This window comes from Paenibacillus sp. G34 (assembly GCF_056856875.1).
This window is the reverse complement of the sequence record NZ_CM166469.1, coordinates 1,095,758-1,153,428: the sequence shown is the minus strand read 5'-3', so window position 1 is coordinate 1,153,428 and position 57,671 is coordinate 1,095,758. Positions and strand designations below refer to the sequence as shown.

Here is a 57,671-nt window from a genome sequence, read left to right as displayed (position 1 = left end):
CCCAAGCAGAGGGATCAATCCATGATAATTAATCTCCACCCCCGCCGGAATCCCCGCTGTCTGATCCGTGATGATGACCACTCCCGCTATAGCTATCCGTATCGACCGAAGTGTGACCGCTGCTTCCACCCGAATCAGGAAATATGGTGGCGAAGACATAATTGGTGCGATCAAAAGGAAACTCTGCCGCAAACATCGGCCTGAATATGCCTCGCAGATGCAAAGCTAGCACCAATAGAGGTGTATGTTTTAATGTTGTTGATCCAGGTACACTGTTATCTGATGCAGGTTCACGATCCGCAAGGCGTCTGAGCTCTGGATCATGGTGTTGCTGTAACACAGACCAATCTGTTTTGCGTGCACATCGTGATCCAATGCCTAGCACCAGAGCGGTCTGAATGATCTGTTCCAACACTTCTGGCGACTCACTCAAGCGCTCGACTGGAATGCCTTTTCTGTATCGTTTACGCCAGTGACGCACAGAGGCCTCCCAATCTCTCGCAGACGGAGCAACTACTCTAGCAGGTAAGAACAGACGAACCAAAATGGACAGAACAATCATACTGTATAACCATGATGTAAACGCTGAATTGCCGTCGATCGCCAAGGTGAGGCTGATTATTAATCCTACGCAAGCCGCTTGATAGAGCAAACGCACATGAATTTTCCGAATAACCAAGGCCCAGATCACCACTTTAACTGCAAGACCTATAACACCTGGCACAGACACACGCTCTACAAAGCATACGATACTTGTCAGAAGCAGCAGCATAGGAAACATGACATAGACAAGCAATCGCAAAAGCATCGGCGTTCGAATCAACTGTCCCCAGTCTCTTGTCTCTACGACTTGTTCCTTCCACGTTTGAACGCCTTCGCTGAGCGCCTTTTCTTTAAGCTGGTAGTACTTCATGGCTTCTCTCCGCTTAGTTTCCCCTTCGCTTGGTCCAGCCAAAGCATCGAGCCTCAGCCGTTGTTTACCGAAACCATAAGTAGAGAACAACCATTGCAGCAGCCCCTCTTCATCCGGCAAAGCGTTAGCAACCGAGGAATCCACACTGTATTCCAGTGTTGTTTTGGATCTAAGTTGAGGATTGCTTTCCCCCGGATCATTCCGATATCGCCCTTTGGTTTTCACAATTCGCATCGACAATATGCCTTTACGAGTTAACTGGAACATGGTCGCCTGCGTGTCCTTCAACTTCAGCCTGCCCTTGCTCCGCAAATAGGCGAGAAACAATAGATCTGCTTGCTCCACCTCTTCGTCTGTGAACGGCCCCTTGCTCATGCGAGCCTTCACCCAGAGCAGCAACTGAACGATAACGATGCCCAGAAGCACCCACATGATCCCTTCCATAAGCTGCTTTAACCATGCCTCCTGCAAGATCGGGGCCAGCTGTCTCTGGACAAGAACCGAATGATAGAACTGAGATGAAGCTTGCCCGTCTGTTAGTACATATCTCATGTGATGACCCCTTTCATAGGAAAAAATAAAACTTCGATAATCTACCCTACTCTATATAAACCTGTTCATATCCCAAAAGAATCCCGCCAGAGCACCCTTTTTTCATCGCTGCGCCTTTCAGTGCTCATCCTTAAACATTCATCATTCATGCTTCATGTTTCATGTTTCATGTTTCATCATTCTTCTCTTCCTTCTCCATGCTAGGAAGGTAGAAATTATTTTGCTTCTCACAATCGGTAAGAACGTACACTGATTCTCCTCGCTCCATTTTGGTCAGTTCCAATCCCTTGCACGTATTCGTCATGACCTCTTCTCTGGAGCCATACTTATCTCTTGTGGCATCATAGGTGGATTGAAACAGCGTACCGTCATAGATAAGCTCATGGATGATGGGATCGCCTTCAATCGTATACATGGTGACCCGGACCTGATCCGGTTGATTCTTTTTCACATTTTGCATAAAAGATTCCCACTTATCTCGGTTCCGCATCTCTCCGTGCAGGAAGACAACATCTCCACTTTCTTCTGCTTGCTCCGCCTTATGCGGCTCAACTATGGCAGGAAAAAAGGTCCTTTCCTCTACTAGATCAACAGTCTGTTGTGGATCGGTAGAATTACAGCCTGTTGCGAGTACAGCTGCTAAACATAACATAAGTAAGTATTTCCCCATGGTAATCACCTCATATGTACAACGTGACCAGGACTGGATTAGTTACATTTTTCAGAAGACTTATGGAAGGTATTCCTCCTTCGGATCTCTTTTTCCAGCTCATCTATGCACAAAAAATCCCCCTCAAATCAACGGCTGTCTAGAACGACATCCGCGATTTGAAGAGGATTATACCTCTGCTCATCCTGTATTACTCTTGGTACGAGTACATCAACACGTCACTTCTCAAACCGGAACCAGCCAAAATCAAACTGACTACCGGGCAGAAAAATAAAAGTTACCTTTTGCTCGCCGTATACCGGCTCCAATTCAAATGTTCGTTCCTCGTACCCTTCAGACTGGGTGAACTCCACTAATTGGTTACTTTGTCCGTCCGCACCCGAAAAGCGAATATGAATCGTGTTTTTATCTATTGCTGAAGCGCCATAGATCACTAGTTTGGATGCACCATCACTCGTGAAGTCCATCTGCTCAAACTCCAGTGAAACGTTATTCCCAATGCCTTCCACGCGCCGATCTTGAACTGTGAACGTATCTCCGTACAGATGATCACAGGATGCTGCCGCATTCTGTTCAAAAGCCCTGCTTTGGCGCTCAAACGTGAAACCCTTAATATGAATCTTCTGTTTCAGCACAAAACAGATCGACGTAATTCCACTCAAGCGTTTGGATAAACGGTACGTCTCCTCCTGATATACATTCCATATCGATTCCTTGTCATATACAACATCGGCAACCATCACACTGCCCTCTTCATCCGGCATGCCTTCCCAGATCTGAATAAAGTACGTTTCACTCGACAGCGCAAAAATGGGAATGGTGATCGTATCCGAGCCATATGGGCCGAAGTCGATATTGCGGAAGCCCACATGAGTTTCGCTATCTCTGCTGGTAGCTACACCACGTTCATTACCGTTGCCCACATCACCTTTGGCATAGTCATACAGACCACCTGAGATAAATCCATACGGATCTTTGTAAGCTGTGCCCAAACCTTCTGCTTTGAACTCCAGTTGGGAGATGAGTTTGGTTTTGTCCGTACCATTCTTGCTGGTTGCACGCAGGCGGAAAGCGCCGTCGCCCATAGCTGATACTCTAACCACATGTGTTTTTCCGTCTACATTTATCCCCTGTGAACCTGGCACGTCACCCGTTCCAGAAGAGATTACTTCCACCTTGGCAATATTGGAGACGATGCCAGCATCATTAACGACAGACCATTGCAAATCCCGATATGAAGTATTCTCCGGATACTGTTTGGCTATAACGATCAGATCCGGGTTGGAGGGATTAAGCAGTTGTCCCGCTTCACTGATGATCTCAATTTTCCGCAAAGGAATCTCCTTAGCGTTGCCCGTCAGTACCGGAAGATCTTCATTTGTCATAAAGACAGGTTGATTTGGATTCGGGGCGTAAGCGGTATCAGTATGAATCTGCCCCCCTCGTTCTCTTTCTTTCCCTTTCCCATTCGCATCCATTGTTACGGACTCTCGCCCCTCATCCGCTACTGTAGATTCAAATGTCGCTGTCACTCCTTCTAACCACTCCGAAGACACCTCGATCTGGATCGTTCCTGCCTCATTCGTCGATCCAATAATCGCCATCAGCTTACCGCTGAACAACCTTCTACTTAGTCCTTTATACGGGTCATAATCTGTGCTGTCACCGTTATCCAGCCCAAGCAAGCGACCGGGTCCGGTCACCTTCACCTGCACACGGTTATTGGCATTGTGCACCGGATGACCTGCCTCATCTTCTACTGTAATTTCCACAAAAACAAGGTCTTTCCCGCCCGTCTGCAACTCCTGCCGATCCGCCTGGAGAAGAAGCTTCTTCGCATCGCTGAAAGAGCGCTGTACATCGGTAGCAATTACCGCACCATGCTCATCATAAGCAATGGCCTTCAGCTCACCCTCTTCAAATGGCACTTTCCACCAGCCGGACAACTGGGTTCCATGAGCATGGTCAATATCATACGTGCCGACTGTTTCGCCATTGAGCTGCAACTCAATTTTGGGCGCGTTGCTGCACACGCGAACATCAATGATCTGACCAGGGCTAAAATCCCAGTAAGGGAATATATGCACCATTGGACTTTTTTTATAATCCGTCCAAGCGGCTTGATAGATATAATAAGGATCTTTCGGGAACGTGGCTGTGTCCAGCTGTCCAAAATACGAATTCTTCGTATGATATGGCGTCGGTTCACCAATATAGTCAAATCCTGTCCAAAGGAATTGCCCCAAGGAATACGGATGATCTCGTTCAGCTATAATGCAATACTCCGGCGATTTTGCTCCCCAGCTAGTCGTACTGTTCCCAAGTGCTGAGCATTGCTCATCATCGTCATCCAGAACGGGCTGTTCATACGGAAAGTGATAGATGCCCCGGCTCTGCACAACCGAAGAGGTCTCGCTTCCATAGATGATCCAGTCCGGGTGTTCGGCATGATGCTGGTCATAATATTTTTCCGCGTAGTTGTATCCGGCCAGCTTCACGATATCTGCACATTTCTGAGCATTCTCCCAAGGCATGTAGTTCGAACCAATCGTCACACGTGCGTTTCCTTTCGGATCGAATTCCTGCACATACGCCATCAGCATACGTGTCACTTCCTGGCCGCGCTCATCCGCATGGGTATCATAGATTTCGTTCCCGATACTCCACATGATCAGACTAACGTGATTCCGATCCCGTCTCACCCAACTGCGTACATCTCTATACGACCACTCTGGGAAAAATCGTGCATAGTCATACGGCGTCTTCGCCCGTTCCCACATATCAAACGCTTCCGACACCACCAGCATGCCCATCTCATCGGCAAGTTCCATGAACTCTTTCGCCGGCATGTTATGCGCGGTTCGAATCGCGTTAACTCCCATCTTTTTCAGCAAAACAAACCTTCTTCTCAGCGCCGTCACGTTAAACGCAGATCCTAATGCACCGAGATCATGGTGTTCGCAGACACCGTTCATCTTCATTTTGACCCCGTTCAGATAAAAACCTTCGCTAGCATCCAGTCTGACCTGTTTGAACCCGATTCGCTGTTGAACAGACTCAATGACCTGCTCATGTTGATCATCCGAAATCAGGCGCAGCTCTGTTACGAGATCATATAAATGGGGTGTTTCCGGGCTCCAAAGATGAGGATGCAGAACGTTAAGCCGCTGGCTGTTTGAGTAACTATTTGCAGTTACTTTTGCGTGTGGATGTACGTGTGGATGTACATGTTTATGTGCAGTTAACTCCGGCAGCTCATCTGCATCTGTATCTGCATTGGCATTAGTACTTGTACTTGTACAAGTATCCGTGCCTGTATTGGTACTTAAATTGGTGCTTGTATTTATACCTGCATTGGTCTTGGTATTCAGGCTTGTATTATTCATATTTTGATAATCCATACCCATAGTGCCGTTCGCCACAATCTCCGCCTGAGAGGATGCAATGACCTCACCATTGTACAAAATCGTATGCACCAACTGTGTACGCTGATTCAGCTCCAGACACAGCTCCGTATCTACCTCAACTTGCCAACCATCCGGCTGTTGCTGCATCGAGACATAGATTCCATCGGTTTCGATGTGGTTGCGGCTCCTTGTTTTCAGCCACACATTCCGATAAATCCCCGCCCCAGAATACCATCTGCTGTTCGGACTCTGATGCACAACTTTGACCAAAATCTCATTGTCCCCATCCACCAGCGCATTTGTAATTTCGTGCTCAAAAGCAGAGTATCCATACTTCCACTCCCCAACGAAATGCCCATTCACATATACGGTCGAATCCATATACACTCCGTCAAAACACAAAAGCACCTGTTGCTCATCCCTTGTATATTCAAACGTCTTGCGATACCATCCAATACTGTTCTCATATAAATCCAATGTATTGTAGATCAGCCAATCATGAGGAAGCTCCACCGCCTCAAAGGAAAGCTCAGTAAAATCAATAAGTTCAGTAGCATTCGTAAGATCAGTAGTAGCGGTAAGGCCAGCAAAATTGGGTAGTTCGATAGGTTCGATAGGATTGGGCGTATCAGTAAAGTCAGTAGCACCACTAGTTTCAGTAAATTCGGTAGTGTCGGTAGTGTCGGTAGTGTCAGTAGCATCAGTAGCGTCTGTAGAATCAGCAGAACCAATAGAGCCAATAACATCAGTAGCATTAGGGTCAATACGACCCGTTCGCTCAGTAACATCCGCATTCTCAGTAAGTTCAGTACCTATATTAGGTTCCATCAGCTTTGTAACGCTTAAGTCACTTTTGGCAAATTGCCATCCATCATTAAAAAGTCTCTTCACATTCATGCCATTTCTCACTCTCTCCTATTTAAATAGTTATTACGTTTTAGTCAATTTCGTTCATCTTACGAAAACCTTTTCGTTACAATTTAGAAAGTATATCACATAATAGAATTATGCACTTATTATACTAATTCACTCGCATATTTCAACGTAAAATCCATTTAATCATTCAGACATTAAGTGAACGTTTTCATTAATGCAATAATTACTTTCCACATTAACCTACGGTCACTCCCATAACGAAACCAACATCAAAAAAGGCAACCCTTCAATCGGGTCACCTCTTACGAATACGCGTATAATACCAGTTGGCATGTTTTCTTTAGAGCAACATTCTTTCAAGCTTCCCCTACTCTAACTGCACTCTTTTCTAACGATCACCAGAGACGCTATTTAGGCAAAATCACACCGTTTTATTTTCTAACGATCACAGGGAAGCTTATTTTAATAGAACGAAGCGAAAACAAGTGATAACCCTCTGTTTTTGGCGAAATAAGGTTCCTGGTGATCGTTAGAATTTCAGAGAACCCCATTTCGCTCAAATAAGCTCATCTGAGATCGTTAGCGTGTTCAAGATATCGGAGGAACGCTTTACGCCCCACTTTTTCACCTAAATTCCAGTCTCTATTTTCAACCGACTTCCTAATCTCCAACCCTATTCAACGTTACACAAACTAAAAATCGACGTTTCGGTGCAATGAAGTAAATTGATACTGAGCTAGCTAGTGTCACATAAGGAGGCAGTTAAATCCAGTGAAGCTTTAATCTGCTCAATTCAATTTACAAAGGCCAATATATTTTCTTGAGTGGCATTAGAGACTGGGCTTCCGAATCAAATTTGTCATAATGCTGATTGATTAGCTCAACTAGCAAGTCCGCATCTACCAATGAAACTGGTATATTTGAACGTTCCGCTTCATATTTAGCCTCACGAGTAAAGCCGCCTATTGAGACATAAATTCCTTGATCACCAGGTCTCAGTCCTCCTATAAAGCTTCGAATTTCATTCGATCCCATTGCATTTTTACGATGTTTTACTTCAACCATGATTCTTGGCTGCTGTAGCCCCAGTCCATCCGGCGATGCGATGATATCCCGTCCACGGTCAGGCCCTTTTACCGATATTCGAGTTTTATATCCCATGCCCCTCAATACTCCCGCGACCAAACTTTGCATTTCCTCCCAATCCAAATGATTAAATTTATCTTTAATGAACTCATGTGCTCTCTCAATGACATCTGCCTTAATGGTATTCAACTCTGCCTGTTCTTCTTCAATCTCTTCTGGCAGCTGGTCAAGAGGCTCGTTATTTTTATGTTTTAAAAAATGTACAAGCTCCTTCACCGTTTCCGGTTGTAATGCAAATAATGTCATGATTGATCCTAAGGAGTTACGTGTATTCGCTGTCAGAACATCTCGACCAACCGAACCCGACCAGGTTACTTTTCTACAATGTGTCTTGTCTGAGATACGTCCTTCGTTATATTGATACTCTGAAATGATTTCACCAATTAAATACTCTCTCGTCTGCGGGTTATATGTAACAACTAAGTCTCCTACTTTCATTTCATGAGCAAATCGAAACAGTTGACCTGCTGTGATATTTACTTTACCGTCCTTATAATCGGGATACTCACTACGCAGCTTTCTTTTCACATCATCGATTTGTTTGACTTGTTCCAATGAACCTACTTCATTCCATCCAATCGCAATCGCTTGTTCCAATTTAAATTCATCAAAAAGATACGCATTCTCGCCTGCTCGAATAAACCAATTATTTTTGCTCATAGTTTCCCCCATCATTGTTTTCCATACTAGATTACAAATTTCGGCAAACGAATGCTGTTCCCCTGCTTCCTCATCTCAAAAAGCAACTCTATTATAAAATGTCCCTTTCACAGAGCACATCTTACATCTAGAGCTGCCTCTTAGTGGTTCCTTACTTCTATAGCACTCTTACTCCCCACCCCATCCTATGCCTTGTAAAAAGGGTTCCACCCTTGGCCTTTGCCCGATGGCATCGCGCCTGGCACACCGTCCGCCTCAAGTAGCGGACGCACAACTAACTTCACAGGCCACGCCTCGCTCTCGAAGATAACGCGCTCCAGCGTGGCCCGATCCGCCGGCGGAAGCTGCACTTGGTGCAGCGTTTCCCGCCAGGTCTGCTCCGTGATCTCCCAGAACTTCGTTTCCGGGATGGCGTACACTTCGCTCATCGCCTCCATGATCGCAGCCAGATTCACCTGCGTCCCAAGAGACTGCACATAAAATATCAACTTTTCGATCGTTTCATTGTACAAACTATTCGAATACCCAGGGCGAATATGATAACCCGGATCGGCAATTCCATGCTTGTCCAGATATGGCTGATGCAAACGCACAGAGTCATGATCCCGGAATAATAGTCCCTTCACCTGATTATGTTCTAATACCAGACAGCAGTTCTGACCATGGATCTCCGGTACAACCCCCACCTTGAACAGACGCATCACGACATCATAGAACGTAACTGCAATTCGATTATAGAACGCCAAAACATCTTCTGTACTTATATCCTTGCTCATTATTTCGCTCAACAAATGATGCCCGTCCAGATTTACGCCGAGTGCAGCCATCGGCACAATTTTGTAGGCATCATCCAGCAACTCGGCGGGATAGACACGAATCTGTGCTGCCAGATGCCGCGGGTGATCATCGAACAGTCCCATCGACTCCGGCATATATCCCCACCAGTTCTGCTCCTCACACATGTATACCTTGTCTTTCAATGTATGGTCACAAGACACCGCCTGCCTCAACATCTTCTCTCCCACGAGTCCATTGAGCAGCTTAACAACCGGAAGATAGCGAGCGGCACCGAGCGACAGCACACTAACAGGCAACTTGAGCATGAGTGCAGACTCAGCAGTTTGAGCCATCGACCGCAGGGATGACGTAGCGAATACATCTCCAATCTGCAGATCCAGCACCACAATGCTGCCTTCTACGATTTCTTTCGTAAACCGCGGCAAAATGATGTGCTCTAGCTGCCAAGGATGCACCGGCATAGGCAAAAATTGATCCATAGACAGGCCTCTGCGCTGGAACTCTGCCTGCACTTCCTCACGCTGTGCATCATATAACATATCGAGAATAGACAAGCCATTCTCACACCCCTGTTGCACTGCATCCCGCTTGATCGCCACCCAGCGCAACCGAATCGTTTTCCCGAACTCGGCTGCATATTCCGTGACATTTTCAGTACTGAATCCGATCTTTGCTTTGGAGGAAGGATGGAACGGACGATCCCGGAGTGCAGCAATGCGCTCACTTTTCACAAACCATTCATATGCAGACTTCGGCTCATAAGCAGACAACGTCTGAACCTGATTCCAGCCAAGTTCATACTGCTCTACAGCCAAGTCCAAACTTTCCAGAAAATCTGCTACACCCGGCTGCTTAATTTCATCTTCGGATAATGCCCGCTGTAATACCGCACGCCCCACGGCCGCCGGAGTATCCAGCATTGTCCAGCTCCCGTCCGAATGTTGCTGATAGATCGGTGATCCCTGAACCCACTGAATGCCTTGCCTTACCCCGTTTTCAACCAAACAAAGTATACCGTCGGTGTGCAACCCCAGCCTGAAAGGCAGCGCAACTGCGGACGTATCCCGAGCAGAGTAAACCTTACCAAAGTTGTTGTTATTGAAGTTGTTGTTATTGAAGTTGTTGTTATTGAAATTGTTGTTATTGAAATTATTGTTGCTGAAGTTATTGTTATTGTAATTATTGCCACTGACATTGCTCGAAATAAAGCTATTCTCACCGGAATGTTCATCAGTAGAGTTACTCTCACTGATATTATCCTGTGCAGAGTTATATACATTGGAATTATCCTTACTCTGGTTCCGACCATCGACAATATGACCGTGTATATGTTTCTTCGCACTCCCCTTTCCCCGCCCGGCCTCATACCCCTGATATAACTGTCGAAGCTGCGCAGGTGCAGTAGCAAAATCAACAAACGAATGACCTTGCAGTGGAAGTAACTGCTCAGCGAGCAGACTATTCATCAGATCGGACATCACCTGCTGTTCAGCAGTTTGCCGACTGGAACGTTGCATTAGCGTTGACATGTTCATCGCCCTCCGTCAAATAGTGGAATGCCGGGTGCGGATGCCCCAGGAAATCATGATGCGAGATCGTCCAGGCGTACGCCCCTGATTTTTCAAACACAATCAAATCGCCCACGCTTAACCGCGCAATCTCTGCACCGGAATGCATGCGATCCTTCGGCGTACATAATTCACCTACGATATGAACTCGTTCTTCTCGTACCTCTGGTCTTGCGAACCCTTGCTTCCAACGATCCGTATATACAATCTGAAAAGGATGATTATGCCCCCATGACGCAGGTAATCGATGATGATGTGTGCCTCCCCGCAAAATGGCAAACATTTCTCCGTGGGAACGTTTAATATCCGTTACCTCGGCTACATAATAACCGTGATCTGCCACTAACAAGCGGCCTGATTCAAAAAACAACGCTGCACCGCGCGAAGCAATACGCTTTCCGGCTTCACTTTGATGCAAAAGCGAAGTAAACAAAGACCAGTCAAAGCCCGGACTCCCGTCATACGTCACCCCAAAGCCACCGCCTGCATTGACTACGTCCACCTGCAAGTTATATTGCTGTTGCCAGCCCTCCACCTTTTGCAAATAAAGTTCGATCATCTCGGCATGCAGTCTCGCGTCCATATTGTTCGACAGAGAGTGGAAATGAAAACCGCATAACCGAACCGAATCCGCGCCTTCCACACGAATCAGCTCAATCGCTTCCTCCACCGTCTCCTCATCGATCCCAAACGGACTAGGGCCACCGCCCATCACAATTTTGGTTTGTGGCAAAGTGTTACTCCGCAAGTTGATACGGAGCAACACACGCACCTCAGAATTCTGTCGCTCTCTTGACTGCCCTTGCCCGTGCCCGGCTTGTATTTGTGCTAGTGCCTGTTCCTCTCGCTCATATCCTGTCTCTCGCCCTTGTCCTCTTACTATGTCTTGCTCTCTTCCTTGTCCTCGTTCTCTTCCTCGTACTCTTCCATCTTCACTTTCTTGCTCTCGCTCTTTGGCAATCGCAATGATACGGCGCAACTCCAGCAGACTCTCCACATGGATGTAACTCACGTTATGCTCTATTGCCAGCCTCAGCTCACTTTCCTTCTTGCCCGGTCCGCCGAACAGAATCGGAACTTCATGACTCACCGCACGCACTTTCATCAGCTCACCGATGGACGCCACCTCAAACCCCTTCACCAATGGAAGCAACGCTTCAATAATGCGAGGATCGGGGTTGGCTTTGATCGCATAAAACAACTGTGTATGTGCTGGCATCGTTTGCAGCATTGCCCGGACTTGCTCCTGAATGCCTGCGAGATCGTAGATGTATGCGCAGATCGGATCATGCGTGTCGCGTTGAATCCCTTCTAACATAAGCTGTACACTGGTTTTCACAATAATCCTCCTGCATTCCTGTAGTCATTCCGCTTTTGCGCGTAGGCTCGGAATGCCGTATTACGGTCATCTCCAAGCACATAGATGTGTACATTACGCTCACGCCAGACGGTCATGTCTTCAATTCCTCTTGTGACCGTCGCATAGGGTATGCCGGACTGCTGAGCGGTCGCATGCAATACGTTTAATGCCTCCCTCACATCCGGGTGATCCGTCTGCCAAGGCACACCCAGCGATTGCGATAAGTCCGCCGCACCTTCAAGTACAAAGCTCACCTGAGGATGAGATAAAATCTCTGGGCTTTGCCTTACCCCCTTCATGCTTTCGATCATCGGCACGATCATTACTTGTGCATTGGCTTCCGAGATGTATTCAGTCAGAGGGAATTTACCGAATACACCTGGTCGTCCGCTGTTCAAACTACGCATGCCTAACGGATGATAATATGCATGATGTGCGGCTTCCTTCACTTGCGAGAGCGTCTCCACATGGGGAATGACGATCCCCTGTGCTCCGCAGTCCAGCACCTTCAGAATCTCGGTTCGTTCGATCTTCGATATCCGTACGAGTGGTGTGAGGCCAGCCCCTTCGGCTGCTCGTATCAACTCTTCTACGGACCCCATTGATGTTGATGTATGCTCCAGATCAATGATGACAAAATCATAGTCTGCATGACCAATCATCTCGATGATGATCGGATGCGGAATGGAGACAAATAGGCCAAATACCTGCTGTTTGCGGGCAATTTTTTCCTTGAGTGTGTTCATCCTCATCGGTTTGCTGCCTTCTGTTCGACTTCATCTTTCTGCCCGTGTTCATCGCTCTGCTCAATTTCTTCCCGCTGCTCGTATTCAACCTTCTGTTCAAGTGCATCCTTCGCCAGCTTGAGCGGATTGCTTGCCTTGCGGAAATACAATTCCCCATCCCCATGCAGCCGCCGCTTCGTCATCTCTTCGATCAAAGCATCCTCTGCCAGTAGATCAAACATCTTAAACCGCTCTGCATACTCGGGATGTTGTCGTTGATAATCCAGAATTACACCAGCGCACAGCTGCCAGAAGGCTTCTTCGGACAGGCCTAACGGCTCCAGCGACAGCGCAATATCCGTCATGCAGATAAAAAAGAACGCATCATACGTATAGTCCCGCACCTCTGATACATCCCCGGCATAGATGAACGAATAACGATTGAATTTGCGATGAGTTTCCGGTTCAGGATGCAGCTTCGGTGCCCGTTCTGGGTGCAGTAGCTGGTCCGGCACGTAACGGACGCCATCATGCAAATCTTTGATGATAATGCGCTTGGGCAACTCATTTTCCAGCACCAAAATGATATTCTGGGCATGCGATTCAAGTGCGATTCCGTGCGCATACAAGAGATGAATAATGGGCAGCGTCAGTGTACGCACCAGCGCCTCTGCCCATGGCTGAACACCATGCCGCTCGGTGGACTTTTGTATAAAAGGAACCCCGTTCCGCTGCACTAACATGAGTGCGTTCAGCGGCCATGCCGTTTCACCAGCCTTCAGGTGAACGGATACATTTTCACGCCAGATTGCACCCAGGGTGCCGTAAGCGCGGCCGTACTGCGTAACAGGCAATTGTTCGTAACGGAACGATAGACCCATGATTTCTTTTAAAATGACAAACTGCTCCCGCTGCAACAGATTATCCTCCCGCACCAGTTGATCCAGCCAATCACTGATCAGAGGTGCATTTTGCGTCGTATGCTGGGCTAGAATGCGTGTGCTTGACGTGTTCGTTATGCTCAGAGCCAGCTTGATGTATGGAGCCACAGGATTATTTCGATTCGAGAGAGAACGAATGGACTGCTGCGCACGGTAGGCTGAGGACGAAGTACCCAAATAAATGATGTCTCTATCCATTAGTTGCTTGGCAAATACGGATTCCACCGCGTGCTCCCACTGCCATGGATGAATCGGGATCAATACATAGGAATCCATGTCCAATGAAACTGTTTTGTCCCTAATAACCTGTCGGAACTGCTGTAAATCTGCCACGGTCAGATGCTCTTCCAGCAATGCTGTGGAGTCATAACCATGGGATACAGCGGTTTGAGCCAGTTCTTTTCTCACCGCAACCCAGATAAGTGGAACGTCTGCATTAAACTCGGGTCCGAAGGCAAGATTATCTTGCAACGAGAACCCCAACCTGGACTTGTAACTCGGATGATAGAGATGACCGTCCGTCATGTGACTTTCCAGCGCATCGTAGTGCCGATCCTGAACCGGAATGCTTAGAGGCAGCATGGCCCGGCACTGACTGTCCTTTGCCATCGTTTCTTGCAGTTCCTGAACAAACGCCGTCCGTTTCGCTCCCTTCAGACGATTCATTACCATCTCCTCCAAAAACACATCCAGATCCGTGCAGACCATGCCTTCACGCTTGATCGACCCAACCTTTACCTTCACCCGGCCAAACGAAAACTTCTGCTCCGCTTCACACGTATACACCACCGGTTCACCTGATGCTGTAACGCCGCTGGTCGACCATTCACTCCCGCTCACCTGACGATCCAGTATGCCCTCAAACCACATCGCTTCCAGTGCCTGCCGTATGATCCGCTCCTGAACTTCCACGTATACAGGGGCCGCCCCGTCATTGGAGACTTTGCTGACTTTCCCCACTATGTTGAGGTCATTTTGGTCGTTTGGGTCATTTTGGTCGCTTGTGTTGTTAATCTTACGTGTTCCACTTAGTTCTCCTGTTCCTATGTCACTTACTTCTGTTATCACTGTTGCCGTCATGTCTGATGTTTGGGTTACCTTCTTCTCGTCTGCCTCAGTTCCGATTCCCTCGAATTTCACACGCTTCACTCCCTAAACGTTTCATGACGTTACCTACCGGCACATAAGCCGGGGTCTGACTAATGCCCGTGAGACAACTTAGCAGATTTTGTTTGGCTAGAAAGGCGTCTGCGTTCAGCAAATGTTCCACATAAGCGTTGCCTGTTCGAACCCATTCTTCTTCAAGCACCTCTCGCACCTGCGCCCAGAAGTACTCCTCCGGCACGTTCACATCCCGGGCCAGTACATGAATTAACGAACCCAGATGATTCACGATAAAATAATACGAGGTTCGCGCCCATGCCTTCTCACGCGGATAAAATAACAACCCGGACAGTCCATCGACCAGTTGCTCGTCTACACTGACCCCTTCCAGATCACGTACGATAAAAGCAACCGGCACGCCCTGCTCCATGGTCACCAGTGTGTTCTGCAGATGGGCTTCAAAATGAATGCCTTTTTCTCCCGCTGCTCGCACGAGCGGTAACAACGAACAGGTAAGATATCGTGACAGCCATTGCTTGACCTTGTCACGATCCACCATATTATTTTCGGCAATGGCAACAGGATGTGCTGCCTTCCACTGACCATTCGCTGCACCCTTGCTATGTTCATGATTAGCGTTTTCCAGTCCGCTAGGGGCATGTCGGGTAACCTTTGCTGGTTCCGGTTTTCTACTTACCGTATGCACAGTTTTCTCTGTTGCATCTTCGGCCCCATCATGTCTGCCACATAGCATTGTCACTAACCGGGACGGTGCCCCAGGCCATGGCGACTCGACCAGACTGGACAATACATATGTATTCGCAGGGTCGAATTCAATGGGCCGATAGGCGATCGTGAACAGGCTTGTCAACTCTTCGTCCTCAAACCTGCATGTCGCTACACCTGTCTCATATGCGATATGAGTCTGTTGCTCCGCATCAAAACATCTCTGCTGCCACACATACGTGGATGCATCCATTGTCCGCTTCATCTGCTCGCCACTGTTGGTACGAATCATGTTGGTAATCTGCATATTGAGCGACAGCTTGATATTGCAGTTCCAGGTTGGAACGTACACCGTGCGTACCGAAGAGGTCGGATAGGCAAGCGGCCCTGCGCTGCCCAGCAGCAACAGCTTCTCTTCACGGATATACGACTGCACCTCATCCAGACGGGAGATGTGCGCATACTGCCATGGATGAACGGGCAGGAGCCCATACATGCTGAACTTCTCTTTTGACACAGGCCAGTCCTGGCTTGCCAGAAGGTGATGCAGGTCGATTTTATCCGAGTGCGCTACCCACTCCTCCGCATATACATCTTGTCTTACGGCGATATAACAGAGCTGGAACGAGGTTCGAAGTTCTGGACTATATCGCTGCACATCCTGGGCAGTAAAACCTCTGGTATTTTTCGGAAAAGGGTGAAACGGATGACCATACAATAAGGACTGCTCGGAGGTGATATAGTCATGCACTCCTAGACCAGACGCTTGCTCCAAGTACAATGTGAGGTTAGCAACGCTGTTCTCCACCTTTTGAATAAAATCACGAACGCGTTCGCCTCCCCGATCTGGATCTCCGTCAATTTCAGACGAAATCCAGCGCACCAGATCACGGTAATGCACAGTTTGCCCATTACAATTCATACTGAGATATTCATGCTCACCCATAGCTGAGTAGTAAGACAGCAGCCCCATTACGCTTACACCGCTGGTTGGAAAAGTGATCGTATAGGTCAGCGTATCCGGGTTGAGCTGAATCTGTTCTGCTCTCTCCGGCCCAAGCTCACGGACATAACCGTTCAGCAGCAGCTTGCAGGAATGTTCATCGGCCTGTTGCTCCGCCTTGGACCGGAGTTTGTTTTCCATTTTGAACAATGAAGCCAACCTTCTTTCGAGTTATAAGTAAGACCAGAGGTAACGTCAGCAGAATAGCGCAGCCAAGACCTACGCAGATTTCTTTAATGGCTCCCCATTTTGCCAGTTCAACCGCGCTGCCATGCCCGGCCAGCCATTGCCAGCGCATATCGTAATACAGCGTCATGCCCATCACTGCAAATGATGAAGCCAGGCGTTCAATTGTTGTGGACAGTACCGATCCTTCATGCATGTCTTCATCAGGCAACGCCTGCAGACCTATGGCAGAAATACTCATGCCAGACAGGCCCACACCAACTCCCCGGCACGCCATCAGCACCCCGATGATCCATACAGACGCCCCCATAGGAAGAAATGCAAAGGACAGAATGGATACGGACACTAGCAGTGTGCCCCAAGCGATAAAATGAAGTGAGCGCCCCCGATCTAACAGGTTGCCTCCAATCCACATGAACAGACTCGTAGAGATCGAGAGCGGAATGAACAGGGCGCCGGAAAGTGCCGGAGACCATTGAAAGACTTCCTGGAATAGCAGTGGCAACGCAAAAATCACGCCAAACATCACACAATCCTGAATCGTGGAGATCAGAACGGTAAGGGGAAAAACACCTTTTCTCCGCAGTAACGAATAACGGATGAGCGGCTCATCACGTGCATTTTCAACCCGGATAAAACGAATAAGCAACACCACGCCAAGAGCAATCAGGGTCCAGGGTATCCATGGAGCCACTGTGGGACTGGCATACAACTGTACGCCCAGACTGAGTGCACCAATTGCACCAACAAGCCGTATTACACTGGATGGATGCCACGTTTTCCTGCGAGCCGGGATATAGGCTTGAATCACACGTCCACAACCTATTAGCGAAAAAAGAGCCAGCGGTACGTTCAGCCAGAACAGCATCTCCAGCCGTCCATACTGAATGATAAACCCGCCAAGGGTCGGCCCAGCCGCAGGAGCAAGCATTAGCAGCAAACCCCAGGCGCCCGTAATGCGTCCCCGAACCTCCGGACCGTAAACATCAAACAGCAACACAAGAGATAAAGGAATCATCAGGCCTGCGGCTACTCCATGCATGAACCTTACAAGCAGCAGCACTTCAATAAAAGAATGGAGCAAGGCACCGAGCACAGAAAATCCCCCGTAAATGCAGATGCCCAGCATGTACGTTCGCTTGCGTCCCAACCGGTCTACGATCAGGGAAGCCAGCGGCATCGTTAATGTCATGGCGAGCATGTACAGGGCAATGATCCAGCCGCCTGCTGTAGTGGAAATGTCATAATATTCGATGAAATACGGAAGCAGCAGGTTGAACGCACTGTTGGTAAGCACAAGGGTGAAGGCTCCCAGTAGAATAGCAAGTAAAACCGCATGCCGCCGAAGCAGCGATGCACTCAGCATACCGCTTCCGTTAATGCAATAGCTTCCGATACCGACTGCTCAAAAATCGCCAGTACCTCGCCCGCTTCCTTCTCCGTAATATTCAGTGGCGGCAGGAAACGCACAACCGCAGAGTGACGTCCACCGACTTCTACAATGAGCCCGTTACGGAAACATTGCTGCTGAATGACGGAAGCCAGTTCACCGTGCTGTAGATAATGTCCCAGACGATCTTTGCCGCCTTGCGGGTTAACCACTTCAACACCGATCATCAGTCCCCGGCCACGAACGTCACCGATTTCGGCAAAACGTTCTTTCATTGCATTGAGCCGTGCCATGAATTGTTCACTGCGCAGATGCACGTTATGCATCACATGATGCTCCTTGATATAACGGAGCGTGGCGAGACCCGCAGCCATCGCTAGCTGATTGCCACGAAATGTGCCTGTATGTGCACCCGGCTTCCACTGATCCAGCTCTTCCTTATAGATCACAACAGACATGGGAAGACTGCCGCCTACGGCTTTGGAGCAAATGATAACATCGGGCACAATACCTGCGTGTTCAAACGAAAACATACATCCCGTCCGGCCAATACCCGTCTGCACTTCATCAATAATGAGTGGAATGTTTCGCTCCGCTGTGATTCGGCGTAACTCCTTCAACCACTCCATATCCGCTGGAATCGCACCACCCTCGCCTTGTACCGTTTCCACAATCACACCGCATGGCGCAGCTATTCCGCTCTCACAATCATCCAGCAAGTTTTCAATGTACTGTGAACTTAAACGGGCAGTCATGCCTGCACCAACCCCAAATGGACAGCGGTATTCATACGGAAACGGCAGGAAATGCACATCCGGCAGCAGGCTTTGCAGCTGTTCCTTTTTACTTAGATTGCCGCTCATGGACATCGTCGCTTGGGTTGAACCGTGGTATCCACCTTGGAAAGCCAAAATGGATTTGCCGCCTGTTGCATGTTTTACCAGCTTGATCGCTGCTTCGACCGCATCGGCTCCGGTTGGGCCACAGAACTGAATTTTGGATCTATTCCGCATCTCTTCGGGCAGTAAGGTGAGTAACTCCTGCATAAACGAAAGCTTAAGCGGTGTAGCCAAATCCAGGGTATGTAACGGAATTTGCTGATCCAGCACCTCGCGAATGGCGCTAACGACCGTCTCATGGTTATGTCCAAGCGCAAGTGTTCCCGCACCTGCGAGACAATCGTAAAATTCACGGCCTTCCGTATCCGTAATCTTGATACCCTGAGCTTTGCTGATAACGAGCGGGAAATGCCTTGGGTATGATCGTGCGTTGGACTCCTTTTCGTTCTGTAGCTTCAGGTATTCCGTCTGTACCTCTACTGACATAACTCTCTAACGCCCCTTATCCTCGATTCAGGCCAATCAATGCCTGTGCATTCGTTATTAACTCTATTCCGTATCGAAACAAGTGCCTTATGACGCGCTTGTTGTTAATTCTGAAATAGATACTCCAGATATTGACGCACAACATCCTTTCTCGTCCCGCCATGCGGATATACGTGGTGAGTCAGATCCGGCAATGCGTTAACTTCCAGAATACCTCCCTGTGCAGTTGTAATAGGTACTCGAATGTCCTTACAACGGACATCTATACCTGCGACGTCAATCTGGAGCGATTGGGCTGCCTGTATCATCATGCGGGCATTCTCCGGGTGTATGTCATCCGTACAATCCCGGTAAAATTCACTAATCTTCCCGGCTGCCGAATTACGGAGGTCATACAGCTCAATCTCTTGACCCACAAGAGGTATGTCATTCCAACCAACACCTTGCTTACGCAATGTATCCAGCAAACGTGTGTTATCAACATTTTTGAGATCAATCGCAGGAAAAGATTCATACATACCGATCTCCGTGTCTTCCATTCGGCTCTCGTTCAGCCTCTCAATAAGTTCACATATAGACGAACTACCATCGCCAATCACATATACAGGACGGTATCGGTTAACCGCCGCTACCTGATCGTTGATAATCAGCACCCGGTAGTCGGTTCCAATGACATATTGCTGCAGCAGTATGCTACTTCCATATTGGGCTGCGAGGTCCATCGCTTTTCCCAATTCAGCAATGTTGCGTACATCCAGCGTAACCCCCTGACTGCTGCTGGAATCCAGCGGTTTAACTACGATGGAGCCATGCTGTTGTAGAAAAGTTTCTGCCTCTTCTCCCATGGCTGCCACAACGATATGCGACGGAACTGGCATCCCTTGCTCATGCAGGATCAGATTACACGCCTGTTTATTCTTGGCAAGTAGTCCAGCGATCAGCGGTAACCGATGGGTTCTCGTTTTGTTAATGATGATCTGCTTGTGCTCCATGGACAGTTTTAGAAAATCTTCACAACCCTCCACTAGCAACTCGCAACCGATGCCCATCTCTTTCGCTTTGTTTAGAATCAGCCGATTCTGTAAATTCTCAAAACCTTCTGGAAATACGGAACATTTGGAACGAAGTAAATTCATATCCGACCTTCCTATCGGTTGATTTTATTGATAATGATTATCAGTATCACACAAAATCTATTTTATGGTAATTGTTTGATTGTTGTCAATATAAAACTTTTAAGGGAAAAATAGTTTTATTTTCCGAAGCGCGTATTTTAGTTATCGACTTAGAGGTCACTAAAAGGCATAACAAATCGGGCAAGCTGTAGAATCTTTAAAATCTCCTTCCGCTTGCCTGTTTTGTTATCCCCATGAAGATGGACATGTAACTGGGGGGTGAATTAGAGGATTGATCACTGACTATCTTTGACGAACAGGAGTCTAAAGCTACCATTCATCAAGCATTAATTAAGCACTCATTAAGCTAGTTGTGTATAACGTTGCTGTTCTCCGTTCAGCTTCCTGCCTCTTCCGTGCGGAATACAAGTTGGCGTACCGAATAACGGATCTACAGCAATATCACACTCCATCTGAAAGACATTGCGTACGAGATCACGAGTAATGATATCCTCCGGTTTACCCTCTGCATAGATGGACTTGTTGTGCACTGCCACAATATGGTGTGCGTATCGACACGCCAGATTCAGGTCGTGAAGCACCATTACGATGGTACGCCCTTCTCGTTCGTTTAATTCAAACAACAGATCCAGAATATCAATCTGATGTGTCATATCCAGATACGTCGTAGGCTCGTCCAGCAGCAATGTCTCCGTACCTTGTGCCAAGGTCATGGCGATCCATGCGCGCTGACGCTGACCACCGGATAACGCATCAACAGGACGATCTGCAAGTTCTGTCAGATGTGTGGATGCAAGTGCCAGTTCGACCATACGCTCATCCTCACGTGACCACTGTTTAAGCCATGTCTGATGAGGATAACGCCCCTGACGAACCAGCTGATTTATGGTCAAACCCTCGGGTGCCGTTGGGCCTTGGGGCAAAATGGACATGCGTCTGGAGATTTCTTTAGTGGGCAACTTTGCAATCTCTTCCCCATCTAGTAATACGGTGCCTGAACTGGACTTCAGCAGTCTCGCCATCGTACGCAACAATGTCGATTTACCGCAGCCATTACTGCCGATCAAGACAGTAATCTCTCCTTTGGGAATCGTCAGGTTCAGGTTTTCAATGATCGGATCTGCTCCATAGGAGACGGTAAGCTGCTTGGCTTCCAGAATACTCACGGCGCTCTCCTCCTCAATAGTGGTTTCGATTCTTAAATAGTAGATACAAGAAGAACGGTGCACCAATGCCTGCGGTGAATACACCTGCCGGTACGTCCAGCGGCAGGAAAGCCGTTCGGGCAATGAGATCAGCCACACAGACCAGTAGCGCACCAACGAATCCGGATACCAGCAGCATGCTGCCGAACATTCGCCCTACCAGCTTTCGCGCAATATGGGGGGCGATGAGACCTACAAAGCCAATTGTGCCAGCTACAGAAACAGCAATCCCTGCAAGCAGCACACTGCATAAAAGCAGGGCAGATCGATGCCACTGCACTGTAACACCAAGCCCTGTGGCAAGATCATCTCCGAACTCCTGTGCATTTAGACTGCGGGCAAAACCCATGGCGAGGGGCACAACAATGACAATGACGGGGAGTATAGTTCGAATATCCGTCCATGTTGCCCCGTAGATGCTGCCTGTTAGCCAGATGTAGGCCTGACTCGCCGTATAGAAGGGGCTTAGAATCAACATAAAGGTGGTGCCAGCACCCGTTATAGCCGAGACGCCGATTCCAATCAGCACAAGCCGGATTGGACTGACTCCTTTTTTCCAAGCAAGAATATAAATGATGATTGCCGTTACCATCGCACCGATAACAGCAAAGAGTGGTAGCAGTTTGATGCTAACCGTTCCGCCCAACAACGTTACGAATCCTACAGCAGCTACCGCAGCACCACCCGTTATGCCGATGACATCGGGTGAAGCAAGTGGATTACGGATAATACCCTGTAACAGTGCACCCGACATCCCAAGTGCGGCTCCGACAAGCAGAGATAACAATACACGTGGAAGCCTAAGTGTCAGCACAACGAAATCATGCTCTCCTGCATTCAGTCCAAAGATCGTTCGAAGGACATCCAGTGGAGAAATAAAGTCACTGCCTAAACTTGTTCCGACTACCCCTGCTACCAGAAACAGAAGAACACATACGGCGATAATCATTATGGATTTACGCTCGACTTGCATGGAGACGGTGCCTTTTTTATTCCGATAGGTCAGCATCTTCTTCATAACTTCGTCACCCCCTTGCGGGCGATATAGATAAAGAATGGACCGCCGATCAGGGCCGTCATGACACCGAGCGGAAGTTCCTGCGGCATAATCACCAGCCTTGCTACGACATCGGCCGACACCAGCAGAATCGCCCCACCCACGTAGCAATATGGGATAAGCCAGCGATAGTCATTGCCCACTAAGGCGCGCATGATATGGGGTACAACGAGGCCAACCAAACCAATGGAACCAGCTACTGCGACGGAGCCACCCGCCAGTAGTACCGTAACGACTCCCATCATTCCTTTGACCAGGAGCACGTTCTGACCCATACCTTTAGCAATGTCATCCCCTGTTAATAACAAATTGATGGCTCTCCCCATGAATAGCGATACCAATGCAGCCGCTGCCATATAAGGTAGAACCGGATACAGCATCTCCAGCGTTCGTCCACTTACCGAACCGGCAAGCCAGAACAATACATCCTGCAGCCCTGTTCCATCCAAGACGAGAATCGCTTGGGTAAAGGAGGCAAACAAGGCCGAAATAGCGGTACCTGCTAGTATAATTTTGATCGGAGTCAGACCGTCACGCCCAAGCGAACCCAGACCATATACAATCGCTGCCGAGATCGCCGCCCCGGCAAATCCAAACCACATCATCGTGGTCAAGGAAGATACGGATAGTACCACAACAGCAATAACAATAAAGAAAATGGCACCCGCATTAATCCCGAACACACTCGGCGATGCCAGCGGATTACGTGTCAGTGCCTGCATCAGTCCACCTGCAACAGCCAGACTCGCACCTACAACTGCCGCAATAATCGTGCGTGGCAATCGTTCTGTCAGAAGCACCACGTGTCCTACCGACGTTTCATCATAGGAATGGTATGCATCCCACAACATATGGAACGTAATAGGTGTGCGTCCCAGAATCATGCTGGCGGTTGCAGCGATTACCATAAGAATGAACAAACCAACTAACCCGTATATTTTCGCACTTGCCTTGGTAAAAAGGGGAAACATACGCTCACTCTCTCATCTGTAAATTGAAATAGGATCTGCCTGCCCATATACTTCGCTCACGAAAGTTCTGGTACACGGCAGATCCTGCTCTTATTATTTAGTTAAGTTGAACTGCTTGTATAGATCGTCCAGCATCATGTTGGCTGAAGTATATCCGCCTGCCATGTTCCAGGCCACTTCATCTACCTGAACCAACTGGTTGTTTTTTACAGCGTCCAGGTTTTTCCAAAGTGGACTGCTTGTCCAATCTTTGTAGTTTTTCTCAATTGCAGCTGTATCCGTGCCCGAGTTAAAATTAAAGATCATGTCTGCATTCATATCTGGAATCGCTTCTTTGGATGTCAGTTCGACACCCCATTTATCCGCATCATGCCCTGCCGGTCTTGTAAAACCAAGTTCCTTCAGAATTTTACCGGCATATCCCATGTAGAAAATACGAACCTGATCCGCTCTAAAGTTTGTGATGGTTGCTTCAATCGGCAGACGGTTACCCATCTTCTGTTTGAAATCTGCCACACGAGTCTCCCAATCAGCGAGCAGTTTACTCGCTTCATCTGTTTTGTTCATGGCTTCCCCTGCAAGCTTCAACGTTTCTTTCCAATCGAACAGTGTTTCGGTCACGATCGTTGGTGCGATCTGGGACAACTGATCATAGATCTCTTCGTGCCTGATCTTGGTTGCAATAATGAGATCAGGCTTCAGCTTGTTGATCTCTTCCAGATTGGGCTGAGGTTCTTGACCCACTTGTGGTACACCGTCCAAGTCTTTACGCAGATATTCATAAACAGGCTGCTGAACCCATGATTCAACGACACCCGCTGGTTTCACACCAAGTGCTACCACAACATCATTCGCACCTTGGAACAGGGTCACGATTCGTTGCGGGGTTCCCGTAATTTTGGTTTCCCCCATGGCATGTTTGATCACCCGTGTCTCGTCTGTAGCTTTGACAGCTTTATCTCCCTCCGTGCTACCTTCAGCACTTTTACCACTTGTTGCCGAGCTTGTTGTATTGGTTGTACCCGCACTTCCCCCTGAAGCACAGCCAGCCAGCAGCGAAATCATAAGAATAAGCGCTGCATAAATATAGAAATTTTTACTGAATCGAAACATGGAACCCGTCTCCCCTTTTCATTCTAAATGATATTGAATCTCATTATCATTTGTATTGTAATGGAGTTGGATGATTTAGACAAGCACTTCTTTGGAAAAAATTTTTACGATCCATATCCATCTTCATTCATCCTAGAAATGCTGCTGTATAAGCACATTTGAAGTGAATGCATATAATATAAATCGATATCATTAAACGGATGCGCAACCACTTATGTCCATTGTCCCTGCTTCTTCTGGGCAAAATATCACTTGAACTATCCTTCTATTTCTTGATCTGACCATATTTTAATAGATACATATTTATTCAAAATAGATATATATTTATGAATATCGATCATACTCTGTACTTGCATACTCACTGTCGACTCATTTAACTCATATTTTATTCCTAATTTATTCCTGTAAAAGAAACTCTTCTTATGTTAGATTATCCCTTGGAATAAAATCACATATATAAAGACAGGGGACGGATATTATGAAAAAACATTGGATTCTTTCGATCCTGATGAGTATGGTGTTGATCGGCGGCGTAGTTCTCCCAACGGGGCATTATGTTGCGGCAGCAGACAACTCCACTGTGATTTCGGATGAGGAAAACACGGAAGAGACAATCAACCAGGAGGAACAGGAGCTTACAGCAGATGATCAAGACTTCCTCGATTATTTGGAGGCTCTGGAAGCACCTGGTGTCTATGAACAGAAGGCTTTGAAAGTCCTAGGCGATACAACATATATTACGCCTTCCAATCGCAAATCTTTCTTTTTACAATTGAACAATGTTGCTGTTCCAAACTACACGAAGTATGTTTCTATGTTGAAACAGATTAAGCCAGAAAATCCGGAGCTAAAAAAAATCCATAACAAGTTAATCAAAGGCAGCTATACCCAACTGGAAGCAAGTATATTATTCAAAAAAGCCGTTTCCAAAACTCAGATCAATAAAACTTTACTCAAACAGGGCAACGAAAAAGTTGCAGCGGGCTTGAAGCTTATACTAGAGTACCAGGCTGAAATAAATACTTACGGTGAAACACTTGGATTTGAGATGTAATCCTCCCTATACGAACATCAATATTGATAATTAAGGAAAAAAAGTGTTTTCTTTTGCAAAAATAATTCGTATAATAGCCGTATAATCAAAAGGCTATGCTGCCGAAAGGTACAACCTCGTGAACTTTGGAGGTTGTGCCTTTTTTGCGTTTTCAGCGATATTTCTATGGCAGTCCCTAGCCTTATCTTGCATTTAACCATGTGCCAAGGAGTGATTCACATGATTTTAGAAGCGATTTATCACCGTCCGAAACTGAACTGGTCTTACGCGTATAATCGCACAACCATGCATCTCCGTCTGCGTTCCAAACGAGGGGATTTGGATGCCGTCATTGCAATCACAGGGGATAAATATGCCTGGGATCGGACGATCACGCATATTCCTATGCGGATTTTCGCCCGGGACGAAATGTTTGATTATTGGGAGGCCGAGACATCTCCGCCCTACCGCAGACTCCGTTATGCCTTCCAGCTTATCCAAGGGGAAGATTCCGTGTGGATGACAGAGCGAGGATTTGAGCAGGCGCTACCGGAGCATCCACTTGAAATGTTTGATTTTCCGTTCATGAATCCGGTTGATATTTTTGAACCGCCTGCATGGGTTAAGGATGCTGTATTTTATCAAATTTTCCCCGAACGTTTTGCGAATGGTGATCCCTCTCTGACGCCAGCCGATGCTGAACCTTGGGGTGGTACGCCTACACCTACCAACTTCTTTGGCGGAGACCTGCAAGGCGTGATGGATCATCTGGATCATTTTAGTGAACTCGGGATCACAGCCATCTATTTCTGTCCATTGTTCGAGGCCACGACCAACCATAAATACAATACCGCGGATTACTTGAAGGTTGATCCTCAGTTTGGTACGAATGAACAATTAAAAATGCTAGTGGACGCCTGTCATGATCGTGGTATACGAGTCGTTCTAGATGCCGTATTTAACCATTCAGGAAGAGAGTTTCCTCCTTTTGTCGACGTAATGAAAAATGGTGTTAGTTCCCCTTATGCAGACTGGTTCTACATTAAGGATTGGCCGCCGCGCGTAGAGGATGACATACCGACGTATGAAACCTTTGCTTTCGAGCCGCTTATGCCGAAGCTCAACACGGAGCACCCAGATGTCAAAGCCTATCTGCTTGAGGTTGCACGCTACTGGATCGAAGAGATGGATATTGACGGTTGGCGACTGGATGTAGCCAATGAGGTGGATCACCAGTTTTGGCGTGAGTTCCGGCAAACGGTCAAAGCGATCAAACCCGATGCTTACCTGCTCGGTGAAATCTGGCATGATTCATTGATGTGGCTGCAAGGCGACCAGTTTGATGCAGTCATGAACTACCCTTTTACCAACTCCGTACTGGATTATACGGTGCATGGCAAGCTGGATGGGCTGGGATTCGCCAACGAAATTGGCAAACTGCTTGCTTCGTACTCCCAACCGATTACCGAAGCAGCGTTTAACCTGTTAGGCAGCCACGATACTCCAAGGTTACTGACGTTATGTGATGGGGATATACGCAAAATGAAATTGGCTGTCACGTTGCTTTTCTCCTATCCGGGTGCACCTTGCGTCTATTATGGAGATGAGATTGGACTAGACGGTGGATATGACCCGGGTTGCCGTAAATGTATGGAATGGGATGTGAGCAAACAAAACCGGGAGTTGCTTGAATTTTTCACCCGTACTATTGAGTTACGGAAGGGACATCCCGCTTTGCGTAGTACGGAGTTAAAGATTATGTATGCCCAAGCAGGCGATCCTTGCCTTGCTATGGAACGTATGGATTCGGAGACGGGAGAACGCATGTTACTGGTGATCAATGCCAGTGATGAGCCACGTAAACTGGAGCTTGGGTGGGGAGATCATAACGTCTGGCGCGACTTGTTTACCTCTACTCCAGTGGAAGCAAGACAGAACAAGTTGACCTTGGATCTTGCTGCATATGGTTTCTCTTTGTTGCAATGTGAGGCGAAGCAGGAAGCGGAATCGAGCGGGATACTTTTGTAAATATAAAAATAGAAATAAAATGCATATAAAAAATTTATTGACATATAACCCAATTTTTCTTAAGATAGCGATGTAATCATAACTCGAGGGCTATGCTTTTAAACCCCAGCGGTTTAGGACAACCCCGGTAACTCCCCAAGGAGATACCGGGGTTGCCTGCGTTTACGCCTGGAAGGAGGAATGCAAAAAACTCAGTGAATCAACCTGTACTATTGTAAGCGCTACAATTCAAAATCCATTGGTTATTTATCCAAAACTACTATATTCACGAAGGGTGGATTACCATGTTTCAAATGGCCAAACGTGCATTCCTCAGCACTACACTGACCCTCGGCTTGCTTGCCGGCAGCGCCCTGCCGTTTTTGCCAGCTTCTGCTGTATACGCCGATCCGGACACCGCTGTAACCAACAAGCAGAGTTTCAGTACAGATGTGATCTACCAAGTGTTTACGGATCGCTTTTTGGATGGCAATCCCTCCAACAACCCTACCGGAGCCGCTTATGATGCCACATGCAGCAATTTGAAGCTGTACTGCGGCGGAGACTGGCAAGGGTTAATCAACAAAATCAACGATAACTATTTCAGTGATCTGGGTGTCACAGCGTTGTGGATCTCCCAGCCTGTCGAAAATATTTTTGCAACGATCAACTATAGCGGTGTAACCAACACAGCCTACCACGGCTACTGGGCTCGGGACTTCAAAAAGACCAATCCATACTTCGGCACGATGGCGGATTTTCAGAACCTGGTTACGACGGCCCATGCCAAAGGCATCAAGATTGTCATTGACTTTGCACCGAACCACACCTCTCCAGCGATGGAAACGGACACGTCTTTTGCCGAAAATGGCAGATTGTACGATAACGGTACATTGGTAGGCGGTTATACCAACGATACCAACGGGTATTTCCATCACAATGGCGGCTCCGACTTCTCTTCCCTGGAGAACGGCATCTACAAAAATCTGTATGACCTGGCCGACTTCAACCACAATAATGCGACCATCGACAAATACTTCAAAGATGCAATCAAACTGTGGCTCGATCTGGGCGTTGACGGCATTCGGGTGGATGCGGTGAAGCATATGCCTCTCGGCTGGCAAAAGAGCTGGATGTCCTCCATCTACGCACACAAACCGGTATTCACTTTTGGTGAATGGTTCCTGGGATCGGCTGCTTCCGATGCGGATAACACAGAATTTGCCAACAAATCTGGAATGAGTCTGCTTGATTTCCGCTTTAACTCCGCTGTACGTAATGTGTTCCGCGATAATACATCCAATATGTACGCACTCGATTCCATGATTAACAGTACCGCTACCGATTACAATCAAGTGGGTGATCAGGTGACGTTCATCGACAACCATGATATGGATCGTTTCAAAACAAATGCAGTTAACAATCGCCGCCTGGAACAGGCTTTGGCCTTCACGTTGACTTCACGTGGTGTGCCTGCCATCTACTACGGTACAGAACAGTACCTGACGGGGAATGGAGATCCGGATAACCGGGCCAAAATGCCTTTGTTCACCAAAACTACAACAGCGTTTAACGTCATCAGCAAACTTGCGCCTCTGCGCAAATCCAATCCGGCCATCGCCTACGGTTCCACACAGCAGCGCTGGATTAACAATGATGTATATGTTTATGAGCGCAAATTCGGCAAGAGTGTAGCCGTTGTCGCTATAAACCGCAATCTATCCACATCAGCAAGCATTGCAGGATTGAGCACTTCGCTGCCTACAGGTTCATACACGGATGTACTTGGCGGTGTGTTGAATGGAAACAATATCACATCCACGAACGGCAGCATTAACAACTTTACCCTTGCTGCGGGCGCAACGGCAGTATGGCAATATATCACAGCCGAAACGACACCAACCATCGGTCATGTTGGTCCGGTTATGGGGAAACCCGGTAATGTAGTGACCATTGATGGCCGTGGATTCGGTTCGACGAAAGGCACGGTCTACTTCGGCACCACAGCGGTTACCGGGGCAGCGATTACGTCTTGGGAAGATACACAGATTAAAGTAACCCTCCCTTCCGTTGCCGCTGGCAACTATGCAGTCAAAATCGCTGCAAATGGGGTAAACAGCAATGCTTATGACAACTTCACCATCCTGACTGGCGATCAGGTTACCGTTCGCTTTGTTGTGAACAATGCATCTACAACGCTTGGACAGAACCTCTATCTAACAGGCAACGTAGCCGAGCTTGGCAACTGGAGCACCGGTTCAAGTGCCATTGGACCCGCATTCAATCAGGTCATTCATCAATACCCAACCTGGTACTATGATGTCAGCGTACCGGCAGGCAAACCACTGGAGTTCAAGTTTTTCAAGAAAAATGGATCAATAATTACATGGGAGAGCGGCTCCAACCACACATTTACAACACCAGGGAGCGGAACAGCTACCGTTACGGTAAACTGGCAGTAAAAGCTTCATAACATGAATACACAAACTAACCCGGAGTACGCAATCCAGCGTATTTCCGGGTTTTGCTATGTGCTACAGCCTGAGGCTCACTGGAAGGGTTCATCCCCTTACAATACTTTCCTTCTTTTTTCATTAGAGGTTCTAACCCTGTATGCTACGAATCTTTTGTATGCTATGAAGTGAAGTTGATCTCTGGAGGTCATAGAGAGCGTTAACCTTTGGACGCCCCTGTTGTCAGACCCTGAACGAGGAAACGCTGCAAGAACACAAACAACAGGGTAATTGGAATAGCAATCAATACGGCTCCTGCAGCAAACATCGTGAAATTACTGTCCTGATATCGATTCACGAGATCCCACATGCCCACGGCCAGAGTCCAGTTCTCCTTGGTACGCAGCACCAGTCGGGCAAAAATAAAATCCATCCATGCCCCTGTGAAGCTGGTTAAGGCGACGTATGTCAGCATCGGCTTGGATAACGGAAGGATGATGCTGGTGAACACACGCAGATGACTTGCACCATCGATACGAGCTGCTTCATCCAGACTGCGCGGGATGGTGTCAAAGAAACCTTTGACGATGAATCCGCCCAGTACCGCCCCCGAGGAATAGACCAGAATAAGTGCAGCATGCGTGTCGAGCAGTTTGATTTGCAGCAAAATAATATAGATGGCAATCATGCTCATGAAACTTGGAAACATGCCCAGAATGAGCATGGTGGACAGAATCGTTTTACGCCCCCGAAAACGGAACCGTGATAACGCGTACATCCCTAGCGTCACCATTAATGTAGAGAAAATCATCGTGAAGAAGGCGATTTTCAGCGTATTCATATACCATCTGCCGTACATAAAGGAAGGGTTGTTAAACAGCTCGCCATAGTGAGAAAGAGTGAAACTTTCCGGCCATAAGCGTTCACTAAATAACGCGGCACCAGGACGCAGGGACGACAGAAAAATCCACAGCACAGGATAAACGGATACGATGGCAATAATCACTAAAAGCACGTAACTGAGCGTCAAACGAATTGGATTGTTGCGTTTCTTCATTGGATCATGTCCTCCTCCTTGAATGATTTGGAGCGGCGGAAATTCCAGATGGAGAAGGTAGCAATAATCAGGAAGATGATGATACCTACCGCAGAAGCCATATTGAATTTATTATTGTCGAGTGTGAGTTTGTAGAGCCAGGTCACCAGCAAATCCGTTGCCCCAGCATACTGATAGTCTCCGCGAAGCGGGTTACCGTTCGTTAACAGGAAAATGACGTTGAAGTTGTTGAAGTTTCCGGCAAACTGCATAATCAGCACCGGTGTCGTGGCAAATAAAATGAACGGCATCGTAATAATCTTGAACTTCTGGAACGCAGAAGCGCCGTCTACTTCGGCTGCCTCATACAGATCACGCGGAATAGCGGTAAGCACACCCAAAATGAGCACCATGCTGACCGGAATACCGATCCACATGTTGACGACAATGACAGTAACTTTGGCCCAGAACGGGTCCGTCAGCCAAGGCAAGCCTTCCAGTCCGAATGCTCGCATATACGTATTGATCGGCCCAAACTGACCGTTGAACAGATTGCGCATCAATAGCAACGATATAATCTGTGGAATGGCATAAGGCAAAATAAAAATGGTACGCCACAACTTTTTGAAGCGGATGCCTTTCTGTTCAATTAACAATGCTACAAGTACTCCGCCGAAGTACGTCGTTACTGTCGCCAAGACAGCCCAGATGACTGTCCAGGTGAGCACCCCGTAGAACGTCTGGCTCCAGGATTTGAGCTGGATCAAATCCGTAAATGTTTTGAACCCTACCCAGTCCACCAGTTTCGCTGGTGGAATATGATCCGGTGCGGCATAGTTCGTAAACGCAATCGTAACGGTGAACAGAATCGGCATGATTGTAAAAAACAGAATACCGAGTGCCGGGATGGACAGGAACAGATACGGAAAATTTTTGTCCATTACATTACGCATCGTTGCCGCGGCTCCCAACGTCGGTTTCCCTTGCTCTCTTGCAAGTCCGGTCATATACGCATCCCGGATGTTCAGGATGTAAACAAGCACAAACACAAAAAAGACCAGCAGCACAATAATTCCGTCAAGCAACAAAAAGATGGAATGGTCGCCCTTTTGAAGCACCGTTGAACCATTCACTTTCACAAAACGCTGTGTATTCTCCCCCAGTGTCCATATTCCCCATACCGCTTGGGACAGCCGAGGAAGCAGGTATGCAAGCCCTGCTCCCTCCAGCAGCAATAGAATAATGCCTTTAATCCACTGCCGATTATATAACTGTCCGAGACCTTGCAGTATGATGGAGCATATGGCTGCTGTCATCCGGTGCTGCTTTTCCCGATTGGGCTGGGCAGACACCGGGACATGCTGTTGCCGCATATGCTCCCTCCTCTCCGTTTGGTATCATTCATCGTTCACCGTTCATTCGTGTCATCGCTGTTACGTCATTATTGTGTGGTTGCCAGGCTCTCCTTAATCTGTTTCACAGCATTGTCGAGTGAGGCTTTGACATCCTTGCCGCTATCCCAAATATCTGTAATGGCTGACGAAATCGGTCCCCATACACTGTCCATGGCTGGAAGGGAAGGCATCGGTGTCGAGTTGTTGAATTGTTCAAGGAAGGCTTTGTTGATCGGATCTTCCTGCACTTTGGCGTCTGCCGCCACATTTTTGTTCGCTGGAAGTGTACCGTTCATATCAAAGTTCTCCATCTGGGCTTCTTCGTTCGAGAGGAACGCGGCCAGCAACTTGGAAGCATTAGGATACTGGGTAAACGCATTGACGTAATAGGCTTTGACACCCGAGAAGGAGGTCATCGGCTTGCCGTCAATAGCAGGAAGTGGAGCGACCCCAAAATCAATTCCCGCGTTGCGATAGTCGGCAATGGTCCAAGGTCCGTTAATATCCATAGCCAGCTTGCCGCTGGAGAACAGCCCTTTTTTGATATCGTAGTTCACATCGCCCATCTTAAGCGGCAATACTTCAGCCTTCAGCTTTTGGAGGAATTCTCCCCCCTTCTGCGCTCCTTCGTTGTTCAAACCGAGGTCACTGCTATCCATCCCGTTGTCCCCAAAGATATATCCACCCTGAGACGCTAGGAAGGCGTAGTTATAATAAAATTGCTGTAATTCCCACATCAGCGCATACTGATTGGATTTGGTATTGTTAAACGTTTTGGCAAAATCGATAATTTCATCAAAGTTTTTCGGTGCTTCGGGGTACAAGGCTTTGTTGTAAAAGAGGGCGTACGTTTCAACGCTGTACGGATATCCGTATAAAATGTCTTTGAACGTCACCGCTTTCAGCGCATTCTCGCTGGTATTGGTTGTAGTCTCGGCTTCGAAGATATCATTAGGCAAAATAAGTCCTGCTTCCGAGGCGCTGCCAATCTTGTCATGCGGGAATACAACGACATCGGCGGCAAGCCCGGCAGGGCCATCCGTCGTTAACTTGGTTACCTGATCCGTTGGCGGCAGTTCCTCCATTTTGACCGTGACACCATATTTTTCTTCGAATTTTTTGACTCGCTGCTCAATAAAGCCGCTCTGGTTTTTATCCTCCCAGATGACCAGTGTTGCACCCTCCTCCGGTTGGAGATTCTCTGCGGTCAGCTGAACGGTATCCTCTGGATTATCACTTGGAGCTGCTGGAGAAGAACTGCCACCGCCCCCAGTAGAGCATGCAGCTAGTGTAAAAGCCATTCCGATGGACAGAACTGTGCCTTGCCATTTTTTCATGTGAAGTGTCCCCTTTCCCTCTGTGTAGTTCAAGAAAATTTTGCGCTTTTCACCCTTTAGACGCCGTAGATTGTCAGGATTTGAGTTCCATATGAACCGTTGTACAAACGTTTGCTCAAAATGAAAAACATTGTTACTGATTTATCCGATATGTAGGGAGAAACAAGTTAAAAGTATGTAAATCCAATGATGTAAGCGCTATAATATATACCACATCATACAATATCAAACTTTCTTTGTACAAACGTTTGCACAAGCTGTATTTCTTCAAATTTAACCATATCCTGAATTTTGTTCACAGTAATTTCCTGTTTCCTTGATCTAACTCTTCCTTCCTTTATTTTGCTCCACTTGCATTCCGGGTTAACGAGTTAACAATTGATTTCTGGTACCCTTTGCATTACCATAGGAGAATGTTGAAATGATTGAATCAGAAGGGGTTTTTTACATGATTACGATCAAAGATATTGCCAAATTGGCGGGTGTTTCCCCTTCTACAGTGTCACGGGTGATTTCAGGCCATCCCAGAATCAGTACGGAAACATCTCTTAAAGTTAAACAAATTATGAAAGAGCTTAATTATCATCCCAATATGATGGCTAAGAGCCTTGTATCTAAAACAACGCAGACGCTTGGAATTATGCTACCTCGTCCTGCGGAGGAACTTTTTCAAAATTATTTCTTTGGAGAGTTATTACGCGGCATTATTACCCACGCGACTCGTAACAACTATGAATTACTGCTGTCCACCGAGACGTCCTCCGATGATGAATTACAGGCTATTTCCCGTCTCGTGCATGGCCGCCGGGTCGACGGCATTCTGTTGCTCGGTTCCAAACGGGATGATCCTATCATCTCTTTTCTCGAAGAGGAAAAATTCCCGTTTGTTCTCATTGGCCGAAGTGAGACACATCCGAATGCACCTATGGTCGACAACGATAATGTGCAGACCGCGTATGATGCAACGCAGCATCTTATTGCGCAGGGACACACACGCATCGGCTTTGTGAGCGGCCCGCCTGATATTACGTTATCGCATGATCGCATGCGTGGATATCGGAAGGCTCTTGAAGAATCCGGGTTAATGCCGACTAACGACTGGATTGTGGAGGGTGAATTTTTGCAAGAGAGCGGCTTCCGGGCGATGTCCCTTTTTATGTCGCTGCCCGACAGGCCTACCGCCATTGTAGTTATCGATGACAATGTCGCTTTTGGTGTGTTAAGAGCACTCGCGGAGCTAGGGTATCGGGTACCCGAGGATATCAGTGTGGTCAGTTTTAACAATATCGCGTTGTCCGAACTTGCTTCGCCTCCACTCAGTTCCATTGATATTGGAACCTATCAGCTCGGGTATACCGCAGTTCAGGTTCTACTCAAAATTCTTGGCAACGAGCCTCTCGCTCAGAATCCGGTTATTATCCCGCACCGCCTGATCGTACGTGAGTCCTCCCTATATATGAAGGCAAAACCCTTCCTGGGTTAAGCGCTCTACCTCATTTTTTGTGGAGTGCAAACGTTTGCCTTCATAAACTTAGACAAGTCATATGAGAAGCACAGTTGTCAAAAAAGCCGCATTTCTGCGGCTTTTCTTTTGCTTTCTACGACTTCATTTTTTTTGCTTTACTTTTTTTGCTTTATTTTTTCTACTCTATTTTCTTCACTTTATTTCCCTGTCCTTGCTAAGCGTCAGTACTATCCTGTACTTCAAGGCCCGATCTGCCATCAAATTAATACGAACTCCAGCCTGCATCAGCCGTAATGACGGTACCATTTACAAAGCTGGACTCGTCCGATCCGAGGAACAGAGCCACTTTGGCAATTTCTTCACTCGTTCCTACTCGCGGGTTGATCGCCATCCCCTGCTGCTGTCGTCCCGCACCGAACGGGTTAATGCCCGTCATGGATGCCCCGATGTTTGTCGCAACCGCTCCTGGTGCAATGGCATTACAACGAATACCTTGCTCGGCATACATGTATCCTGTATTTTTGGTAAAGCCCACCACAGCATGTTTGGAAGCCGTATATGCGGCTCCGGCCCGTCCACCGTGCAAGCCCCCTGCTGAAGCAATATTGACAATAATACCTTGCTGTTTCTCCAGGAAGATTGGCAGTACTTTACGTGTGGTACGCATCACACTTGTTGTGTTCACAGCAAAAACCTTTTCCCACCGCTCATCGCTAATATCTGCAGCCGGCTCCATCCCATCCATGATACCCGCATTGTTGACCAGAATGTCTACTGTACCGTATTTACTCACCGTTTGATCAATAAGTTGCTGCACATCTTCTTCTTTCGCTACATTGGCCAGTAGAACGAATGCTTCTCCACCCTTTGCCTCGATCTCTTGAACAACAGCCTGAGCAGCTTCTTCGTTGATATCGGAAACAACGACCTTGGCTCCTTCTTGCGCATACAATGCGGCGATGGCTTTCCCCATTCCTGATCCTGCACCTGTGACAATGGCCACTTTATTTTGAAGTTTCATTTGTTTATGCCTCCTTTAAAATGTATTCGTTTACATAAAAATAACAAACAAATGTTCATTATCTCTTATCCTTAGTATAATAAGTCATAGCTTTTCGATACAATCAGTAAAAGTCTGTCCAAATGTACGTTAAACAACAGGCTTTCACCTGTTTGTATATTATCTTTTAATAAATACACCCGGGAGGAATTCCAATGCCTGAAACATCAGACGCGATGGATCGACGAATCCGCAAATCCAAAGCTGCCCTGAAGGAGGCACTCCTTCATTTGATGCAGAAGCGAAATTTCAAGGCAATCTCCATTTCGGATATTGTGCAGCAAGCTGATCTGAATCGGGGAACCTTTTACAGACATTATCAATACAAGGAAGACCTGTTCAACGAAATCCTGCATGATGTGACTCACGATCTGGTGACCTCCTTCCGCAAGCCTTACGAGGGGATGGAGGATTTTCAAGTTGGGCAAATGCCCTCTTCCGCCATTGCCATCTTCGAACATGTGCATCAGCACGCCCAATTCTACACTCTCGTTGTGCAATCGGAAGCTTCATCCAGCTTTCAGCGTATGATCTGTGATGTGCTGCGGGATCTGTCTTTGCAGGATCTGACTCATACTTTCCCGCCCCATATTAACCCGGAACTTCTCGCAAGTTATCAGTCTCACGCCATATTCGGCATGATCATGGAGTGGATTAGGCAGGATTTCAAACACAGTCCCACCTACATGGCGGAAGAGTTATTTAAAATTATTCATTACACGCCAGCACAACGATTAAAAAGATGAATATTTTCTCAAAATATGGGTATAATATTATAGTTATATTCAATTATTTACACATTGTCTAGTGAATTCAAATTTGAAGCAGGAGGAATGATGATGAAATCTTTCAAGTATCGTCTTGAGCAAAAAGAACCCCGTACCGGGCCCGGCGGTATTACTCGCGGAGCCTCGGTTCACGACTTCCCCGCATCCATCGGCATTGCGGGAGTATCCATGCGCCTGGAACCAGGCGGCATGCGTGAACTGCACTGGCATGCAAACGCAGCCGAGTGGGCATATGTGATCAGCGGTTCCTGCCGCACCACCGTTATCCATCCGGACGGACATGCGTATACCGATACCTTCGAACCCGGTGATGTATGGTATTTCCCACGCGGATACGGTCATTCCATTCAGGGTCTCGGACCGGACGAGTGCCACTTCATTTTGATTTTTGACAATGGGGACTTTTCGGAGGATCACACGTTCAGCATTACTGATTTTCTGACTCAGACGCCAGACGCCATTGTTGCCCAGAACCTTGGTATCTCCCTCGAACAAGCAGGCAAGCTCAATCAGGGGGAAGCTTATTTTGCCAAAGGTCCGGTACCGGATGACAGTTCCTCCTCTGCGACTTATCGACGTAACTCGGAACTGACCACTCCTCATCGGTATCCCTTGCATGCCAAACAGCCACGCCGAGCACCAGGCGGCGGTACGCAGCGTACGGTAACGGTCGAAGACTTTCCGATCTCCACCACGATGGCGGGTTCTCTGATTGAACTTCAACCGGGCGCCCTGCGGGAACTACACTGGCACCCCAATGCGGATGAGTGGCAGTACTATATCAGCGGCACTGCCGAAATGACCGTGTTTCTCGCTGAAGGACAAGCCGTCACTGAACAGTTCGAAGCTGGAGATGTTGGATACGCCCCGATGGGTGCGGGGCATTACATCAAAAATACGGGCGATGACGTCTGCCGTGTACTTATTGGATTCAACAGTGGACACTATGAAGCCATTGATCTGAGTGAGTGGATCTCAGGCAATCCGGTAGATGTACTCTCCACCAATCTGGGCATGTCCCGTGAGGAGGCAGAACAGCTTCCTGACGATACCCTGTTTATTGCACCGGATAAGCATAAGGAAAGCTCGTCGTAAAAGAGACAACTCTGGTGATATACGCCATGACATCGCTTTCCAATCGAGATCAAGAAAGCTGAAGACCCATTGGAACGATTGGGGGAGACGTCTATGACTTCCATGCAAGATTTACCGTCCTCACATAATCACGAGCCAAGGATCGGACATACCCTAGAACGTCTGGAGCCGGGACTTTCCCGGCTTTTGTTATCGTCTATGCTGGTGCTGCTTGCCGGTTTTATCGATTCAATCGGGTATCTGGGAATGGGTAAAATTTATTTGTCCTTTATGAGCGGCAACAGCACCAAGCTGGGTATCGCGCTTTTTGAGGCTAATTACGGGGTGTGGGCTACAACTGGCATAGTCATTTTGTTATTCATTGCAGGAGCCTTTGTCGGCACGTTCATTACTGAATGTTGGAGCAAGAAACACATGACGCTGATCTTAAGTGTCGAATGTATATTGTTTCTCTTGGCCGTTATACTGCTCTTGCAGTCCCACAAGCCATATATTATGTTCCCGATCGCTATGGCGATGGGCATGCAAAATACAATGCATCAGATGGTTGCCCATGCAGATGTAGGCAAAGGCTTTGTATCGGGTACGCTTTTTGGTATCGGTCAGGCCTTGGCCAAAGCTGTACGCGGCAAAGCTCCGGCGTCCGAGTGGGCCGTGCTGGCACTGTCTTGGTTTATTTTTGTCATCGGTGCGGCCCTGGGTGCCTTGATGCTTACCTATGGCGGTCTGTTTCTGTCCCTTCTTGCAGCTCTGTTGTTTCTTGTCCTGGTTATCCCGTATGTCGTTTATATGCAGCGTACAAAAAACGGTTGACCCCGAATCTGCGGATCAACCGTTTTTTGAGTTCTCTAATATAAATAATGATATCTACAAACCAAGCTATGGATCACAAACCAAGCTTCTGCCCTTTTTCCAATCGCTGAATCTGCTGTTCTCCTGTCTCCGCCAGTTCACGGAACTGACCGATCGTCTCACGCATTCTAGGCAGAGCTTCCTGTTTGTAGACCGAGATCGAGTCCAGTGCGGACAGCACATCCGTAAAAGCTTGCTTCATCGTATCTACCGAGATACTTGCCTCGTAAGCCTGCTTCTGGATGGCCGTCCCCTGATCTTTCAACATTTTGGATGTACCGGCGATCAGATCGTTGGTGGTGCGGTTAAGCAGTTCAATCTTCTGCAAGACGATCTTCTGATTGTATAGTGCACTGGCAACGGTGACCGCAATCTTCAGCGCAGAGATCGTCACATTTTTCGCCCGATCCACACCACGGATGAGTTCCTTGTTGTTGCGAATGACCACTTCAATCGCCATGATTCCCTGCTGATTTACGACCAGCATCTGCTGCAAATCCATGACTCGCTGACGGAGCGGAAACAATACTTCTTCGGTAATAAAACGAACCTTCTCCGGGTCTTCATCCCGAACTTTGGCTGCCTCAATCTGTGTATCAATCGATTCATCCATCAGCATGCCGAGCTGAATTTCCTTCTGCAGCCGCTTGGTCAGTTCGCGCAGGCTCTGCTGCTCGATCTCAAGCGTGGTGTTGTCATTACGCAGCGTGGCGCGGCCCTTGTCGAGTGAAACGACAATATCGGCGATGACGGCGTCGGCTTTCTGGTACTTGAGGAAATACGCGCGCAGCGGGTTGAACAGCTTGCCCAGAAAGCCGGTTTTGGCGAAATCGACCACGCTTGGGTCGAGATCCTTCAGTTGCATATGCAGCTCGGTCAAACCTTTGGCGACCTGACCGCCCTCGTCTCCCGTCTTGGACAAATGTCCAACGGAGACTTGAAGCAACGCGTTTTTCTCAGAAGAGGATCGCATGGTGTTCATGCCAAAGCCGTCAATGGATTGCAAAATTTCTTTGCGCTTCTCCAGGGATTCCAGGTCCAGGTTCATAATCATATCCACATTCGAAGTTGCTACCTGCTGCAGTTCCGCCACCTCGGCCGGCACCGGTTTGATCTCTTCTTCAATGACTTTTTGAATTTCCTTCTGGCTCGGTATTTCCATTGTAAACGACATTCGCAGTTCCCCCTTTTGGTTACATCCGTATCTGCTTACATATGAACGTTAATAACATCTGTACGTTAATCTAGACTTACATCTGTACGTTAAACAAGTTTCCGATTTTGTAGACGACATCGTCGGTGTCCGCATTAATACTCGCTGCCTCGTTTATGCTCGAGATGCTCTCCAGGGCTTTGATGTCGGCGTTATATCCAATCGTGTAGATCGGCACTTTATACGTTTCCACCAGCTCTCGAATATCTTTGAGCGAATGTCCTTCGTTCGTCTCGCCATCACTGAGGACAAAGATCAGCGGTTTCACGTTAGGGTTTGCCGCTTTGTAATCCTCCAGCATTTTCATTGCAACCACGATGCCGTCAAATGTTGCTGTCCCCCCACTTGCTTGCAAACTATCCACCGTTCCGACAAACATGGATTGCTGGTTTGTATCATATTTCGCAATCGGCAGATTCACGGTCACGTCACTGGAGTAAGAAACCAAACCAATGCTGTTGTCGGTACCAAGGTACTTCTGGCCTTTGCGCAAAGATTCTTTAAGACGGTTGAGCGGTTCCCCCGCCATACTTCCGGATACGTCTGTCACAAACACCGCGGCGATTGGATTACTGCCATTCTTCTTCTCTTTCCATACTTTCTGCGCGGACAGCAATGTTTCACCATCCACCGTAGCCAGCTCCGATTTGTAATCTTGCAGACCGTTGAATCCGAACTCTACTGCCTTTTTCTGATACTGCTCTTGCGTGACAAAATCAGCGAACTTCTGGATGATCTCCTGCTTGTTCTGCGGCAATTGACCCAGTGCATACAGCGGGCTGTCATGCCTTACACCGAATGGAGTAAACACATATCCGCTCTTCAGATCGGCCGTATTCACATAGGTCTGATATTCCAGTACAAAAGCATCCAGCCTGCCCGACTTGGCCGCTTCCCGCATCTGAATCGTAGTGGACGCTGTGAATGGTACATTCGCCTGGAATTTCTCAAATCCTTGGATCGCTTTCTCGCCCAGCGGATTCGCGCTGTCATACGTATTTAATGCGGTAACCAAAAAGTTCAGTCCTGTAGAACTCGCAAACGGATCGGTATATCCCATCGTCAGCTCATTATTGGCAATGGCCTCGGTTATCGTTTTCACATTCACAGAACCGTAAGTGTTCACCAGTGCATCATATTTCGCTTTGGAGATGACGATGCCCGGCACGTTGCCAACAAGCCGCTTCGAGATGAGCTTGGTCTTCACTCCACTGGCTTCCACCATCTCGCCCCACAATTCATTGGAAGGTGTGAAAGCATCTGGAACATATTTGCCGGACTTGATGTAATCCGTGGCTGTACCCGAAGCAATGTTGCGGATTTTGACCGATACCTGTTTGCCGCCGGCCGTGATGTTAGCTTGGTTAAATGCCTCTGCGACCTCGGTTAACCATCCATCCACGCCGCTGCCCGACTTCTCGGTGGAGGAGAAAATTTCGACGAAATCATTGGTGGTGTTCTCTACTGTAACCGGGAATTTTGAAATGTCCGGGAGGGATTCTGCAACATCCACGGGATCGAGGTCAATCTGTCCTTTCACCGGTTCCGCCGTAGCTGGCGCAATGTCCGCGTACAATTTGCCGAGTTCCTTACCTGCATTTTCGGTCGTGACCTGTGTAGTAGACTTGCCAAAGTTCGATGTCAGTGTGATTCCTCCATAAACGAGACCAAACACAAGTACCAGCATGATGATCGATATGAGAAAAAACTTTCCTTTCTTTGCCATTGGTGCAACCCCTCACTGTCTATATAATTTGGTGTGCTTGATTAACTGATCAATCTCCTGCATACAAGGCATCTGCTCAATATCTCCAGCTTCAACACTGTCCAGGCGCGAAATCTCCAGCAACAGTTGATCCAGCTTCAATAAAATCTCTTCATTCGTGTGAAGTGAATCCTTCACGTAGGTCAGGTAATCGTTGTACACTTTCGTTTTCTCCTGAAAAATCTTCTGCGGGATCGTGGAGGATTTGGCTTTCATCATGCTGGCATAATCGGCTTCATCGAAGACGTTCAGTCGATTCAGTATGCTGCGAATGTTCAGATATAACAGCTTCTCTACCTCTTCCGTAACCGAAGCGAATTTCTTAAAGCTCAGTTCGCCGGGATCAAACCGTTGATGAAGCACGTTCATCAGGGTTTCCTTTTTCTTTTTCATCCGGTTCAATTGGGACAACCCGAGCGTAATATCTTCTTCAAGGATTTTGATGCGTCTGTAAAAAGATAAAGCCTCCACGTAATCTTCATGGGTTTCGATCTGTCTCACGGGTAGAACCACCGGCTGTTTGAACAATAAATTGTAACTGCCATAGAAGAGTGCAAGCACGCTACCAAAGAGTAGCGTCACGGAAAGTGCGGTCTGGAACGCATTCTCTCCGAATCCAAGTCCAGCAAAACCCGGGGAGAAGGCCAGAACATTCACGGCCACGATGCCGATAATGAGCCCAAACAATTGTATGTACCTGGTCATGGTCGATCCTAAGGCCTCCTTTCATGTTAGATATTAGGACTAAATGTCGTATATTCCCTGTCTCTCATCTTCTTATTGTACATGATGTGAACGCTCTCAGGTGGATAGGATTGGAAAATAAATAGGATAATTACGTTAATATTAGAGCGCTATAAAGTAGATGTTAGACTTGAAGTTTGAGTGATTGTCCAGTGAATTCATATGATTTTCGAATGATTCTTGCCTGATATTTAAAAGAGAACTCGCGCTGGTATGGGTACTGTACTCCATAAGCTATGATGCCGGAGCAGTATTCTTCATAGTAATATACGTGGATAGAGCTTATCCCATTATCCTTTTTACGGACAAAACAGAACGAGCTTCACAACTTGCAGATAAGAAGAACTGCTGGACAACCAGGACCTACGGAGGCGCGTTAGTGGTGAAAGAAATGTTATCCGGTAATACGTGGAAAATCAGGTTACGTGTCATTTTTTATATAGACTTGTCTTGGCAGGTTGAGGTAGAGGGGAGCATGGGGTGCGAGAAAGAGATTTGTGAGGGAATTGCATGTTAAAAAGACGAAACGGCGATTCCCTCCCATTTCGTCTTTGCGTCTTGTGTACGTTATTGTGAATTTGGCTCTACCGTTATAAGACTCTTCTGTCTTCACGGATGGATGCATGATTTTACTTACTGTAAACCTTACCACACACCTTACCGCACACGGTATCCGTGTTAATATCGCTAACATGTATTGCATCCAAATCTATTGTACGCTGCTCCTCCGACGTCTCCTTCACTACTCAAAAAGCTAACGATCACAGATAACGCTATTTGGTGTTTTTTAGCGCAACTCAGAATCTAACGATCATGAGGAACGCTATTTCCACATTTGAGATGTGATTTCATTGATTTTAGTCCGTTTTGGCTGAAATAACGTCGCTGGTGATCGTTAGATTTTTCAACATGCCTAAATCGACCAAATAAGCTCCGTACGGATCGTTAGAATTTCGAGCATTGTGCCGATCCGTCTATTATGACCAAATGACTTATCCAAGTTTGAAGAGTACATCCAGCGAAATGCTCAGGTCGAGATACAATACGGATTGTATCGTTTCTTTTTGAGAGAACAAATGGCGCGTCTGATATCTCCCATCCTCAAGTGTATACACGTGAACCGTCTGATTACCTGGATCAACGATCCAATATTCATTCACGCCATACTTCTGGTATAGATTAAATTTTTCATTAAAATCCTTAAGAGCCGTTGAAGGCGATAACACCTCTATGATAAGTGAAGGTGCTCCTTGGCAACCCCTTTTGGAAATCTGATCGTTGGAACATACTACAGAAAGATCGGGTTGTACGACATGATCAGGTATGTCATATTGCTCATTCTCGCTCAAAAAAACGTCAAAGGGGCAACAAAAACATAGCATCGCCGATTTTGAAAAAACGTTCGTAAAGCATAATGCAGCTCGCCCACAATAAACTGATGTAAGGAGGTAGGTGTGGGCGACATATTATGTGCCTTTCCATTGATCCACTCCCACGCTCCATCCCAGGTTAACCAGTCCTCAAAGCGGTAAACGCCAGTATTATCAGGTTTTGACACGACGCCACCTTCTTTTTTGTTTGCTTTGTGTACCTTATGATTGCTGTACCTGCGATTGGTGTAACTCATAGTATGCATTTGCACTGCATCCATTATATCACTGGAATAACTGCATTTCATATCAATCATCGAATAGATGATTTGTTGTTACTGGACGCTCACACGAAAAAATCCGGTCTGCTGCGTGTTGTGCGAACCTCCGTTACTTTCCCGGCACACCCCTTGTCCCCGACTGCCTGGAATGTTACGGTAACACTCTCCTGGCCTCTAGTGACCTCTTCCGGGATCTCATAGCTGACTCGGAATACCTCTCCAATCTTGTTCATATGAATGCGTTGCTCCCCTACAACAATATCGTTCACCAAAATATGAAACTGCCGCTCATATCGAACTCCCTCTCGGTCAAAATGCAGATAGTCCCCGCCCCAATAGGCTACGCACAAATAGTTCATAGCATCCGAGTCTACAGCCAAGCGGTAGCTGAATGCCGCTTCGTTCACTCCGTATGCCTCACGCCACATGTACAGCCTGTTGCGCCCGTCTGTACCGGAGCCGTTATACTGCTTCCCGCGACAATTGCTCTCCAGTTGGTGTCCGATCTCATCCTGCTGGCCGTCTGGCTGCACGCTGTCAATCGTTATATCATTCAGTGCTTTCTCCAGCGCATCCCCTTCATCATTCAACGCCCAATACACCGTGTAAAATTCATGATGCACATCATAGAACGGGATCATCTTCACAGCTTCTCCGGTGGACGTCACTTCCTCGCTAAGTTCAAACGTAAGCGTCCTTTTATCGACAACTCTGATCCACTTGCTCATATCCTCCTCTTCCGTTTGGATAACGGGCACGGGAGCTGTTTTTGGATTCAGTGCAGTTTCGTCGATAATGGTATCCTCGGGAAGCCCTTCACTGCCAAGCGCACCAGCAAGTACAATCGGGCCATACTGGAATGCCACCTTGTGAGCATCATCCCGGGCTGTATATTTACGTAGTGCCATCGGCAACGTAATGGTGATCGTATCGCCCGCCGACCAGGTGCGGTCGATGGACAAGTAGCCGGGTTCCAGACGTGTATACGACTGGGTCGAATCCTCGTTTACGGTTGCCGTCATCGGCTCCTGAAGCCAGGACGGCACGCGTAGTCTTAGACAAGCCGAGGCGCTGCCTTCGGTGATTGTCAGGGTTGCTTTTTCCGAATAGGGGAAGTCGGTTTCCAGCTTTAAGTTCAGTCCCTGTGATGCCCACTCCAGCTCGGAAGCGATGTACAGGTTCACATACAAATCATGTTCATCCTCATAATAGATCGCCTCAGCATACTTGCCCGGGTTCTCCATGCCTGATCCGGTACAGCACCACCAGGCCGTATCGCGTGTGCCGTAGATTTTGTAATGTCCTTGAAGGGTGGAGGCAAAGTACGTTTTGTTGCCCGTATCAGGATCTTGTGTGCCAAGGATATGGTTATAGACTGCGTTCTCATAATAGTCCATGTAGGCACTGTCCGGGTTCCAGGCAAACAGCTGCTTCGTCAGATGCATCATGTTGTGGGTACAGCAGCTCTCCCCGGTTTTGATGCCAAGGCTCTCCATGCCCTTTGCTTCATAATGCTCGGATATGCTCGTCGCGCCAAAGACATAAGAACGATGCTTCACGGTTGTATCCCAGAAAAATTGTGCCGCTGTCCGGTACGATGTCCGTGCAGGGTCTTGATTGTATATTTCGGCTGCGCCAATAACTTTCGGAATCTGGGTGTTGGCATGCCTTCCTTGCAACTCATCCCGCTCCTGCTCCAGCGGCTCAAGAATGAGTTGATGTGTAAATTGACGGGCAGCCCTAAGATAGGCTGAGTTTCCTGTAATCCCGTACAATTGGGCAAACACTTCGTTCATCCCGCCATGCTCAGACATCAGCATCGTCTGGATCTGCTCCTCGGTCATGGCACTCAGTCCCGTCACTGCCCAATCCGCAAAACGTGCAACCACCTCAAGCGCCTGCTCATTGCCCGTCATTTGATAGGCGTCAATCAGACCGCGATAGATTTTATGCACGCTGTACCACGGAACCCAATATTCGCCGATGTTAAATCCGCCAATGTTCTCCGCACGAAAAGCCATACGGAAAGCCTCCTCGGACAAACCTCCGATATATCCGCTGCCCGTCGTCTGTTGAATTGTCGCCAGTTCATTCACAGCATAATCAAGTGTTTGCTTTAAGGAGGCATTCCCCGTCGCCTGATACGTCACCGCGAGAGCCGACATGTAGTGTCCGAGGGAATGTCCGCTAATCGAGCGTGCCTCCCAGCCTGCATATCGTTCCTTGCGTGGTGTTAACCCGTGGGCTTCATAACATGGAGCCAGAAAGCGGTCGATCTCCAGCGATAACAAGTAGCGCTCTCCGATATGCTGTGACGTTTGAAACGGGCCTTTCAGCAAGTTAACCTGTGCGGGGCCCAGAAATCCTTTTCTCGTATCGATCATGCGGCTCGCTCCTTTGGCATATGTAATAACTTCAAATGGTTTCTTTGTCAGATAGGGGACTGAATTCAGCAATAAAGGATAAAATCCGTGTTGTACTTAGGCCAGAACTTATCTCTGCCATCTAGATTCCACCCTTGAATGTCCTCATATTATCAAATAAACTACAGTTACAGCAGACTCAGAATCCAAGAAAAGGTGGATAAATCCGTCCTATGTCAAAACCAGTGGAGCACTATTTATGCGGAAAATTTATATCAGAGGGCAACTGGAGTCATATGCGGCGAAGCATGCCGGTTCATGAGATCATTTTGATGCTGGAAGGTGAGATGTATATTGCGGAGGATGACAAGCGATACGTTGCTCGTGCGGATGATCTTTTATTTTTAAAGGCGGGCCGGACTCATTATGGTTACCAAATTAGTGATGCACCTGTTAGCTTCTATTGGATGCATTACGAGACAGCGCCAGGGTTATTTGTTGATTTTCCAAGCCATTCAACCATTCAGGTTCCTTCTATGGCAAATCAACTGTTTAAGCAGTTATTGCATGTATCTTCCTTCTCGTCCGAAGAGGCGGATGCTGCTGCGCTATTGCTTCTCAAAGAAATAGAACGTAATCTGCGTACAGACTATCGCCCGCATAACGCCGTGGTGGATCACATCTGTAAATGGGTCGATATCCATCTGCACCTGAATATTACGGTGAGTGAGATTGCGGAGCACTTTAATTTCAACAAGGACTATATTTCCAAAATGGTGAAGCGGGAAAAAGGGATCGGACTCAAAACGTATATCCTCACCGAACGCATGCATCGTGCCAAACGACTGTTGCTCAATACCAATGCCAGTGTGAAGGAGATTGCGGCTCAATGCGGCTTCGCAGATTACAAGCTGTTTCTGCGTACCTTCAAGCAACACGAGGCAAGTACACCAACCGAATATCGCAATCATCTATACAGTACACGGCTGAATCGTTTGTAGACGCTACATAGGTGCATCGCTATTAGCCGCATTGGTGCATTGGTGCTAGCTTAGTAATGGTTACATAGGGATGCTTATTACTATAGATGATGCTTAATGGGGATTTCCACCATACATGGATAATGAACAATCAATCATGTTGGACCAACTTCTAACGATCACGAGGAAGCTTATTTAGCCCAAAATAGATGGATTGAAAATCTAACGATCACCAGGAACGTTATTTGGTCTGAAAACAGCCTTTGCGGCTAGAAAAAGGGCTATTTTTCCAAAATAAGCTCTCTGGGGATCGTTAAAATTGCAAACCGCGTAAAAAGTGGCAAATAGCGTCTCTGGAGATCGTTAGATTTTTTTCACAGCTTTTTTCCAGCTTGTTGAGCAACTAAACCTTGGTTACTGGACCTACCCCTTCATAGAAATGTTGAAATCGCTTATAGAAGATTCTAATATAGAGGATTGAAATCACTGTGCTATAATGCATAGAAATATCATTTCCCACTTTACTCATAAGAAAAGGAGAATTTAAACATGACGACGGCTGCCATAACGATTCATCCCGCTTCCCCAGCTGACCATGCTGAGATTGTTGACATTCTGGTTGCCAGTTACGCGGAATACCAGAGCTCGTTTGAGCAATCGGATCGTTGGGAAGCCTACCTGAAAGATATTCGCGAATCTGTGGACAATCCATACTTGACTGAATTATGGGTGGCCAAGATCGAAGATCGGATCGTCGGTACCGTTCAGTTGTTTGAAACGGCACATAAAGCCTATCCCAATTTTGATCTGCCGATTGATTATCCATTTATTCGTCTGCTGGGTGTTGATCCCGAGTGGAGAGGACATGGCATTGCCCGTGAACTGCTTCAGCGGTGTGTAGAATCCACGAAGGAGCTGGGCAAAAATGCAGTTTATCTCTATACAGGTAGTCAGATGGTTAATGCCATCCGGTTATATGAACGTTTTGGCTTTATTGAAGATCCGGAGTTCAGTCCCGTGGAGGGCGGAGGGCAGGCAATCTGCTATTGTTACGAGATAAAATAAGATAAGATAGGGCCTTAACGGACAACAAGTAGTACTACTGATTTACCACGCTATCCAAAGTAATCGTGCATTCTGTAGAATGTTATGTCTCTTTATACCATTAAACAAAGGGCTGTTCTCCTGCCATCTGTAGATGACAAGAGGAACAGCCCTCTGGTTTAAACCTGATATCTTAGCGTTACATGATTAGGATGTTGAGCCTGAGCTTAACCGCCAATTTCAATCAGAATCTTCGCATGACTCTTGTCGCTCATTAACAACTCAAGCCCGTCCTGTACAACATCATCCAGCTTAATTTTCTTGGTGATTACCTGCTTCACATCGAGTGCGCCTTCTGCTATGAGTGAGATGACCTCAGGGAAGATGTGTCGGTACGCCAGTGTAGCTGTCAGATTTGCTTCTTTTACCAGCATGTCGAAGAAATTTATGTGAAGAGGGTTCGGAATCGCGGCGATGACCACAACTTCCCCACCTTTTTTAATCACGGACACAGCACTGTCCATCGTCGGTTGCACGCCAGCCGCTTCGTACGCAACATCAATTCCACCCGATTGCTGCGTAATGACCTGTGTTGCATCCACCTTACTGCTATTCACCGGAATTGCGCCAAGTTTAGCTGCCAGTTCCAGACGATCCTCGAAGACATCGACAGCGTACACTTCAGATGCCCCAGCGGCTTTGGCTGACAAGATCGTCAGCAAACCAATCGGCCCTGCTCCGTATACAGCTACTTTATTTCCCACTTTCAGCTTGCTGTGACGCACAGCATGAAAAGCTACCGCTGTCGGTTCTACAAGTGCCCCTTCTTCAAAGGAAACTTGATCTGGAATCGGGTGCACCATATATGCTTCGACGACTACATATTCGGCAAAACCGCCATCTCCGTTCAATCCGACAAAACCAAATTGAGTACACTGATTGTATCTACCTTGGATACAGTACTCACACGTTCCGCAATGATATAGAGGCTCAACCACTACGCGATCACCAATATTGATACCGCTTACATCACTACCTAAAGCACTTACTGTCCCTGCAAACTCATGCCCTAGTGTCAGCGGCGCTTTTTGTCCTGAAAGTGGATGATTCTCCCCTTCTTGAATACCTACCCCATGATGATACGCGTGTAAGTCACTACCGCAAATTCCGGCATACTCCACTTTGATCTGCACCTGTCCTGACTTTGCAACAGGAACCTCACGATCTTCCACACGCACGTCTTTATGACCATACCATACTGCTGCCTTCATCCTGTACATCCCCTTTTATCTAAACTGTTAATACAAGAATGTCCTACTTGTCTATATATTATATCGCTATTCTCCCATTATTCATATTTATAGATACTTATGTTAACATTACTTATACTAATATCAAAAGGGATGATCCACATGAATCTGGAACAGCTTGAATACGTCGTTGAAATCGCCAAAACACAATCATTCTCTGCCGCATCGGAGCATCTTCATGTCACGCAATCAGCGATCAGCCAATCGGTTCATCGCCTGGAAAAAGAGATGGGGCTGGTTCTATTCGAGCGTTCCAGACAAGGCACTCATCCCACGCCGGAGGGTAAACAATTTATCGCGAAAGCGCTGGACATTCTACAGCGAATTGATGAATTAAAATCGCTAAATGCAATCACCTCTACGCTGACCGGTGATCTTCACGTGGCTACTTTCCCGAGTGTTATGCCTTACTTGGTGCAATCGGCGGCAGATATGAAACGAGATCATTCACAACTGAGATTATCGATTGAAGAGAAAGGTTCCATGGAGATCATTGAGGACATCCGCAATAATAAAACCCATCTGGGCTTTATCGCCATTTACGCGAAACAACTGCGCGAATTGGATGGGCTGCATTTCACACCGATGTATTCGAGCAAGCTTGTTGTATGCACCCATCAACTGTCCGAACTAGCAAAACATACACGTGTCACCCCTGATCAACTAAAAGAACATAATCTTGCGTTATATCGGGACGGTTTTATTGAAGATTTCCTACAGGAGTTCACCTATGAATATGGGCCTTTGTCCATCTTATTCAAGACCAATAATTCGGAAGCCATTAGCACGGTGCTGAAAAATAATATTGCTGCAACGATCGGGCACGACTTCTCCTTTCACCAGAACCCACTTTGGAAAGAAGGATTGATTAAGATGGTCGAAATTACCGAGATTCAGCAGCCCAAAATGCAGATCGGCTTCGTTCAGACAGAATTCAGAGAGGCTGCGTCTGCAGCAGAACAATTTGCCCGGCGTTTCAAACAAGCGATTGAACTAGGTCATCTGTGATCTGCTGTTAGTGCATATATGCTCTAAGCCTTAACAAAAAAGTGCTCCGCCTAAGAGGCGAAGCACTTTTTTGTTAAATGAAATTTGTCTTTTAATTTAGTTACCTCTTACATCCTGGATTCTTTTCCATTTTCTCCGGCTTAATTCCTGCTTTATTCATTTGACTCTCGTTTCTTATGGTTTTACTTACACCTTTACCTTTTTCACCGCTTCACTCATCTCATTCGTTTGCTGTTCCAGCATCGTAGACGTTTCAGCCACCTTACGGAACAACACCGATTGATCCTGCATCAAACGATAAATCTCATCCGAGTGATCCGACACACCTGCGGAAATCTGTGAAATGGTATTGACCGAAGCTGCCGCCTCTTCCGATCCGGCCGTAATTTCTTCAGCCGCAGCAGAAACCTCCTGAATGCGCTGGGTAACCAATTGGAACGCGCCCACAACTTGTGAGAATGCCTGCTCCGCTTCTGTTGTAAATATGACACCCTGACCAATCTCCTGTGCAGTAACCCCCATTCGGGAACCAATCTGCTGCGACTCCTGTTCAATACGAAGTAATAAGTCGGAAATTCGTTCCATAGACGAACTGGAGGCTTCAGCAAGCTTTCTCACTTCTTCTGCCACAACTGCAAAACCCTTCCCATGCTCACCCGCATGTGCAGCCTCAATGGAGGCATTAAGCGCGAGCAGTTTGGTTTGACTTGCGAAGTCACGTACCGTATGCAGTGCACCACCAATTTCAGTAGAATAGTTGTTCAGCACCTGCACCATCGTGGTAACCTCTCCAGATACTGCAGAGATGTTTTCCATCTGTTTCTTCATCACCGTCATGCGTTGCTGCCCAGATTCCGCCGTAGCTAGCGCCGCTGTTGCTGCATCTGACACTACATTGGAGGATTCAGATATATCGTTAATGCCTTTTGCAATCTCTTCCATAGCATGTGCACTGTCACTTGCGCTTTGCTTCTGTGTGTGTGCACCTTGTTGGATCTCCTCGACAGCACGATCCACTGTTTTGCTCATGGCAAGCATCTCTTCAGTACTCCGATTAAACTCTTTCGTGGATTCGGATAACAATTCTGTCGTTGAAGCCACTCCTCCAACCATATCACTTACGATTTTGTTCAAATTGCCTGACATATGTATCATCGCTTGATACGTTGTTCCGATCTCATCTTTGCTCTTTAGACGATATGCTGTCAAAATACGATTAGCTTCGGCCAGCTCGCCCTGTGCCATCTTTTCCACACTTGATTTCAGCGGATGTAGCGGGCGCAGTCCCCTAACGATAAACCACATCACTATAGCAATGCCCACCAGTGTAGCGACCAGCAGGATCACATACAACGGAAGACTTGATTTTAAAATATCTGTTTCAATACCTTCGATAACAGATATCCCTGTATCGATACCAATTACACCTGCAAGAGCACCGTTGCTATCCAGTATAGGAGCATAGGAAGAAATATAATTACCATACTCCGGGTTATTAATAATCGGCGAACTTGCTGTTTCCCCTTGCAGCAACTTCTGTACCGCATCTGCCGGAATGTCTGTTACTTCGTTGATTGCCGAAGCTTTATCCGCATCCTTCATACCATCCACCATAATAAGCGGAGTTCCTTTATCGTCTATTTTGACGAAATACACATACATGGCACCAATACGCTCTCGGAAATCGTCCAATTCATCCCGAATGCTTAGATACTCCCCATTTTCCTTAGGGTCCTTGGCAAACTCCGCATATGCTGCTGTATCCAGCTGTTTCACATAACTCTCGGCAATCTGAATATTGTAACTCTTGATAGCCCCCTGCGCAGCAAGTTTCACATTAGCGATCTGCGTCAGCATACTTCCCGCTGCTATAATCGTGATGACCAGTGTAACAATAGCCGCAATGCGCACAACCAGACGTTTCCTGAAAAAACCGATCATTTGCTCCCTCTTCCTCCCCACGAACCCTAGCCTTTTTGACTAGGCCGTACCCAAAAAACATAAGTTTGAAGCACTAAGTATGGGAAAATAGTATATGAATATGTCGAAATACGCAAGAAAATATTGGATTTATATAAAAACGCTATCATTGATGTGCTAGTTTTGGTAGTGGCAACTTTAAAAGGCTTATGAAGCGCGGTGTTTCAGAGGATTTTTGGTAAAGAAAAACTCCAACATGGTAGTTGGAGTTCTGTTGTTATTTGGAACTATTAAATAACATATACTGTTGAACCTATTGGTATATCTGCAGGATTTATCGAGTTACCTAAGCATATGCCCACCATTTTTTTATCATTTGGCGAGTTGGATATTTGAACCGAAACAACTCTCAGATTCAGCATTTCATGCTCAAAAATTTGCAACAAAATAACGTCACCAATCTTGTCTATAGATGTAAGGACAGGTTCATTTCCAACAATAACGGTTCCGTTTCCATTGGATTCAAAAACATCGCCAACCTCCATTAACTTTTCCATATCAATCAATTCTATCCCGTAACTTCATTCACAAAATCCCCCTCTGGTTCTTTAATAATGGTTATACTAAACCCATTTTCAGAAACGCTAAGCCCCCCGCTAATGTCCTGATAAAATTCCCTATCGAATTTTAATTTTTGTTTAATTTTTTGTAAATCAGATGATTCATATATGTATAAACATAGCTTATTAATAATTAAACTTTGATCATCCATGTGCATTTCAATTTCATTTAAATCACCTGCTAGTCGTTCAATATTTCTAACTTTCCATATTTTCACCCCGGCCTGTTGACCTTCTTCAATCTTTACCATCCCAAACAACCCAGCCAGTTCCTGAAAGTTCGGATTACCTCCTCGAAAAATATCAATGATCTCTGTTACTAATTCATCCAAAGAATCTTCCCTAAATTTCTTTCTCATTACTTCTGGCGAATCATCAAAAAGCCAAGAGGCGATCTCGTTAAATTCATCATTATCTGAATCCAATACCCCAATAATACTAGGTTTACTATACAGAAAATTCTTATTCAAAATTTATCACCATCCTAATGTCGTTTATAGTCTCCTCCGATTCTCCCTGCGATCTGATCATAAAATATCTCCCATGCTTCATCCATTCTTCCCTCTGTCTCTATGGATTTACTTTTTTGAAATTTGGAATGTGCGAAGTTAGTTCTGAAGGCGATCCAAATGGTATCATTTTGGCTAATTCAGGGATATCAATTCTTGAAATGTGCAACCCTTCCAAGCAGTTGTTGCACCAAATCAAAAAATAGCCTTCTCTCTTCTGACTATCTCCAATATATTCGTAGGCAATATTAGTACTGTTACAGTTTGGACAATTTAACAGAGGACAGTTAGGAATTGTCTCTTTAACAGTTTTTGCAAGTTGAAGCCACTTTTTAAAATAAGGATTGACCATTGTTATTTATCCTTTCATTTGATCCCTTGTGCAACTCTCACTACAATCTCTTGATCCCACTCATCCAGATAAGACATTAATTCCTCATATTTACTTCGTGGTTCTGGAGTATCAAGAACTAGAAGTGCCGCAATGCTGTAGTGTCCAATGGTATCTTTTCCAAATAGTTTATTCACATTTGAATCTCTAAATTTACTAATGTAAGCAAGTTTTGAGATGATTTCTTCATTACATAATTTTCTGCTAACAATTTGACTAATAGCACTTAGTAAAACCTGATTATGATGTATGTCTAAACACTTAATAATCTCTGAATCGCTTGATTTACCTTCTCTTATTTCCTTTTATAGACTTAAAGGCTTCACTGTAATACCACTCCTTTATTCATTCACAGGGCCAAAACTATTTAAAAAATATCGCATTGTTACCTACTTCATCAATCGTTTCTTCGATAATCTCTCTAACTTGCCCATTTAACTCCAAATCTAAGACTGATTTCATTAATTCATAACTCTCTTTTAAATTTAGATTCACAACAACATAAGCATAACTATCAACCATGTCTACAGAAGAAATATCCAAGAGGGTTTGGACAATTTGATCTGTTTTTAATTTTAGATTGGCATCTAACAATTCATGAGTATAGACTTTTCTATCAGCAAATTCTGATAGTGATTCTAAAACTTCTAGTTTGTTTAACTTCTCTGTATTTTCAACAAAGCTTAAATAATCACTTAAATATTTCTCTAAAGTTTCTTTTGATAATACATCAGGTAACTGCTCAATCTCTAATGGCTTCATATTTCCCCTCCAATATATACAGAGCATACATCCATTACAAGAATTAATGGTAGGAATTCATTTCTTCCAATTTAATTTTAAGTTCATCCGAAATGAACTTGCCTAACTCACCTTTTCGTAGGTATGTGCTTTCCAAGCTTATACAATATTGTACTTTTGCTTGATTTCTATTAGTCGAACTTCAACCTCATCCTTATCGTCTGGATTGCTCTTTAAATAGTTAACACTCGCTTCCCTAAGATAATGATAAAAAGCGGAGTAGTCCAATACAACTGTCTGATCTTTCTCTACTGCAGGATAGTCAAAAAAATAACAAACCCCCGTATCTCCAAAATAAGCTTCTTCCCACTCATCTAACTCACCAGCAAAAACACACCATACACTCTCACTACTGCCAAAACCTTCTCCAAGACTGTATTTTTTTAGTGCATCTGAAAAATATCTCCCCTCAAGATGTCGATAATACATATCTATTAACTCTTTTTCTGTTAATTTGGCATACATCAAATTATCCTCCTATAGATTATTCTGATATCGTCAGAAAGAAGTTAGTACTTTTCTATTTTCATCAAGATCTCCTGTGAATTTTAGACCGTTCGATACTGTTCCACGATCTTCATCATCACATACTTTTTCGCTATCGATCGTTGAGAATGTTAACATATCAAAACAGATCAATTTTGGAAACCAACCCAAATTGATCTGTTTATTCTGATAGAATTAAGTTATTTATTTACTTCCTCCAAAACCTTATCTATTCTTCTTAATAACTCCCTCTCTTCTTCTTCGGTTAATTCATACTGGGAATTATCAAAATTTCTATTTTTGAGTTCACTAATAATGTAGGGTGGAATTGTATCGTTAAGTCGTATTAAATTTTCTGCTATTGTAGTGTAAACAATTTTCTTAGCGCACGTTCTGTACCTAAATTCCCTTTCAAATCTTTTTAAGATGTTTTCAATCGTATTATTATCATTTTCTCTCTCAGAAAAGGAATGATCAACTATATCTACAATATCATCGTAAAACCATCTTGCTTTTGGACAAAGATCTACTGGCATTTTTTCAAGTTCTTGCAATACTCTGTTTCTTCTCAAATAAAGTTCTTCATACTCTTTTTCATTTAATTGACCTCTTTGAATAAAGTCCTTTAGCCTTTCAAAATCTATTAGTTCAAGGTCTCTCATATAATTTTCTTTTGTAATCTTGTACATCCGTGGCTGTTTTACTTTTAATTCCGCTGAAATTACCATTAAAACGGCCTTTTCCATATCATCCGAATTCTCACTGTAGTGCTCGTCAAAAGCTCGAGCTATCGCTTCATTTGGACTCTGATACTCTAACTTGTATTCTTCATATTCTTCAACAAATGATTCTATTAGTTCATTATAATTCCAAGTCATTTTTTTCTCCTTTATTATGATTTTTTAGGTATCTAATATCCCCTTGTTTATTTGGTGCATCTTTTGCAGAGTACCATCCTTACTACTTTAATGATTAAGAAATATTCTAATAAGGATGATCCAAAAAACTCAATATTTTTCCACCACTGCTCCCAACGTTACCCCTCTGAGATATGGCTGACCACTCAGGGACTGCAATTGTTTTGCTGTTCCTGTCACCACGACACCCAGAATGCGAATATCGCTCTCTTGTGGCTCTTTTTTATCTTTTTTTAAATAATGGTAGATTCGGTTGAACTCATAATGATATACCCCTTTAAGCTGCCTTCCCTGTTCCAAAGCATCCAAAAATCGCTTGCCATTCACTTCCGTCGGTTCGGATGGATTCACTCCAAGACCCTTTACCCAATTCTCCGGCTCTGGGGTCGCATAGCTTTCTTTCCCGTTTCCATCCTGTCTAGGCTCGTAAAAAGCTCTGTTATCATACGTATCTACCCAGTACCATGTTTGATTTAACTCCGCCGGAAGCAACTGTTTCGCTTCATCCAACGAATAATCCTTATCGAAAGAAATAGCCATCTCCACCCTTTTGTCCGAGTCCATTTCACTCAGCAACGGAAGGTCATTTAGAATTTT

Annotated in this window: 44 protein-coding genes (1 of these 44 cut by a window edge); 10 read left to right on the top strand and 34 right to left on the bottom strand. The window is 46.4% G+C overall.

What is annotated here, in order from left to right; translation table 11 throughout:
* Nucleotides 1-28 precede the first annotated feature (28 nt).
* The 16 genes from AC1VYS_RS05070 to AC1VYS_RS04995 form a co-directional block, all read right to left on the bottom strand.
* Nucleotides 29-1,465 (bottom strand): DUF2207 domain-containing protein, encoded by a 1,437-nt coding sequence (locus tag AC1VYS_RS05070; protein WP_482913278.1) that lies wholly within the window; start codon nucleotides 1,463-1,465, stop codon nucleotides 29-31.
* A gap of 166 nt (nucleotides 1,466-1,631) precedes the next feature.
* Nucleotides 1,632-2,135, bottom strand: coding sequence for a DUF4362 domain-containing protein (locus tag AC1VYS_RS05065; RefSeq protein ID WP_482913277.1), 504 nt, complete (start codon nucleotides 2,133-2,135; stop codon nucleotides 1,632-1,634).
* A gap of 218 nt (nucleotides 2,136-2,353) precedes the next feature.
* Complete coding sequence (locus AC1VYS_RS05060) at nucleotides 2,354-6,439, bottom strand: glycoside hydrolase family 2 TIM barrel-domain containing protein (protein WP_482913276.1); 4,086 nt, start codon at nucleotides 6,437-6,439, stop codon at nucleotides 2,354-2,356.
* A gap of 777 nt (nucleotides 6,440-7,216) precedes the next feature.
* A complete protein-coding gene (locus tag AC1VYS_RS05055; protein WP_482913275.1) occupies nucleotides 7,217-8,224 on the bottom strand; it encodes a restriction endonuclease in 1,008 nt (335 codons plus the stop codon).
* Between the two features lie 185 nt (nucleotides 8,225-8,409).
* Nucleotides 8,410-10,551, bottom strand: a complete 2,142-nt coding sequence (locus AC1VYS_RS05050; protein WP_482913274.1) for an IucA/IucC family protein — start codon at nucleotides 10,549-10,551, stop codon at nucleotides 8,410-8,412.
* On the bottom strand, nucleotides 10,511-11,929 hold the full coding sequence (locus tag AC1VYS_RS05045; RefSeq protein ID WP_482913273.1) for a type III PLP-dependent enzyme: 1,419 nt from the start codon (nucleotides 11,927-11,929) through the stop codon (nucleotides 10,511-10,513). The genes AC1VYS_RS05050 and AC1VYS_RS05045 overlap by 41 nt, the downstream gene beginning before the upstream one ends.
* Nucleotides 11,926-12,696, bottom strand: coding sequence for an HpcH/HpaI aldolase family protein (locus AC1VYS_RS05040; protein WP_482934479.1), 771 nt, complete (start codon nucleotides 12,694-12,696; stop codon nucleotides 11,926-11,928). Before AC1VYS_RS05040 ends, AC1VYS_RS05045 begins: the two co-directional genes overlap by 4 nt.
* Before the next feature lie 2 nt (nucleotides 12,697-12,698).
* Nucleotides 12,699-14,756 (bottom strand): IucA/IucC family protein, encoded by a 2,058-nt coding sequence (locus tag AC1VYS_RS05035; protein ID WP_482913271.1) that lies wholly within the window; start codon nucleotides 14,754-14,756, stop codon nucleotides 12,699-12,701.
* Complete coding sequence (locus tag AC1VYS_RS05030; protein WP_482913270.1) at nucleotides 14,731-16,590, bottom strand: IucA/IucC family protein; 1,860 nt, start codon at nucleotides 16,588-16,590, stop codon at nucleotides 14,731-14,733. Before AC1VYS_RS05030 ends, AC1VYS_RS05035 begins: the two co-directional genes overlap by 26 nt.
* Complete coding sequence (locus tag AC1VYS_RS05025) at nucleotides 16,547-18,001, bottom strand: MFS transporter (RefSeq protein ID WP_482913269.1); 1,455 nt, start codon at nucleotides 17,999-18,001, stop codon at nucleotides 16,547-16,549. The genes AC1VYS_RS05030 and AC1VYS_RS05025 overlap by 44 nt, the downstream gene beginning before the upstream one ends.
* Nucleotides 17,995-19,350 carry a diaminobutyrate--2-oxoglutarate transaminase gene (locus AC1VYS_RS05020; protein WP_482913268.1) on the bottom strand — a complete coding sequence of 452 codons (1,356 nt, stop codon included), beginning with the start codon at nucleotides 19,348-19,350 and terminating at the stop codon, nucleotides 17,995-17,997. The genes AC1VYS_RS05025 and AC1VYS_RS05020 overlap by 7 nt, the downstream gene beginning before the upstream one ends.
* A 104-nt stretch (nucleotides 19,351-19,454) precedes the next feature.
* A complete protein-coding gene (locus AC1VYS_RS05015; protein WP_482913267.1) occupies nucleotides 19,455-20,486 on the bottom strand; it encodes an ATP-grasp domain-containing protein in 1,032 nt (343 codons plus the stop codon).
* Nucleotides 20,487-20,827: 341 nt separating this feature from the next.
* On the bottom strand, nucleotides 20,828-21,652 hold the full coding sequence (locus AC1VYS_RS05010; protein WP_482913266.1) for an ABC transporter ATP-binding protein: 825 nt from the start codon (nucleotides 21,650-21,652) through the stop codon (nucleotides 20,828-20,830).
* A 13-nt stretch (nucleotides 21,653-21,665) separates the two neighbouring features.
* Nucleotides 21,666-22,709, bottom strand: coding sequence for a FecCD family ABC transporter permease (locus AC1VYS_RS05005; RefSeq protein WP_482913265.1), 1,044 nt, complete (start codon nucleotides 22,707-22,709; stop codon nucleotides 21,666-21,668).
* The gene (locus AC1VYS_RS05000; RefSeq protein ID WP_482913264.1) at nucleotides 22,706-23,719 is read right to left on the bottom strand and encodes a FecCD family ABC transporter permease; all 1,014 of its coding nucleotides are present in this window, start codon (nucleotides 23,717-23,719) and stop codon (nucleotides 22,706-22,708) included. Before AC1VYS_RS05000 ends, AC1VYS_RS05005 begins: the two co-directional genes overlap by 4 nt.
* Nucleotides 23,720-23,812: 93 nt before the next feature.
* Nucleotides 23,813-24,832 (bottom strand): ABC transporter substrate-binding protein, encoded by a 1,020-nt coding sequence (locus AC1VYS_RS04995; RefSeq protein WP_482913263.1) that lies wholly within the window; start codon nucleotides 24,830-24,832, stop codon nucleotides 23,813-23,815.
* A gap of 478 nt (nucleotides 24,833-25,310) precedes the next feature.
* On the opposite strand from AC1VYS_RS04995, the gene AC1VYS_RS04990 reads away from it, so the two are divergent.
* The 3 genes from AC1VYS_RS04990 to AC1VYS_RS04980 all read left to right on the top strand — a co-directional run bounded on the left by AC1VYS_RS04990 (nucleotide 25,311) and on the right by AC1VYS_RS04980 (nucleotide 30,334).
* Complete coding sequence (locus AC1VYS_RS04990) at nucleotides 25,311-25,886, top strand: hypothetical protein (RefSeq protein WP_482913262.1); 576 nt, start codon at nucleotides 25,311-25,313, stop codon at nucleotides 25,884-25,886.
* 219 nt (nucleotides 25,887-26,105) lie between these two features.
* Entirely contained in the window at nucleotides 26,106-27,893 is a 1,788-nt protein-coding gene (locus tag AC1VYS_RS04985; protein ID WP_482913261.1) for an alpha-glycosidase, read from the top strand.
* 284 nt (nucleotides 27,894-28,177) lie between these two features.
* Nucleotides 28,178-30,334 (top strand): alpha-amylase family glycosyl hydrolase, encoded by a 2,157-nt coding sequence (locus AC1VYS_RS04980; protein ID WP_482913260.1) that lies wholly within the window; start codon nucleotides 28,178-28,180, stop codon nucleotides 30,332-30,334.
* Between the two features lie 211 nt (nucleotides 30,335-30,545).
* Here AC1VYS_RS04980 and AC1VYS_RS04975 read toward each other — a convergent pair whose 3' ends face one another.
* The 3 genes from AC1VYS_RS04975 to AC1VYS_RS04965 form a co-directional block, all read right to left on the bottom strand.
* Entirely contained in the window at nucleotides 30,546-31,382 is an 837-nt protein-coding gene (locus AC1VYS_RS04975; protein ID WP_482913259.1) for a sugar ABC transporter permease, read from the bottom strand.
* Nucleotides 31,379-32,734 carry a carbohydrate ABC transporter permease gene (locus AC1VYS_RS04970; protein ID WP_090917488.1) on the bottom strand — a complete coding sequence of 452 codons (1,356 nt, stop codon included), beginning with the start codon at nucleotides 32,732-32,734 and terminating at the stop codon, nucleotides 31,379-31,381. The genes AC1VYS_RS04975 and AC1VYS_RS04970 overlap by 4 nt, the downstream gene beginning before the upstream one ends.
* 68 nt (nucleotides 32,735-32,802) lie before the next feature.
* On the bottom strand, nucleotides 32,803-34,092 hold the full coding sequence (locus AC1VYS_RS04965) for a sugar ABC transporter substrate-binding protein (protein WP_482913258.1): 1,290 nt from the start codon (nucleotides 34,090-34,092) through the stop codon (nucleotides 32,803-32,805).
* 448 nt (nucleotides 34,093-34,540) lie between these two features.
* Between AC1VYS_RS04965 and AC1VYS_RS04960 the strand changes: the two genes are divergently transcribed.
* Nucleotides 34,541-35,575 (top strand): LacI family DNA-binding transcriptional regulator, encoded by a 1,035-nt coding sequence (locus AC1VYS_RS04960; protein ID WP_482914912.1) that lies wholly within the window; start codon nucleotides 34,541-34,543, stop codon nucleotides 35,573-35,575.
* A gap of 244 nt (nucleotides 35,576-35,819) precedes the next feature.
* Here AC1VYS_RS04960 and AC1VYS_RS04955 read toward each other — a convergent pair whose 3' ends face one another.
* Nucleotides 35,820-36,578, bottom strand: coding sequence for an SDR family oxidoreductase (locus AC1VYS_RS04955; RefSeq protein WP_482913257.1), 759 nt, complete (start codon nucleotides 36,576-36,578; stop codon nucleotides 35,820-35,822).
* Between the two features lie 194 nt (nucleotides 36,579-36,772).
* Between AC1VYS_RS04955 and AC1VYS_RS04950 the strand changes: the two genes are divergently transcribed.
* The 3 genes from AC1VYS_RS04950 (at nucleotide 36,773) to AC1VYS_RS04940 (ending at nucleotide 39,313) form a co-directional block, all read left to right on the top strand.
* On the top strand, nucleotides 36,773-37,363 hold the full coding sequence (locus AC1VYS_RS04950) for a TetR/AcrR family transcriptional regulator (protein ID WP_482913256.1): 591 nt from the start codon (nucleotides 36,773-36,775) through the stop codon (nucleotides 37,361-37,363).
* Between the two features lie 93 nt (nucleotides 37,364-37,456).
* A complete protein-coding gene (locus AC1VYS_RS04945; RefSeq protein ID WP_482913255.1) occupies nucleotides 37,457-38,500 on the top strand; it encodes a cupin domain-containing protein in 1,044 nt (347 codons plus the stop codon).
* Nucleotides 38,501-38,593: 93 nt separating this feature from the next.
* The gene (locus AC1VYS_RS04940) at nucleotides 38,594-39,313 is read left to right on the top strand and encodes a YoaK family protein (protein ID WP_482913254.1); all 720 of its coding nucleotides are present in this window, start codon (nucleotides 38,594-38,596) and stop codon (nucleotides 39,311-39,313) included.
* Nucleotides 39,314-39,386: 73 nt separating this feature from the next.
* On the opposite strand, the gene AC1VYS_RS04935 is transcribed toward AC1VYS_RS04940, so the two are convergent.
* The 5 genes from AC1VYS_RS04935 to AC1VYS_RS04915 form a co-directional block, all read right to left on the bottom strand.
* Nucleotides 39,387-40,526, bottom strand: coding sequence for a toxic anion resistance protein (locus tag AC1VYS_RS04935; protein WP_482913253.1), 1,140 nt, complete (start codon nucleotides 40,524-40,526; stop codon nucleotides 39,387-39,389).
* Nucleotides 40,527-40,602: 76 nt separating this feature from the next.
* Entirely contained in the window at nucleotides 40,603-42,291 is a 1,689-nt protein-coding gene (locus AC1VYS_RS04930; protein ID WP_482913252.1) for a vWA domain-containing protein, read from the bottom strand.
* A gap of 12 nt (nucleotides 42,292-42,303) precedes the next feature.
* Nucleotides 42,304-43,035: a hypothetical protein gene (locus AC1VYS_RS04925; protein ID WP_482913251.1), complete on the bottom strand. Its 732-nt coding sequence runs from the start codon at nucleotides 43,033-43,035 to the stop codon at nucleotides 42,304-42,306.
* A gap of 1,031 nt (nucleotides 43,036-44,066) precedes the next feature.
* On the bottom strand, nucleotides 44,067-44,456 hold the full coding sequence (locus tag AC1VYS_RS04920) for a Uma2 family endonuclease (RefSeq protein ID WP_482913250.1): 390 nt from the start codon (nucleotides 44,454-44,456) through the stop codon (nucleotides 44,067-44,069).
* 334 nt (nucleotides 44,457-44,790) lie between these two features.
* Nucleotides 44,791-47,109 (bottom strand): beta-L-arabinofuranosidase domain-containing protein, encoded by a 2,319-nt coding sequence (locus AC1VYS_RS04915; RefSeq protein WP_482913249.1) that lies wholly within the window; start codon nucleotides 47,107-47,109, stop codon nucleotides 44,791-44,793.
* 212 nt (nucleotides 47,110-47,321) lie between these two features.
* On the opposite strand from AC1VYS_RS04915, the gene AC1VYS_RS04910 reads away from it, so the two are divergent.
* Nucleotides 47,322-48,089 carry a helix-turn-helix transcriptional regulator gene (locus AC1VYS_RS04910; RefSeq protein WP_482913248.1) on the top strand — a complete coding sequence of 256 codons (768 nt, stop codon included), beginning with the start codon at nucleotides 47,322-47,324 and terminating at the stop codon, nucleotides 48,087-48,089.
* Nucleotides 48,090-48,617: 528 nt separating this feature from the next.
* Nucleotides 48,618-49,133, top strand: coding sequence for a GNAT family N-acetyltransferase (locus tag AC1VYS_RS04905; RefSeq protein WP_482913247.1), 516 nt, complete (start codon nucleotides 48,618-48,620; stop codon nucleotides 49,131-49,133).
* 206 nt (nucleotides 49,134-49,339) lie between these two features.
* Here AC1VYS_RS04905 and AC1VYS_RS04900 read toward each other — a convergent pair whose 3' ends face one another.
* Entirely contained in the window at nucleotides 49,340-50,383 is a 1,044-nt protein-coding gene (locus AC1VYS_RS04900) for a 2,3-butanediol dehydrogenase (RefSeq protein WP_482913246.1), read from the bottom strand.
* 141 nt (nucleotides 50,384-50,524) lie between these two features.
* Here AC1VYS_RS04900 and AC1VYS_RS04895 point away from each other — a divergent pair, with 141 nt between their 5' ends.
* Nucleotides 50,525-51,430: a LysR family transcriptional regulator gene (locus AC1VYS_RS04895; RefSeq protein ID WP_482913245.1), complete on the top strand. Its 906-nt coding sequence runs from the start codon at nucleotides 50,525-50,527 to the stop codon at nucleotides 51,428-51,430.
* 186 nt (nucleotides 51,431-51,616) lie between these two features.
* On the opposite strand, the gene AC1VYS_RS04890 is transcribed toward AC1VYS_RS04895, so the two are convergent.
* From AC1VYS_RS04890 to AC1VYS_RS04855, 8 genes are all read right to left on the bottom strand, one after another.
* Entirely contained in the window at nucleotides 51,617-53,371 is a 1,755-nt protein-coding gene (locus tag AC1VYS_RS04890; RefSeq protein ID WP_482913244.1) for a methyl-accepting chemotaxis protein, read from the bottom strand.
* A 269-nt stretch (nucleotides 53,372-53,640) separates the two neighbouring features.
* On the bottom strand, nucleotides 53,641-53,916 hold the full coding sequence (locus tag AC1VYS_RS04885) for a hypothetical protein (protein ID WP_482934478.1): 276 nt from the start codon (nucleotides 53,914-53,916) through the stop codon (nucleotides 53,641-53,643).
* A 2-nt stretch (nucleotides 53,917-53,918) separates the two neighbouring features.
* Nucleotides 53,919-54,440 (bottom strand): hypothetical protein, encoded by a 522-nt coding sequence (locus AC1VYS_RS04880; protein WP_482913242.1) that lies wholly within the window; start codon nucleotides 54,438-54,440, stop codon nucleotides 53,919-53,921.
* A gap of 405 nt (nucleotides 54,441-54,845) precedes the next feature.
* Nucleotides 54,846-55,007, bottom strand: a complete 162-nt coding sequence (locus AC1VYS_RS04875; RefSeq protein WP_482913241.1) for a hypothetical protein — start codon at nucleotides 55,005-55,007, stop codon at nucleotides 54,846-54,848.
* 226 nt (nucleotides 55,008-55,233) lie between these two features.
* Complete coding sequence (locus AC1VYS_RS04870; RefSeq protein WP_482913240.1) at nucleotides 55,234-55,632, bottom strand: hypothetical protein; 399 nt, start codon at nucleotides 55,630-55,632, stop codon at nucleotides 55,234-55,236.
* 138 nt (nucleotides 55,633-55,770) lie between these two features.
* On the bottom strand, nucleotides 55,771-56,136 hold the full coding sequence (cdiI, locus tag AC1VYS_RS04865) for a ribonuclease toxin immunity protein CdiI (protein ID WP_482913239.1): 366 nt from the start codon (nucleotides 56,134-56,136) through the stop codon (nucleotides 55,771-55,773).
* Between the two features lie 221 nt (nucleotides 56,137-56,357).
* Complete coding sequence (locus AC1VYS_RS04860) at nucleotides 56,358-57,035, bottom strand: Imm3 family immunity protein (protein WP_482913238.1); 678 nt, start codon at nucleotides 57,033-57,035, stop codon at nucleotides 56,358-56,360.
* Between the two features lie 129 nt (nucleotides 57,036-57,164).
* Nucleotides 57,165-57,671, bottom strand: partial view of an anti sigma factor C-terminal domain-containing protein gene (locus AC1VYS_RS04855; protein WP_482913237.1) — the final stretch only. Its footprint extends 507 nt past the window's final position; 507 of the gene's 1,014 nt are visible here — the last part of the coding sequence; its start codon lies off the right edge, out of view — the gene reads right to left on this strand; its stop codon occupies nucleotides 57,165-57,167.

What these genes read in the sequence shown, in the direction of transcription:
- AC1VYS_RS05070 (WP_482913278.1), bottom strand. Translation starts at nt 1,465, where the DNA reads ATGAGATATGTACTAACAGACGGGCAAGCTTCATCTCAGTTCTATCAT.
- AC1VYS_RS05065 (WP_482913277.1), bottom strand. Translation starts at nt 2,135, where the DNA reads ATGGGGAAATACTTACTTATGTTATGTTTAGCAGCTGTACTCGCAACA.
- AC1VYS_RS05060 (WP_482913276.1), bottom strand. Translation starts at nt 6,439, where the DNA reads ATGAATGTGAAGAGACTTTTTAATGATGGATGGCAATTTGCCAAAAGT.
- AC1VYS_RS05055 (WP_482913275.1), bottom strand. Translation starts at nt 8,224, where the DNA reads ATGAGCAAAAATAATTGGTTTATTCGAGCAGGCGAGAATGCGTATCTT.
- AC1VYS_RS05050 (WP_482913274.1), bottom strand. Translation starts at nt 10,551, where the DNA reads ATGTCAACGCTAATGCAACGTTCCAGTCGGCAAACTGCTGAACAGCAG.
- AC1VYS_RS05040 (WP_482934479.1), bottom strand. Translation starts at nt 12,696, where the DNA reads ATGAACACACTCAAGGAAAAAATTGCCCGCAAACAGCAGGTATTTGGC.
- AC1VYS_RS05030 (WP_482913270.1), bottom strand. Translation starts at nt 16,590, where the DNA reads ATGGAAAACAAACTCCGGTCCAAGGCGGAGCAACAGGCCGATGAACAT.
- AC1VYS_RS05025 (WP_482913269.1), bottom strand. Translation starts at nt 18,001, where the DNA reads ATGCTGAGTGCATCGCTGCTTCGGCGGCATGCGGTTTTACTTGCTATT.
- AC1VYS_RS05020 (WP_482913268.1), bottom strand. Translation starts at nt 19,350, where the DNA reads ATGTCAGTAGAGGTACAGACGGAATACCTGAAGCTACAGAACGAAAAG.
- AC1VYS_RS05015 (WP_482913267.1), bottom strand. Translation starts at nt 20,486, where the DNA reads ATGAATTTACTTCGTTCCAAATGTTCCGTATTTCCAGAAGGTTTTGAG.
- AC1VYS_RS05005 (WP_482913265.1), bottom strand. Translation starts at nt 22,709, where the DNA reads ATGAAGAAGATGCTGACCTATCGGAATAAAAAAGGCACCGTCTCCATG.
- AC1VYS_RS05000 (WP_482913264.1), bottom strand. Translation starts at nt 23,719, where the DNA reads ATGTTTCCCCTTTTTACCAAGGCAAGTGCGAAAATATACGGGTTAGTT.
- AC1VYS_RS04995 (WP_482913263.1), bottom strand. Translation starts at nt 24,832, where the DNA reads ATGTTTCGATTCAGTAAAAATTTCTATATTTATGCAGCGCTTATTCTT.
- AC1VYS_RS04990 (WP_482913262.1), top strand. Translation starts at nt 25,311, where the DNA reads ATGAAAAAACATTGGATTCTTTCGATCCTGATGAGTATGGTGTTGATC.
- AC1VYS_RS04985 (WP_482913261.1), top strand. Translation starts at nt 26,106, where the DNA reads ATGATTTTAGAAGCGATTTATCACCGTCCGAAACTGAACTGGTCTTAC.
- AC1VYS_RS04980 (WP_482913260.1), top strand. Translation starts at nt 28,178, where the DNA reads ATGTTTCAAATGGCCAAACGTGCATTCCTCAGCACTACACTGACCCTC.
- AC1VYS_RS04975 (WP_482913259.1), bottom strand. Translation starts at nt 31,382, where the DNA reads ATGAAGAAACGCAACAATCCAATTCGTTTGACGCTCAGTTACGTGCTT.
- AC1VYS_RS04970 (WP_090917488.1), bottom strand. Translation starts at nt 32,734, where the DNA reads ATGCGGCAACAGCATGTCCCGGTGTCTGCCCAGCCCAATCGGGAAAAG.
- AC1VYS_RS04965 (WP_482913258.1), bottom strand. Translation starts at nt 34,092, where the DNA reads ATGAAAAAATGGCAAGGCACAGTTCTGTCCATCGGAATGGCTTTTACA.
- AC1VYS_RS04960 (WP_482914912.1), top strand. Translation starts at nt 34,541, where the DNA reads ATGATTACGATCAAAGATATTGCCAAATTGGCGGGTGTTTCCCCTTCT.
- AC1VYS_RS04955 (WP_482913257.1), bottom strand. Translation starts at nt 36,578, where the DNA reads ATGAAACTTCAAAATAAAGTGGCCATTGTCACAGGTGCAGGATCAGGA.
- AC1VYS_RS04950 (WP_482913256.1), top strand. Translation starts at nt 36,773, where the DNA reads ATGCCTGAAACATCAGACGCGATGGATCGACGAATCCGCAAATCCAAA.
- AC1VYS_RS04945 (WP_482913255.1), top strand. Translation starts at nt 37,457, where the DNA reads ATGAAATCTTTCAAGTATCGTCTTGAGCAAAAAGAACCCCGTACCGGG.
- AC1VYS_RS04940 (WP_482913254.1), top strand. Translation starts at nt 38,594, where the DNA reads ATGACTTCCATGCAAGATTTACCGTCCTCACATAATCACGAGCCAAGG.
- AC1VYS_RS04935 (WP_482913253.1), bottom strand. Translation starts at nt 40,526, where the DNA reads ATGTCGTTTACAATGGAAATACCGAGCCAGAAGGAAATTCAAAAAGTC.
- AC1VYS_RS04930 (WP_482913252.1), bottom strand. Translation starts at nt 42,291, where the DNA reads ATGGCAAAGAAAGGAAAGTTTTTTCTCATATCGATCATCATGCTGGTA.
- AC1VYS_RS04925 (WP_482913251.1), bottom strand. Translation starts at nt 43,035, where the DNA reads ATGACCAGGTACATACAATTGTTTGGGCTCATTATCGGCATCGTGGCC.
- AC1VYS_RS04920 (WP_482913250.1), bottom strand. Translation starts at nt 44,456, where the DNA reads ATGCTATGTTTTTGTTGCCCCTTTGACGTTTTTTTGAGCGAGAATGAG.
- AC1VYS_RS04915 (WP_482913249.1), bottom strand. Translation starts at nt 47,109, where the DNA reads ATGATCGATACGAGAAAAGGATTTCTGGGCCCCGCACAGGTTAACTTG.
- AC1VYS_RS04910 (WP_482913248.1), top strand. Translation starts at nt 47,322, where the DNA reads ATGTCAAAACCAGTGGAGCACTATTTATGCGGAAAATTTATATCAGAG.
- AC1VYS_RS04905 (WP_482913247.1), top strand. Translation starts at nt 48,618, where the DNA reads ATGACGACGGCTGCCATAACGATTCATCCCGCTTCCCCAGCTGACCAT.
- AC1VYS_RS04900 (WP_482913246.1), bottom strand. Translation starts at nt 50,383, where the DNA reads ATGAAGGCAGCAGTATGGTATGGTCATAAAGACGTGCGTGTGGAAGAT.
- AC1VYS_RS04895 (WP_482913245.1), top strand. Translation starts at nt 50,525, where the DNA reads ATGAATCTGGAACAGCTTGAATACGTCGTTGAAATCGCCAAAACACAA.
- AC1VYS_RS04890 (WP_482913244.1), bottom strand. Translation starts at nt 53,371, where the DNA reads ATGATCGGTTTTTTCAGGAAACGTCTGGTTGTGCGCATTGCGGCTATT.
- AC1VYS_RS04870 (WP_482913240.1), bottom strand. Translation starts at nt 55,632, where the DNA reads ATGAAGCCATTAGAGATTGAGCAGTTACCTGATGTATTATCAAAAGAA.
- cdiI (WP_482913239.1), bottom strand. Translation starts at nt 56,136, where the DNA reads ATGTATGCCAAATTAACAGAAAAAGAGTTAATAGATATGTATTATCGA.
- AC1VYS_RS04860 (WP_482913238.1), bottom strand. Translation starts at nt 57,035, where the DNA reads ATGACTTGGAATTATAATGAACTAATAGAATCATTTGTTGAAGAATAT.